This window comes from Rhodococcoides kroppenstedtii (genome assembly GCF_900111805.1).
In the GTDB taxonomy this organism is placed as follows: Bacteria; Actinomycetota; Actinomycetes; order Mycobacteriales; family Mycobacteriaceae; genus Rhodococcoides; species Rhodococcoides kroppenstedtii.
Genome location: NZ_FOJN01000010.1, coordinates 113608 through 168967, shown reverse-complemented (window position 1 = coordinate 168967; position 55360 = coordinate 113608). Strand labels below are relative to the sequence as shown.

34 protein-coding genes and 1 pseudogene (1 of these 35 cut by a window edge) are annotated in these 55360 nt (G+C 64.1%); 15 read left to right on the top strand and 20 right to left on the bottom strand.

Annotated elements, in window-relative coordinates; translation table 11 throughout:
• The first annotated feature begins 456 nt into the window (after positions 1 to 456).
• Positions 457 to 711, top strand: a complete 255-nt coding sequence (locus BMZ18_RS12985; protein WP_068099768.1) for a DUF4190 domain-containing protein — start codon at positions 457 to 459, stop codon at positions 709 to 711.
• 132 nt (positions 712 to 843) lie between these two features.
• On the opposite strand, the gene BMZ18_RS12980 is transcribed toward BMZ18_RS12985, so the two are convergent.
• From BMZ18_RS12980 to BMZ18_RS12970, 3 genes are all read right to left on the bottom strand, one after another.
• On the bottom strand, positions 844 to 1923 hold the full coding sequence (locus BMZ18_RS12980) for a glycerate kinase family protein (RefSeq protein ID WP_068365421.1): 1080 nt from the start codon (positions 1921 to 1923) through the stop codon (positions 844 to 846).
• The gene (locus tag BMZ18_RS12975) at positions 1920 to 2102 is read right to left on the bottom strand and encodes an IolE/MocC family protein (protein WP_068365420.1); all 183 of its coding nucleotides are present in this window, start codon (positions 2100 to 2102) and stop codon (positions 1920 to 1922) included. The genes BMZ18_RS12980 and BMZ18_RS12975 overlap by 4 nt, the downstream gene beginning before the upstream one ends.
• A 136-nt stretch (positions 2103 to 2238) precedes the next feature.
• Positions 2239 to 3066 carry a hypothetical protein gene (locus BMZ18_RS12970; RefSeq protein ID WP_139203966.1) on the bottom strand — a complete coding sequence of 276 codons (828 nt, stop codon included), beginning with the start codon at positions 3064 to 3066 and terminating at the stop codon, positions 2239 to 2241.
• Between the two features lie 708 nt (positions 3067 to 3774).
• Here BMZ18_RS12970 and BMZ18_RS12965 point away from each other — a divergent pair.
• The 4 genes from BMZ18_RS12965 (at position 3775) to BMZ18_RS12950 (ending at position 11169) form a co-directional block, all read left to right on the top strand.
• Positions 3775 to 5046 carry a hypothetical protein gene (locus BMZ18_RS12965; protein ID WP_068365418.1) on the top strand — a complete coding sequence of 424 codons (1272 nt, stop codon included), beginning with the start codon at positions 3775 to 3777 and terminating at the stop codon, positions 5044 to 5046.
• 59 nt (positions 5047 to 5105) lie between these two features.
• The gene (locus BMZ18_RS19435; protein WP_169817750.1) at positions 5106 to 7046 is read left to right on the top strand and encodes a phospholipase D-like domain-containing protein; all 1941 of its coding nucleotides are present in this window, start codon (positions 5106 to 5108) and stop codon (positions 7044 to 7046) included.
• Entirely contained in the window at positions 7034 to 9769 is a 2736-nt protein-coding gene (locus tag BMZ18_RS12955; protein ID WP_139203964.1) for a helicase-related protein, read from the top strand. The genes BMZ18_RS19435 and BMZ18_RS12955 overlap by 13 nt, the downstream gene beginning before the upstream one ends.
• Before the next feature lie 119 nt (positions 9770 to 9888).
• The gene (locus tag BMZ18_RS12950) at positions 9889 to 11169 is read left to right on the top strand and encodes a competence/damage-inducible protein A (RefSeq protein WP_068365415.1); all 1281 of its coding nucleotides are present in this window, start codon (positions 9889 to 9891) and stop codon (positions 11167 to 11169) included.
• 109 nt (positions 11170 to 11278) lie between these two features.
• On the opposite strand, the gene BMZ18_RS12945 is transcribed toward BMZ18_RS12950, so the two are convergent.
• Entirely contained in the window at positions 11279 to 12871 is a 1593-nt protein-coding gene (locus BMZ18_RS12945; protein WP_068365414.1) for an MFS transporter, read from the bottom strand.
• 117 nt (positions 12872 to 12988) lie between these two features.
• On the opposite strand from BMZ18_RS12945, the gene BMZ18_RS12940 reads away from it, so the two are divergent.
• Positions 12989 to 13585 (top strand): TetR/AcrR family transcriptional regulator, encoded by a 597-nt coding sequence (locus BMZ18_RS12940; RefSeq protein WP_068365413.1) that lies wholly within the window; start codon positions 12989 to 12991, stop codon positions 13583 to 13585.
• Between the two features lie 239 nt (positions 13586 to 13824).
• On the opposite strand, the gene BMZ18_RS19430 is transcribed toward BMZ18_RS12940, so the two are convergent.
• The gene (locus BMZ18_RS19430; RefSeq protein WP_074922228.1) at positions 13825 to 15132 is read right to left on the bottom strand and encodes a sigma factor-like helix-turn-helix DNA-binding protein; all 1308 of its coding nucleotides are present in this window, start codon (positions 15130 to 15132) and stop codon (positions 13825 to 13827) included.
• Positions 15133 to 16214: 1082 nt separating this feature from the next.
• Between BMZ18_RS19430 and BMZ18_RS12930 the strand changes: the two genes are divergently transcribed.
• The 6 genes from BMZ18_RS12930 to BMZ18_RS12905 are packed head-to-tail and all read left to right on the top strand — an operon-like array spanning position 16215 to position 33875.
• Positions 16215 to 20321: a protein kinase domain-containing protein gene (locus tag BMZ18_RS12930; protein WP_068365412.1), complete on the top strand. Its 4107-nt coding sequence runs from the start codon at positions 16215 to 16217 to the stop codon at positions 20319 to 20321.
• Positions 20321 to 23911, top strand: a complete 3591-nt coding sequence (gene pglX, locus BMZ18_RS12925; protein ID WP_068365411.1) for a BREX-2 system adenine-specific DNA-methyltransferase PglX — start codon at positions 20321 to 20323, stop codon at positions 23909 to 23911. Before BMZ18_RS12930 ends, pglX begins: the two co-directional genes overlap by 1 nt.
• Positions 23908 to 27648, top strand: a complete 3741-nt coding sequence (locus tag BMZ18_RS12920) for a DUF6079 family protein (RefSeq protein ID WP_068365410.1) — start codon at positions 23908 to 23910, stop codon at positions 27646 to 27648. Before pglX ends, BMZ18_RS12920 begins: the two co-directional genes overlap by 4 nt.
• Positions 27649 to 27652: 4 nt before the next feature.
• Entirely contained in the window at positions 27653 to 30430 is a 2778-nt protein-coding gene (gene pglZ, locus BMZ18_RS12915; RefSeq protein ID WP_244516527.1) for a BREX-2 system phosphatase PglZ, read from the top strand.
• On the top strand, positions 30427 to 31719 hold the full coding sequence (gene brxD / locus BMZ18_RS12910) for a BREX system ATP-binding protein BrxD (RefSeq protein WP_068365408.1): 1293 nt from the start codon (positions 30427 to 30429) through the stop codon (positions 31717 to 31719). The genes pglZ and brxD overlap by 4 nt, the downstream gene beginning before the upstream one ends.
• Positions 31716 to 33875, top strand: coding sequence for a DEAD/DEAH box helicase (locus BMZ18_RS12905; RefSeq protein WP_068365407.1), 2160 nt, complete (start codon positions 31716 to 31718; stop codon positions 33873 to 33875). The genes brxD and BMZ18_RS12905 overlap by 4 nt, the downstream gene beginning before the upstream one ends.
• Here BMZ18_RS12905 and BMZ18_RS19910 read toward each other — a convergent pair whose 3' ends face one another.
• From BMZ18_RS19910 to BMZ18_RS12885, 4 genes are read right to left on the bottom strand one after another with little or no spacing between them, the layout of a single operon-like run.
• Positions 33876 to 34484 (bottom strand): hypothetical protein, encoded by a 609-nt coding sequence (locus BMZ18_RS19910; protein ID WP_068365406.1) that lies wholly within the window; start codon positions 34482 to 34484, stop codon positions 33876 to 33878.
• A gap of 38 nt (positions 34485 to 34522) precedes the next feature.
• Positions 34523 to 35383: a hypothetical protein gene (locus tag BMZ18_RS12895; protein ID WP_139203963.1), complete on the bottom strand. Its 861-nt coding sequence runs from the start codon at positions 35381 to 35383 to the stop codon at positions 34523 to 34525.
• Positions 35380 to 37044, bottom strand: coding sequence for a DEAD/DEAH box helicase (locus BMZ18_RS12890; protein WP_068365404.1), 1665 nt, complete (start codon positions 37042 to 37044; stop codon positions 35380 to 35382). The genes BMZ18_RS12895 and BMZ18_RS12890 overlap by 4 nt, the downstream gene beginning before the upstream one ends.
• Positions 37041 to 41912, bottom strand: a complete 4872-nt coding sequence (locus BMZ18_RS12885) for a PDDEXK-like endonuclease domain-containing protein (RefSeq protein WP_139203962.1) — start codon at positions 41910 to 41912, stop codon at positions 37041 to 37043. Before BMZ18_RS12885 ends, BMZ18_RS12890 begins: the two co-directional genes overlap by 4 nt.
• A gap of 214 nt (positions 41913 to 42126) precedes the next feature.
• Between BMZ18_RS12885 and BMZ18_RS12880 the strand changes: the two genes are divergently transcribed.
• On the top strand, positions 42127 to 42642 hold the full coding sequence (locus BMZ18_RS12880; protein ID WP_068365400.1) for a uracil-DNA glycosylase family protein: 516 nt from the start codon (positions 42127 to 42129) through the stop codon (positions 42640 to 42642).
• Between the two features lie 56 nt (positions 42643 to 42698).
• Here the strand turns inward: BMZ18_RS12880 and BMZ18_RS12875 are convergent, their stop codons facing one another.
• From BMZ18_RS12875 to BMZ18_RS12850, 6 genes and pseudogenes are all read right to left on the bottom strand, one after another.
• The gene (locus BMZ18_RS12875) at positions 42699 to 44570 is read right to left on the bottom strand and encodes an AAA family ATPase (protein WP_068365398.1); all 1872 of its coding nucleotides are present in this window, start codon (positions 44568 to 44570) and stop codon (positions 42699 to 42701) included.
• A gap of 29 nt (positions 44571 to 44599) precedes the next feature.
• Positions 44600 to 45043 carry a hypothetical protein gene (locus tag BMZ18_RS12870; protein WP_068365397.1) on the bottom strand — a complete coding sequence of 148 codons (444 nt, stop codon included), beginning with the start codon at positions 45041 to 45043 and terminating at the stop codon, positions 44600 to 44602.
• Between the two features lie 96 nt (positions 45044 to 45139).
• A pseudogene (locus BMZ18_RS12865) lies at positions 45140 to 46785 on the bottom strand (nuclease-related domain-containing DEAD/DEAH box helicase).
• 105 nt (positions 46786 to 46890) lie between these two features.
• Positions 46891 to 48543, bottom strand: a complete 1653-nt coding sequence (locus tag BMZ18_RS12860; RefSeq protein ID WP_068365395.1) for a GIY-YIG nuclease family protein — start codon at positions 48541 to 48543, stop codon at positions 46891 to 46893.
• 116 nt (positions 48544 to 48659) lie between these two features.
• Positions 48660 to 49295, bottom strand: a complete 636-nt coding sequence (locus tag BMZ18_RS12855; protein WP_244516526.1) for a vWA domain-containing protein — start codon at positions 49293 to 49295, stop codon at positions 48660 to 48662.
• Between the two features lie 69 nt (positions 49296 to 49364).
• Complete coding sequence (locus BMZ18_RS12850; RefSeq protein ID WP_068365424.1) at positions 49365 to 49973, bottom strand: DUF4352 domain-containing protein; 609 nt, start codon at positions 49971 to 49973, stop codon at positions 49365 to 49367.
• Positions 49974 to 50142: 169 nt separating this feature from the next.
• On the opposite strand from BMZ18_RS12850, the gene BMZ18_RS12845 reads away from it, so the two are divergent.
• A complete protein-coding gene (locus tag BMZ18_RS12845) occupies positions 50143 to 51342 on the top strand; it encodes a sensor histidine kinase (RefSeq protein ID WP_244516525.1) in 1200 nt (399 codons plus the stop codon).
• Between the two features lie 89 nt (positions 51343 to 51431).
• On the top strand, positions 51432 to 52079 hold the full coding sequence (locus BMZ18_RS12840; RefSeq protein WP_068365392.1) for a response regulator transcription factor: 648 nt from the start codon (positions 51432 to 51434) through the stop codon (positions 52077 to 52079).
• Between the two features lie 104 nt (positions 52080 to 52183).
• On the opposite strand, the gene BMZ18_RS12835 is transcribed toward BMZ18_RS12840, so the two are convergent.
• The 5 genes from BMZ18_RS12835 to BMZ18_RS12815 all read right to left on the bottom strand — a co-directional run.
• Positions 52184 to 52882, bottom strand: coding sequence for a hypothetical protein (locus tag BMZ18_RS12835; RefSeq protein WP_068365390.1), 699 nt, complete (start codon positions 52880 to 52882; stop codon positions 52184 to 52186).
• A 58-nt stretch (positions 52883 to 52940) separates the two neighbouring features.
• On the bottom strand, positions 52941 to 53396 hold the full coding sequence (locus BMZ18_RS12830; RefSeq protein ID WP_068365389.1) for a hypothetical protein: 456 nt from the start codon (positions 53394 to 53396) through the stop codon (positions 52941 to 52943).
• Complete coding sequence (locus BMZ18_RS12825) at positions 53393 to 54346, bottom strand: WXG100 family type VII secretion target (RefSeq protein WP_074922226.1); 954 nt, start codon at positions 54344 to 54346, stop codon at positions 53393 to 53395. Before BMZ18_RS12825 ends, BMZ18_RS12830 begins: the two co-directional genes overlap by 4 nt.
• Positions 54333 to 54623, bottom strand: coding sequence for a hypothetical protein (locus tag BMZ18_RS12820; RefSeq protein WP_068365383.1), 291 nt, complete (start codon positions 54621 to 54623; stop codon positions 54333 to 54335). Before BMZ18_RS12820 ends, BMZ18_RS12825 begins: the two co-directional genes overlap by 14 nt.
• Before the next feature lie 69 nt (positions 54624 to 54692).
• Positions 54693 to 55360, bottom strand: partial view of an SDR family oxidoreductase gene (locus BMZ18_RS12815; protein WP_068365380.1) — the 3' portion only. Its footprint extends 172 nt past the window's final position; only the last 668 of its 840 coding nucleotides appear in the window; its start codon lies beyond the right edge, outside the window; the stop codon is at positions 54693 to 54695.

The following is a 55360-nucleotide window of genomic DNA, read 5'->3' as shown; positions in this document are numbered from 1 at the left end:
CACCCGCTACGACAAACTCGCAATCACCTACCGAGCCGCCGTCACCCTCTGCGCAATTCTCACCTGGCTACGCCAATTGGGAGACACGCCCTAGCTGCTACACGTGGCTTGTAACAGGTGCGGTCGGCGGTTAGATGTGAGAGTAGCCAACCGGACAGAAGGAACCGATATGACATACCCACCCAGCGGCGAGCGGCCGGGCCCCACCCCGAGCAGTACGGGCAGGGGCAGCCCCACGGACCTGGTTCCCAGGACGCGTCACAGCCGTACGGCGCCAACTTTCCGGGTGGCCAGGGACAACCGCCTTACGGCTACCAACCCGCAGGATACGGGAACTATGGGCCACCACCGAACCCGGAAAAGAACGGCTTCGGTCTCACCGCTCTCATTCTGGGCATTGTCGGCTTGTTGTTCTGCCTGGTTCCCTTTACCGGGTTCATTGGCTTCATTTGCGGCGTGATCGCTCTCATCTTCGGCATCGCAGGAATCAGCCGAGTCCGAAAAAACAAGGCAACGAACAAGAAAACATCTATCGCGGGCACTATCCTGGGCGCTCTGGCCATCGCCGGAGGCATCTGGGGCATGGTCATCGTCTTCACCGCTGTCGATCAACTCGGCACGGACCTGAACAACATCGGCGACGACTTCGAGAACTACTCGAACTGTATCGAGAACGCGGACACACCGGAGGAGATTTCGGCCTGCGACTGAAGCTCGACGTCCCTACGTGCGCGATCGAGTCGGAGCAACGCCGGTCCACGGCCAATGGGCAAGTGGACCGGCCAGCTTGTTCTCGCGAACTACTGATGTGACGCGCAACTTCCGCCCGTCGATCTTTGGAAATCAATCGCGCATCGCGACCGCTCTCCCGGCCTCAACCAACCACCCCCGCGCATCGGCCATCGCCGCGTCCGACCCACCGGCCAGGTCGGTCAGGGACACCGACGGCACGTCGGACTCCACGTCCACCGCTCCGGCCACCACGACGACGGGAACGCTTGCGTGCGAGCACATCTGAACGACGTGCCCCACCAACTTCCCCGTCAGCGATGTCCGGTCGAACTTCCCCTCGCCCGTCACCACCAGGTCGGCGGACGGGACCGCCGCGACCAAGCCGGTGAGTTCTGATACCCGCTCCGCTCCACCGGCTATCCGGGCCCCTAGCGCGACCAACCCGAAGCCCGTGCCGCCAGCCGCACCGGTGCCCGGCAACCCCGGATCGGCGGGCAAGCCGGCGTCGGCGAGCAACCCCGCCCACCGCTCGAGCGCCTCGTCCATCACCGCGACGTCGTCGTCCGACGCACCCTTCTGCGGTCCGAACACCTGCGCCGCGCCGTCGGTTCCGCACAGCACGGCACGCGTGTCGGTCAGCACCTCGAGGTCCGACGGCACCCCATCGAGTCCGGAAATGTCGACCGACCGGGCGGCGACGAGTCCCGCCGCGCCCTCCGGCACGTCGGCGCCGTCAGCGTCCAGCACGCGAACCCCCAACACCCGCAGCACCCCGAGCCCACCGTCCGTCGACGCCGAGCCCCCCAGCGCCACCGACACGCGGTCGCTCCCGCACGCCCGCAGCACCTCGCCGAGCCCGCGCGTTGTCGCCCCGAACGGATCCAGCTCCTCCATCAGCGCAATCCCCGACGATTCCGCCAGCTCCACCACCGCTCGACCGTCGGCCAGGGTCAGCCACCGCGCGTCGACGGGCCGCCCGTCGGGCCCGCACACGCTCGACGCCACCGACCACGACGAGTCCGGCGAACACGCCGCCAGCACGTCAAGCGTCCCTTCGCCCCCATCGGCCTGGGGCATCGCGACCAGGTCGTCGTCGCCCCGCACCGATGCCCACCCTTCCATCAATGCCGTTGCGGCATCGACGGATCCGATGGTCCCCTTGAACGAGTCGGGGGCGAAGAGCACTCTCATCCGACCGGCGCCGGCAGCACCAGATCGCGGTACCGCTGCTTCATCGTCTCGATCACTTGGTCCCCGTCCGTCGCCCACACCGCCGCGTTCAAGATCTCGACTTCGACGTCACCGCGGTAGCCGGCGTCGTGCACCCAGCGGCCGATGGTGCCGAAGTCGATCACTCCGTCGCCCATCATGCCGCGCGAGAGCAGCGGATCGCGAGCTCAGCGGTCGTGGGCCGCCCGGGTCGAGCGGGTATCTCTGCGAGCGCGCCTTGCAGCACGCGACCTCGACCGCATCCACCCGAAGTACGACTTCGGCGGCGATCGCGAGTCACCACGCGTCTGCCGCCACGCGCTGAGCCGCGGTCGACGCCAACGACGTGATCGCGTCGGCCAACTCGGAATTGCTCTGTCCACCGGACAGCCCGGGAGTTACCGGCACGGACGACATCGTGACGCTGAAGCTCACCGTCCCCACCGACCATGCCGCCTCGACGAGACCGAACTCGTCGTTGACGATGGCGCTGCCACCGTCGAGGGCGATCAGCCGGCCGGCGTCGAGAAGGAAGTCGTTGGTAGCGAGCTCTGCAGATTCAACGTCCCCCGCCGCACTTGCTGGATCGGCGAACTCGGTCGCAGTGAATCCGACTTCGCCTTCTGCGGTCGAGCACACCCAGGAAGCAGAGGCACCGTCGGGGAGATAGGCGGTCGGGTCGTCGGTGACATCGCCGAGTGTCGCGTTGAAACCATTGCGAGTCAGGGCTTCTGTGTCGATCAGCGCGCAGGCGTCACGACGACGAATGTCGGTTGCAGCGGCGAGGGAGGATTCACGCTTCTCTCGATGGTCCGCAAGCGAGCCATCCGGATCCGGAAACTCCACACCACCGGGGCACTGATCGATGTAGGAGGTCGCTATCGCAGGCGTGTCGGTGCGGCCGTCAGCGCCGGCGACGGGCTGTCCCGAATACATGATCCAGCACGGCCTGCCAGTGCCGTAAATATCCTGGTCCGACTCGGGCGTCCAGTCGAAAGCGGTGACCTCGTAGTCCGCAGCGTTCGCGTAGCCGTAGCAGTAAGCCGCTGCCGTCTCAGCCAGGTACGACTTCACGCATTGGTCGGTCAGAGACACGATCTCCTCGTAGTCGACGGTGTCTGCCACGAAACGGACGTTCGACTGACCGCCCTTGGACTCTTTCGTGACAGACTCCGTCCGCACCATAGATCGATCGAACGTCGGTCCGGCATCGGGCGTCGGCGATTCGATCGCAGTAGTTGTATCGCTGGGACTGGCAGGGTCGGACGCAGGGGTATCGGCCGATGGTGAACCGCACGCAGCGAGTACCGCTACAGCCAGAGCAGAAACGAACAGCCCGCGCTTCGAATACAAGGGTTCCTCAACTCACAATGGACGGCAACGCGCCCCTAGGTCAGCAGTACGTCCGTGTTGTCGCCTCTGTCCCGAACGGCGTTACACGAAGGCGCCGGTGCGCTGCCATGCCGGAGGGGCTCGCGTCACGCGCTGCGACCTGCAGGAGAGCAACACGCGCGTGACGAAAGCCCCCGCGACTAGCTCTTCGGGACCGATTCATCGCGAACCGGACTCGCTGGCTGTCAGACGCCTTCCGCAATGTCTGCGGACTTCCCGACCGCGTAGCGGGTGCGACCTTCGGCCGTATGGCGACTGGTGTCAGACGACCACTGATCGCCATCCGTCACACTGAGTCGTTCTCGGGTGGCTCGCCCTGCCCCGAACCACCGTAGTCGCAGCGGGAGATGGCGCGACCTGATAGAAAACACAGGCGAATGCCAACCCGCGACGTACTGGAAAGGTGCCGTCTTGACGGTGGCTGGTTTGACCCTGCCTCACATGTCCCAGTTCGATCCGCCGGTTGCAGGCGAGGGGAGCCTGGACCCGATGGGCCTCGCCACCACCTCGGAGAGGCTGGCGAACGAGCTTGTGCCGGGTTTGAGGGCACGCATGAATCGGTTTCGCTTTCTGACGGCGATCGCCGTCGCCAGTGCCGTCTGCGAGGACTTCTACGACGAGCAGGGCAACGATGGTCGAACAACGCCACAAGTAGCGTTCGAGTGGCTGGTTCTCGAGTCGTTCGCGCATCGCTCCTCCGAAGTGCCTGTCGGAGTGCCGGGCATGCAGAAGGCACGAGCGGTACGCGACCGACGAGATCGATTGTCGGCCAACTCTTATCTGAAGGCCCCCTCCATTTTTGGCTTTCATGGCGTCTACAAGCCCTTGGCAATCGAGTTCGACATAGTGACTCCCACGCTCGGCCCCGGCAAACGTCAGCACGAACTCGTCTCCGCCTGGGAACGCGACAACGACCTGATCGGCTTCCTCGACCGGTCCCGTGATACTGATGGCGGGCGGTTGCGGCGTGATCTCGAGGCGACGGTGAAGCGGTCACTGGGGAAAGCACGCAGCGATTTACCGCTGTCCGGTTGGTCCAGCGGAGTTCTCGCCAACACACTGGGCCCTGATTCCGCCGGAGAAGAAGAGCGCGCGTTGCTCCGACGTACACTGCGGACAAAGCACCCACAACGCGCTGAACTCGCGGACCTGCTCTTGCTCGAGCTCGAGACAGACGGCGACCTGTCGGAGCGGGCCATCGTGTCGAGGATTCGAGGTCTTGCTTCAAAGGGGCTGGGTGACCTACTGGATGCGATCGAGCACTACGAGACGTTCGCCCGCGTGCTTGACGTCCTCTTCCGCACACTTCGGCACGCCGCGTCCACCTATGGGTCTGCTGGTATTACTCCTGACAAGGTCGCCGACCATCCCAACGTCGTGCAGGGGGCTCGTTTGCTGCCCGGAGCTTTCCGAGACGCCCTCCAGGGCTTACAGTCGATCAACACGGAAGCGGGCGGATTCACAGAGCGGTTCGAGGCCTTTTCCGTACCTCTGACGGGGGCCGCACTCGCCCGAACAGTCCACGACCATCACGTTTCCATCCAGAGTTCGAAACCTCCGCACGGCAAGAGGCCGTGGTTCGAAACGTACAAGGGCCTGTGGCTGGTTCGGCCGGGATTCGAACATTTGTCGGTCCCCGAGTTCGATGGGCCGTTCATTCACCCGGTTCGAATCCACGCGCTTCGGCGCTTCCTCCAGGACACGGTCGCGTGACAATGAAACTCTTGGACCATTGGTCAGCTCCAGCGGACGCCGGAGCACCAATCGCCTGTTTGGCGACCACCTTCACCTTCGACTCTCAATTCTTCACGGACGACTGTTTGAGTCGATTCCTCGCACTCACCGCGGTCACCGGTGAAGGCGACAAAGCCAGCACGATCGCCGCGGTCATCGAGGAAGAGATCCGGCTCAGCGAGACAACAGCTGTATCGGTTCTGGTCGACCGAGCAACCCCCGCCGAGAAGCGTAATCTGCGTTGGGATCTCATTCCGATCCCGGTGCGCGGTGGCCTGTTTCATGCCAAGGCAGTGGTTCTGGTCTGGGAGAACCACGCGCGTATCGTGGTTGGATCGGCAAACTTGACCCGAGCGGGGTACCGCTCACAGCTCGAGTCAGCGGTGGCGTTCGATGTGCTGGAAGGGTGTGGGATTCCTCGTGATTTCCTCCTCGGCATCATCAGCGAGATCGAGAGTTACCTAGCGTCCCTCCCTGCGGATGCGTCGGAGGGCAGACGTGCACGCGCGACCTTGACGATGATGCGCGACCGCGTCACCGAGCACGCTCCCGAGCGAGGAACAAGTGACCTCCGCTTCGCTGCCGCACCCGCTTCCCCGGGTAGATGTCCGCTCGGAGTTCACGGAGCCGTTTGGGGTTCGGCACTCAAACCAATACATGCAGTAGTTCTGGCGCCTTTCTGGGATTCGAAGTCCTCCAGACCCATCGACGAGGTTCGGAAGCAACTCACGGGTAGGCCGGCATCTGCGCGTTCTGTTACAGCCGCGATAGGCCAGGACCGAATCGGTAACTGGCTCGCCCCGCTGGAGTTGGCGCACCAGGTCGACGATGTCAGAGCACTCAAGATCGACGACTCCGAGCAACGGACTCTGCACGCGAAGGTGCTGTTGCTGGAAAACGACGATTGGGTGGCCGCAATGATCGGCTCCTCCAATGCGACGTCAGCCGGATGGGGATTGAGGGCCGATACGGGGCATCGTGAACTGAACGTGTGGATCGGTGCCCCCCGTACTTCGAAGGTGGGTAAATCGCTACGCGGGCTGGCCCGGACCGGAGCTCTCGTTGATCTCAGAAGTGTCGATCTCGAGAATGCTGATGAGGACAGCACATCACTCGCGGCCCTGCCGTTGTTCTTCGATCGGTGCACGGTCGCGGTCGACAGATCGACCGCACATGCAACATTCTCGTTCTCCCAGTCCGAACTGAGTCCGCTGACATGGTCGGTGCGCGAGCCTGCGGGCACCATGGCGCTGGACAGCGGCAGCTGGGCGGACTTGCGAAACCCCGCAGCTGCGACCGTTGACCTGAACCGACGCTCGATCCCTTCTGTATTCGACGTGGTCTGGACGGATTCGTCGGGCTCGTACTCCGGAACGTGGGTGGCGAATATCGAGGATACCGACGGCTTGCCACCGCCCGACGAACTGGAGCAACTACCCACCGACCTGCTCCTGAGCGCCCTCGCGTCGACGCGGCCCCTTGCCGCAGCCATCGAAGAACTGGTGCGTCGGCACGAAGCTCGTGGAACGGGAGATCCTCTCGATCCCCTGCGCCAGTTCGATTCCAGCGGACTGTTGCTGTATCGAACCCGGGCTCGCTCGGCCGCGCTCTGGGAGATGAAGGCGCGGATGAGTGCTCGAAGCAGATCCATCGAGGTACTCCGGAGTCGCTTGTACGGAGTGATCGGACCGATCGCGATCGTGCGCAGGATCGCCGAGGAACTGGCCGACAGAGAAGTACCCGACTCGAACGTGTCCTACGCCGAACTGCAATTCCTTGTCGCGGAGATTGCCTTGACTATCGGTACCGTTGACTGGCGGTCGTCGACGGTGGGCCTCGATTGGGACACCGTGAGGCACACACTCGCCACAGCGCTGTCGGAACTCGAATCGATCTGCCCAGCGGCCAACAACAAGAGCCAGCTTTCGCGATACGTGGTGCAGGCTTTCGAGGAGGCCCGGTCGTTGTGTGGAAATTGAGCCCGGACATTGACCTGTCCAGCGAGAACATCCCTGCTGCTGATGCGGAACGCCAGCGTAGAACAGCTGCAGAGATTCTGGAACGTCTCGCCCACCGGCCAGGCCAGGTGCTCGCCGACGAGGTGGGTATGGGCAAGACCTTCGTCGCACTCGCGATAGCGGCATCCGTGGTTCGCGCCACTCGTTACGAGCAACCTGTCGTGGTGATGGTTCCCAGCTCGGTGGTTGACAAGTGGCCACGGGATTGGAACAGCTTCGCGCTGGGACTGTCTGACGCATCGGACATCAAGGTGTCCGGCGCGATCCGCCACGGTACGGACTTCCTGAAGCTGTTGGATGACCCGCCGGATCGGCGATCCCACATCATTTTCCTGACACACGGCGCCCTGACCAGAACTATCAACGACCCGTTCGTCAAATTGAGCCTGTTGAAAAAAGCTGTGGGACGCCGAAAGGATCTCCAGAACCGTTTGCCCGCGATCATCAGGGACGCCGCTACGCTGGTTTCCGACAAGCGTTTCAACAACACACCCTTGGTAACCGAGCTTCTCAACACCCATGAGCGTCACTGGATGAAGGTGTGGAACAACCACTCGGCCGTACTCCTCGACGACGATCCGGTGCCTCTGGTGTTCGCTGACGCGATCGACAGTAAGGTACTCGAACCCCTTCGCGATGCACTGGTCGAACTACCTATTAATCGGTCGTCAAATTTCGAGAAGCGTTTGGGCTCCGCCAAGAAGGCTCTTGCCGCCGCAATGCGGGGCGCCTGGGAGGACGGACTCAGAAAGTTGGACCTGACACTTCCGTTGTTGATTCTGGACGAGGCGCATCATGTCAAGAATGACAACACGATGGCCGCGCTGTTCGCGAACGACGCAGCTGACACTGATTTGGAAGCACTGAGGGGCCCATTGGGTGGCATTTTCGAGCGGATGCTGTTCTTGACCGCAACCCCGTTCCAACTCGGGCACCACGAATTGCTCAGCGTCCTCGGTCGTTTTACGGGCGTCCGATGGGAGAGCGCCGAGGATCGGGCAGCGTTCGAAGCGTCACTCGACGACATCGGCACGGCACTCGACACGGCGCAGGCAGCCGCGGCGACTTTCCAGAAGCGCTGGTCGGCCTTGGATCCGAGAGAGGACGCAGCGTTGTCGCGCGCGACGAACTTCGAGGAACCACTGGGCGACGAATTGAGCGCGGCCGGACGAGCGGCCCTCCATGAGGGCCGCGTGGCCCAGTCCGTGATTGGCGAAGCGGAGAGAAAACTGCGACCGTGGATCATTCGTCACTTGAAGACAAGTGATACGGAGCGACGTCAGTACCGTGCGGGCGCAGCTGTCGTGTCTCCAGGTGCTGTAGACAGGGGTCTCCCAGTCGACGACGATGCGGCACTGCCGTTCTTGTTGGCCGGTCGTGCGGATGCCGTCTCGCGTCTGACGAAGACCGAAGGCGGGGCCACCCGCTCCCTCTTCTCGTACGGCATTGCCTCGTCTTACGAGACGTACCTACGTACCCGCGCGACCGGGCAGTCGGACCTCGACGATGCAGCCGACGCATCCACTCAGCGCGTCGAATCACCCGAGGTTCAGTGGTACCTGGATCGAATCGCCCAGTATCTGCCAGACGATCCTGAAAAATTGGCCGCGCATCCGAAGATCGCTGCGACGGTGAAGCGAACCGTGCAGCTGTGGAGCGCCGGCCACAAAGTGCTTATTTTCTGCTTCTATCAAGAGACCGGACGAGCGCTGCGGCTACACATCGCGCGGGCTCTGGAGAGACGTACGCTCGACCTCGCACGAGTCTCGATGTCCATGGACGGCCAGTCCGACAACGACGTCAAGGTGGCGCTGGACCGACTGAGCGACCGGCTCTTCAGAAGCGACACCAGCAGCTTCCGTCGGCTTCGCGCCGAGATAGAGTCGTGGCTTCCTGCTCTCGACAAAACTTCGCGAGAACTACTCGTCGACATCGTGATTCGATTTCTGCGAACGCAGTCGTTCCTTGTACGATTTGCCGCTCCGAACGCCGGAATGACGGTCGACGACCTGTGGTCCGTGGTGGACAGCGCCAGCCCCGGAAGCGTATCGCTCAAATCCCGCGTCATCTCCTTCGCGACCTTCTTGTCGAGGCGCACCGCGGAGGATAGAGGTCGAATTCTCGACGTGCTGGCGACAGCCAAAACCGGAGACATCACTATCGACGACTTCGATCCGGCTGAGAACTCCTCGCAGCACGTGAGCATTGCGCCGAACGTGCGGCTGGCCAATGGACAAGTCGGCCGCGAGACGCGGCAGAAGCTCATGGCGTCCTTCAACTCACCGTTTTTCCCGGACGTCCTGGTAGCGAGTTCCATCATGGCCGAAGGCGTTGACCTGCATACCGCATGCCGCCACGTCATTCATCACGATCTCGACTGGAATCCCGCTACTCTCGAGCAGCGAACCGGCCGCTTGGATCGATTGGGCTCTGCGGCTATCCTCGAGAAACAACCCATCGCGGTCGACGAACCGTATCTGGGTGGAACCCACGACGAGAAGATGTATCGAGTGGTGAAGGCCCGCGAACGGTGGTTCGGAGTGGTAATGGGCGACTCGCGTACGGTGGGCGCCGCGGGCGATCAGTCACTAGACCTTCCGCTTCCGCACTCGCTTGCCCGCCTGTTGACAATGGATTTCTCGACCTCCGGTCAACCACCGGCCTCGACGCATAGCCTTCCTTGAGGTCGCACACCCGATTTTCGACTCACCCGACACCGAGCACGATGAATCGGATCGATACCCGATCCGCGAGCCGGACCACGGCGACTGGCTCTTGTCGTCGTTGGCCGTAGTGTCGAGGCATGACAGTCCGTGCGGGTGTGGTCGTCACAGGTGGCGAGGTTCTGGCCGGTCGGGTCACCGACCGCAACGGGCCGTGGGTGGCCCAGCAGCTCCTGAGGATGGGTGTCGACGTCGCCCACCTGACGGTGTGCGGTGACCGGCCGGCCGATCTCACGGCCCAGGTCCGGTTCCTCGCCGATCAGCACGTCGACCTCATCGTCACGACCGGTGGCCTCGGCCCCACTGCGGACGACCTCACCGTCGAGACCGTCGCCGCGCTGTATGGCCGCGAGATGCATCTCGACGTCGAACTCGAAGGCAGCATCACGGCGATCGTCGAACGCTGGCGCAGTCGGCTCGGCAGCGTCGCCGACTCCGAACCCCTGAAAGCCGGGGTGCGCAAGCAGGCCATGGTTCCCGCCGGAGCGCAGTCGATTTCGCCGACAGGCACGGCACCGGGCGTGGCGATGGCCGACGACTCGGGGACACTCCCCGCGGTCCTCATCCTGCCGGGACCTCCCTCCGAGCTGCAGGCGATGTGGCCGGAAGCGATCAAGAGCGCACCCGTCGCCGCAGTGCTCGCGCGGCGAGAGTCAGTAGTCGAAGCCACCATTCGGGCTTATGGATTGTCGGAGGCCGACCTCGCCGCGACCTTGCGCACCGCAGAGAGTTCGATTGCCGGGTTCGGCGACCTCGCGATCACCACGTGCCTGTCGCGCGGTGAGCTCGAGATGGTCACGCGCTACGAGGAGTCCGCGGCCGCTGCGTACTCCGAGGTGTTGGCGCTCATCGAAAAGCACCACGGCGCGCAGATCTTCTCGACCGACGGATCCACCATCGACGACATCGTGGCAACCCGAGCCGGTGGCCGCCGCATCGCGACAGCGGAATCGTGCACCGGCGGCATGATCGCCGCACGGCTCACCAATCGGGCCGGCTCGTCGGCGTACGTGATGGGCGGCGTGGTGTCCTACGCCAACGAGGTGAAGATCGGCTCACTCGACGTCCCCGCCGCCATGATCGACGAGCACGGCGCCGTCAGCGAACCGGTGGCGGCCCGCATGGCAGAGGGGGCACTCCACCGCGTCGGTGCCGACATTGCCGTGTCGACCAGTGGGGTCGCGGGGCCGGGCGGCGGCACGGAGAGCAAGCCTGTCGGCACGGTGTGCTTCGGCATCGCTGTTGCGGGCCGACCGACCGTTACGCGGACGCTGCGTCTGCCCGGTGACCGCGCGAGTGTCCGGGCGCTGTCGGTCACCGTCGCGATGCACATGCTCGCGGACGCCCTGGGCGACGCCTGAACGTCATCGAACCCCGCACATCCGAGCGGCCAGTTCATCTTTCGCGATCTTCACCCAGCAATGGATGCACGACCGTTTCCACGCCTGTCGGTCGTGACGACGACTCGCGTCAGCCCATGTGGACCGGGGTGTCCCCGGCCGGCAGGTCGGTCTTGCGGGCTCGGACCAACACCAGCACGATCGGCGAGATCAGGACGACCATGATCGCCGCTGCCGCGAACGCATGCGCGTACCCGGAGACCTCTGCGGAGAACATGTAATCGATCGTCGAGGTGACGAAGTTGCGGATCGGTTCCGGCAAGGCCGCGAGCTCGGAGTCGGACGGCACCGTCTGCGAGGCCAGGGCCTCCGGAGGGACTCCGGCGGGCGGCACGGGCGCGGTGTTCGACGACAGGTACGACGATTTGGCGGACGTGTAGATCGTGGTGAAGACGGCGGTCCCCAAGGCGCCGCCGATCTGCAAGGCCGCGTTGACCAACGCACTGGCAGCGCCGGCGTCGTGATCGGCGACGCCGATCAGGGCGACGTTCTGCATCGGCACCATGAGCAGGCCCAGCCCGAGCCCGAGGAGCACCACTCCGGGAAGCACGTGCGTCCAGTAGGAGGTGTCCACACCGATCTGGGTGAGCAAGAGCAGACCGATAGCCGAGACAACGGGTCCGGCAGCCATCAACGGCTTCGGCCCTACCCGGGGCATCAGCGCCGACGCCGCGGCAGCGGTCATCATGATGCCGCCGGTCATGGGGAGCGACGCGACACCGGCGATGACGGGGCTAAATCCGAGGACGATCTGGAAGTAGAAGGTGAGGTACAGGGTTCCGCCGAGGAGCGCGGCACCCACGATCGCCGATCCAAGGTATGCCGACCCACGGTCACGATCGAGCAGGACACCCAGCGGGAGAAGCGGATTGGGTGAGCGCGACTCGACCACGACGAAGGCGGCGAGCAGAACGATGCCCAGCGCGATGAAGCTCAGGGTCGAAACGTTCGACCACCCGTCTTCCGCCTCGGTGAAGCCGTAGACCAGTGAACCGAGCCCGAGTGCGACCAGGATCGCACCGGGGACGTCGTACCGCGTGTCGCCCTCTGCCTTGCTCTCCTTCACCAGCGGGATGGCGGCTGCTGCGGCGATGATCGCGACGGGGACGTTGACCAGCAGGCACCACCGCCAGTTGGCGTACTCGGTGAGCACGCCGCCGAGCAGCAGGCCCACGGCCGCGCCGCCGCCGGCGATGGCACCGAAGACGCCGAACGCCTTGGCGCGCTCCTTCTCGTCCGTGAACGTGGTGGTCAGGATCGCCAGAGCAGCAGGGGCGAGGAGGGCGGCGAAGACGCCTTGGCCGGCACGGGCGGCGAAGAGCTGATAGCCCTCCTGCGCGAGTCCGCCGATGGCCGAGGCGATCGCGAATCCCGCCATGCCGACCAAGAAGGAACGCTTTCGACCCCAGTAGTCGGCGATGCGGCCGCCGAGCAGAAGCAAGGCACCGAAGGCCAGCGCGTAGGCCGTGATGACCCACGCGCGACCGCTGTCGCTGATGCCCAGGTCTTCCTGCGCCTGCGGCAGGGCGATATTGACGATGGTCGCGTCCAGCACGATCGTCAGCTGCGTGATGGCGACGATGCACAGCACCAGCCAGCGGCGCTCGTAGTTCGGATTGGCATCGTTCTTCTGGAAAGACACGATGTCGGGATTGGTGGTCACGGGCGTGCCTCGGTCCTGAGCAGATGTGCGGTGGGGCGTCTGATCGACGACGAGGAATGTAGCGTCGCGGACCGACAACGGTCAAACTAACTAGTTGGTTGGCGTACGATTCGGGCTGTGAAGTCGGACACGACACCTTCGCCCGCCGCCTCTGCCACCCGCGAACGCATACTGATCGCCGCACGCCGAGAGTTCGCCGAGCACGGTCTCGCCGGCGCGCGCGTCGACCGGATCGCACTGGCGTCACGCTCCAGCAAGGAGCGCCTGTACGCGTATTTCGGCGACAAGGAACGGCTGTTCGGCGCTGCGCTCGATCACGGTTTTCGAGGGTTTGTCGAGGCCGTGGAGTTCACACCACGCGACCTGCCCGGCTACGCCATGAATGCCTTCACCCGTCTCGCGAGCGAGAAGGACGAGCACAGGATGCTGCTCTGGGCGCAGTTGCAAGGCCATTCCCCCGCTACCGAGCACTCCGAGGTGATGCAGGAGCGTGTCCGCGCGGTCGAGCAGGCACAACGCGACGGGTTCATCGACTCCCACTGGGGTGCGGCAGATCTGATGACAATGATTTTCGGGGTGTTGTTCAGTTGGTTCACCACACCGGATCTCGGTCAGCCAACCCATCGACAATGGGACGATGCCGAGATTGCGCGGCGTCGCCTCGTCGTCGGCGAGGCGGTCCGACGAGCGGTGGAACCGCGGTCCGAGCGGTAGTCAGTCATCGCCAATCCGTAAGCGGCCGTGTAGTCCATGGTGGACAAGGACCCGCGGACCCCGCCGGAGTCGGCGCTGCTCCAGCAGTGACGCGAGACCACCCCGCCGCTCGCCACCCCCGCCACGGAGGGCCAGGCACCAGGCGTCAACGCCGACAAAAACTTGAACAAATATTGCATGCGCTGAGTCAAGAACTAGAAACTTACTATGAGCAGCTCGTCCAACCGCTGGACCTGAACTCAAATTGTATTGATCAAAGTTTCAAGATTCGGTTTGATGCAGTCCGAAACAAGAAGACCTACACCAACCTTCTCAAGCAAACTCCGCCACATTTCGTCGGGCGGCAGCTCGACCGCAATTACCGGAACGACTGCTTCGAGCCCGGCCTGGAGTGCATGCGCATACCTGAGAACTTGCCCCAATCCGATTCTGAGCTGGAATTCTAAATTGTCGACGGTGGCCGACTTCACCTCCACAACAAAAGTACGTTTGGACTCGGCGTCGTACAGTACTAAATCGAACAGTGGTCCGCTTACTGCTGGACTCCAGCACGATAGATTCAGCTGTGATGCAGCGCGGGCCACCTCGTTCTGGATTTTCGAATGACTACGCACCGCGCGTTCGAGAAGCCTATACTCACCGGTGTTGAGGTTACTTGGGAGAGCTATTTCCATGCAATCGGCAGCCGCGCGATAGGGAACGAAGTAAGATGCGTGAACGGTTTCATGGTCCGCGGAGAGCATCGGCGCAGGCACAACCACATCGTCGTCGACCTGGTCGAGAACAATTCCATGCACCAACTGCCAAGCGCGCACAAGAAGGAGGTTCCACGAACCAGTCAATTTTCGTATTGTTGCTGAGCTTGGGTAACCAATCCGATGTCGCTGCCACTCGTCATAGCCTTCGACCGTAGGCGGGCCCCCCACTGCCCTCCAATAATCGACTACCGACTGGACCGCCGCGACTTCGTCGAAATCTTTAGCTGGACCCGAGTGGGGGTTCGGGGTCAGCCCCGCAGCTAAAAGGGCTTCCCTCCATGATCCGTATCGCAGCAACATAGTTTGCTTTCCGGGTCGAGCTCGACCATCCGGTAAAGTCGATTCTGCCCGGACATATTCGTCGTAAGACGCGGCCGTGAGGTTTCCGACGGTTCTAGCTGCGGCCGCCTTCAGGGATTCGAATAATTCGTTGTTCGTGTACTTCTTGCTTGGCCTGCGCGGGGCTCGAGCCAAAACCTCATAATCAGGAATGGTTTCCGCCAAGCATTTTCGGACCCAGCTTGATGGCAAGTTAAGAGCCGAAGCAGTTTCATCGACGTTGCGACTATCTAAAAATTTGCTACGGATTTCGAGAGACCGCAATGAGATTGCCCGCCGCTCGCGCGCTAGCTTGGTCTCCGCCAAGGTCCGGGGCTCTAAACCGAGCCGCTTGAGCCGTTGTCGCACGGCCTCGCGCGTAATGCCCTCGATTTGGCCCACTTCTTCCAAAGTGAGGAATTCATCGGTGTATCGGCGCAACCAAAGGGGGGCTGGAACCGGAACGCTCACGCCACTAACCTCGCTTCGACCGTATCAGCTTGCAAACTGCCCGAGCCGATGCCGCTTGAGGTGACGTCCATTGTTGAATCTTACACGACGCTCCGGCGCGTTTGCGTCAGTGGCGGACGCAGACCTGTAGCCCTTGCTCCTCCAAGGATTGGTTGGCCTTTTTCACATTTACCGCGGCGTCGTTATCGTGCCTTGTGTATGCTAGAGCCTGTCCAACGGTCTCTCAGCGTGCTCTTCGCCGCGTGATCGCGCAACCCGGCCCGAAAGCGGCGTCTGGTTTGGCCGCCGTCTGCGAGATAGGCACTCGCGCGTTCGGTATTTGCGGCTCGCCTCAGTATTTCCCTTCCCACCCCCCACGCTTAACCATGTTCGATCTCGGCGTCCGCGCCAAAAGCCCCTTTGCCGGCAAACTACTTGTGGACGGGTCTGATACACGTGAGCCGCATGTAACATTCAACCGGTGGGCTCTGCGCCAACCGAGCTCACACCATCCGCCGCCAGGGCGCGCGCCGCTTCCATGCCGGGCAACCTGTCCCATGATCATCTGGCTGCGCAAAGCATTCCCTTAGTACTTCGAAGAACTCACAGTCTCACCTGATTCGCTCCCGGCCCGCAGCGCTGGTGATCCCCTGGTGCCACACCGACCAAGTGCGTCGATCGATCCATCCCAGGGCAACGACCTCCATTTCGTCCTAACACAACCGCGCGTACCTGAGACAGTGCAGTGCTCGCTCATCATCGGTTCCTGCCGCCACGATGTCGTCGTCGATCGCCCAGAACCTTCCGAGTACTGCTGGGCGAGTTCGAAACGACGTTGACCGATTTGGACCAGAAGGGCGAAGACCGCCACCAGAATGCCGCATACAGTCGTGATGTCGATCAGCACAGACCCCTCCAGGTCGCTCGTGTAACCCGAACCCCGCTGGTGGGCCGCTGAGCCGACGCCGATTGTCAACGCCGCCCCTCAGCAGGAAGTGCCAGCATCTCGGGAGTACCGGCGAAGCCAATCCGGTGTTGATAGGGTCGCACAGCATCCGGTGACTACCCCGTAGAAGCCGGTTCCTAGAGTTCGAGGCGGTGGCGTGGCGTACGTGAACGATCGGTGGGTCGAGGTATCCAAGTCGGCGTTCGCGCACGAAACCGCAGGTCTGGAGCTCATCAGGACCTTGCTTCCGAACTCGTCTCCGTACCGAGCGTGGACCAACTTCGAGTTCATGGACAACCACGGCCAGTGGCACGAAATCGATGCTCTGGTGCTCGGCAGACGTCGGTTGCACCTGGTGGAACTCAAGAGCTACACCGGAGTTCTTCAGGGCAACGAGAACAGCTGGGTCCGCACAACCCCAGGCGGTAGGACGCACACACAACGGTCGCCGTTGCTCATCACTCGGCGTAAAGCCCAGCGACTGGCGACGCGCATCGAAGAAGAAGCACGCAAGGTCGCTGTGGAGAACGGTCTCGATCCCGAGAAGGTACGGCGCGCCCTACCGTTCGTTCAGGAGTCGGTCTTTCTGCACGGGTCTCCGTTCACCACCGATCTCTCCGACCTGGCCAAGTCAAGCCTGTTCGGACCCGATGGCTCCGAGCAGAAAACCGGGCTGCCTGGACTTTCGAACCGTCTCCTCGAACCTCCGACCGACAGCAGGCGAGTCGACGAAGATCTCAGCGTCATCATCGCGCTGGCCCTGAAGAACCTGGGTATTTCCAGGCGAACGGAGAGGGACGCCGGTTCGTGGACCATCACTGGCACGCCGATCGCGAGCGGCGAGGACTGGCAGGAGTGGCCGGCGAAGCAGAAGGTCACTCAGGAGCTCGGGCGCGCGCGGATTGTCTCTCTGCGGCGCGGCACGCCCGCAAACGCGCGCGACGCGGCCTACCGAAAGTTCGAACGTGAGTACTCGCTCCTGAGCGCGCTCCGACACGAGAGCATCGTGGCACCCCGTGACCTGGTCCAGGACGACGACGGCAACACGGTCATCGTTTACCCCGAGACGCCGGGCTACGAGCCTCTGGATCTCGCGTTGACGACTCGTTCTCTCACGGCCGAGCAGCAGCTGCGGATCCTGACCGACATCTCCGAGGCGGTGGGATACGCGCATCGCAACTCGGTCGCCCACCGCGGCCTCGGGCCGTCGACGGTTCTCATACACACCGAGAAGCTGGACAAGGGCCAGATCAGCGTTCGGCTCGCGGATTGGTCGTGGGCCGGCCGTGTACACAGCGGCGACACCCGCGCGGTCACAGTTCTCGGTACGTCGATTGCCACCGGCACAGCACCCTCCGACGACGTGTATCAAGCGCCCGAGGATCGCTGGGCTGTCGACGGCGACCGCATGGCGTTGGATGTCTTCTCGCTCGGCGCCCTCGCGTATTTCCTTCTGTCGGGAGGCCAACCCCCCGCCCGCGATCGCGGTGCGCTGCTCGAGCGGTTGAGGCGAGAGAATGGCCTCGATCTTGCTGCGTCGGGTGGTCGCTTCGTGGACGAACAGGTGCGCGCACTCGTTCTGCGCGCGACACACCCCGCGGTGACCAAGAGGGTCGGAACCGACCCCAAGTCCGGGCAGCCGAGCTTCGGCGCGCAACAATTCGCATCCGAACTGAACGCGTTCCGGCACCGCCAGCTGCCCGCCGTCGAACTGGAGATAGACCCTCTCAATCCGACGCCAGGTGCCCTTCTCAGCGGTCGATTCGAAGTCGTGAAGGTTTTGGGCTCGGGATCGACGGCACGCGGAGTCCTGGTCCAAGACCGCAATCACGACGATGCGCTTCGCGTGCTGAAGATCGGCCTCGACGACAGCGCAGTCGATCGGCTTCGGGATGAAGCCGAGGTGCTGTCCACGATCGCCGCCCTCGCTCCTCCGGTGCCGGGCGTCGTCACCCTGTTCGAGGGACCCCTTGACCTGGCCGAGAACCGTGTGGCACTGCTACTGAGCCATGGTGGTGACCAAACACTCGCAGATGTTGTCCGCTATACGCCGCTGGGCGAGGCGCAGCTCGAGAGGTGGGGCAAGGAACTGCTGGACACGGTGGTCGCTCTGGATGCAGCAGGCATCACCCACCGCGACATCAAGCCAGCAAACCTCGGCCTCGCCCGCACAGAGGGAAAGCCTCGCGGATCCACGGTGCGCCTTGCACTGTTCGACTTCTCCCTGTCGCGCGCATCCGTGGATCAGCTCGATGCTGGCACGCCGCCTTACCGGGACCCGTTCCTGGGCTCGGGGTTGCGCACGGCCTTCGATTCGTCCGCCGAGCGCTATTCGGTCGGGGTTGTGCTCTTCGAGATGGCCACCGCGTCGACTCCGCAGTACGGGGACGGCATCAGCGATCCTGGCGCACTGCAGGACGAAGTGACCGTGGCTCCCGAAATGTTTACCGCCGGCGGTCTCAGTCGCAGCCGCGCGGAAGCATTGGTGGACTTCTTCCGGACTGCGTTGGCGCGAGACGCACGGTCACGATTCGAGACGTCATCGGCCATGCGCGATGCCTGGACCGCAGTTTTTGCAGCGAATACGAAGCCGAACGGGCGTCCGACAAACCCCGCGAAGCCGTCCGTCCCTCGTGCGTCCGACTCCGCGCCCGCGTCGATCACGTCGCTTCGGAATCTCATGTCCGAGTTCGTCAAGACTGCGGGAGCGAAGCCCGCGACCATCCGTCGCCAGGTCGTCGAGCTCGTCCTGGGGTCGCACGCCCAGGCCCCGGACGACGCTTTCGTCACGTATCAGGAGTTGGCCTCGCTCGTTGGCGTCACATCTGGACGGGTCGCACAAATTTTCGGCGATTTCGACAGCATCTGGGCGAAGAATCCGGCCCTCGATACGACTGTCCGGGACCTCATCGGGCGCATGACGGTCGTCCTTGAGTCGAGCGGCGGCGCGTCGACGCCGGACTTACTCGCTCGTGAGCTGATTCGCGACATGTCCTCCGAGGGCGTCGACCGACCCGGGCGCGCCGGGTTCGGCTTGGTTCGCCTTCTGCTCGCGTCGCAAGGATCTACCGTTGAATCCGATGACGGCGTCGACCACACCCTGCACATGATCCGGCGACGGGAATCGCGTTCTGTGGCCATGATTGCCACCGCAGCGATTCCCCGGCGACTGCCGGCCGCGCTGGCCGCTGAGGCCGAGCGTCTCGTAACCGAGGCAGCGTCCCAGGGGATACACGTCGTCGGTCCCCCCGATGCCGAGACATCGCTCCGCGCGGTCGCGGCCGGCGTGCTCGACGTGGCGCCCTTCGATATCGAGATTCCGGGCCACGTTCTCGTCCGCATTGCCACTGCAGGCTCGGCTGTTGCCGCCCTGTCCGCGCGGGACGAGCTGCACTCGCGCACGTTGCGGCCGGACGATTCGCTGGGAATCTTGCTCCGGGGGTTGTCGACGTCGGATTCGTTCGACCGCTCCGAACTCGAGTCGCGCCTGGCCGCTCGCTTCCCTGCCCTGACGGACACTGTGCCCCGCCGTCCCGGCTTGGATGCACTCGTCGGCCGGCTGGTGCCCGGGCTGCACTGGGACGAGGCCGCACGACGCTACGTGTTCGGACAGGCTCCGAATCTGGCATCGCACGTTCCCACTCGACACACGAGGACCGCGGTTCTCGCGCATCAAGCACCCGGTACGGATCACCTCGACGCGGTATTGCGCGCAAGTATCCAGGACCGCACCTTCCGTGCACTCGGCGTACCCCTGGGATCGACGGACGAGGTCGCGGCGGCCCTTGTCTCCCTGTACGGTGCCCTGCACATCGACGTGACCGAACTGCTCCTGACGCATCTACGCGGTCAGGCACGCAAGGCTGCAATTTCGTGGGCGAACATTCTGGCGGCCGATGCCGGCGCGGCGAATGACCGAAGTAATCTGCGCGGATTCGTCGCCGACTCCATCCCTGTGCTGCTCGACGCAGTGAACGACGCAGGGGCGCCCGTCGTCTTGACGGACCTGTCGACCTTGGCGGCCTACGGGCAGCTGGGGGTCCTGCGTACCTGGGCCGACCTGTCGTCGCCGCCCACACACGCGATCTGGGCCCTGATTCCTCAGCGCCCGGAATCCGGCGGGTTGCCTGGTTCTGTGGTGGACGGCGTACCGATGGCGCTGAATAGCCCGGAGCAGTTCGTACAGTTCGGTCGTCGTGATGTCGCGTCGTTGCTGACGCGCACGCCTTCGACGTCACCCGCTTCGATCGAGGAGACCTCCTGATGGCGTTGGCTACCACTGCCGGAGCACAGCTGACAGCAGCTTTGAGGCCGCAACTGGTGATGCTTGTCGACGATATTCGCGCACGCATCAGCGCGGATCCTGACGAGCTCGAAGTATGGCGTGCGACTCACACTGAGGCGATCGCCGAGAAGCGAACCGCGGCGTCGTGGACGGACTGGTCGGAGGACCAGATCACCCAGGCGGCGGTCGGGTGGTTGCTGACCTCGGTGTTCGTGCGCTTCTGCGAAGACAACCTCCTGCTCGGGAAGAACCGCGTCTGGATTGCAGGTCCCGACCGCGGACTTCGTCAACGCGCCGAGGATGCCGAGAACGAGTTCTACCGTCAAAACCAGTCGCTGTCCTACCGCGAATGGTTGGAAACCGCGTTCGAAGCGCTGAGTGCTTGCGCTGCCACTCGCGCATTGGTGGACAACCATGCTGCGCTGAACATTGCGTCCCCCAGTTCTGATGCCGTGCAAGCACTTCTGGCGTTTTGGAGACGGACGTCCGACGACGGAGAACTGATCTGGAGCTTCGCTGACCCCACGTTGTCCACACGCTTCTTGGGTGATCTCTATCAAGATCTCTCGGATTTCGCGAAGAAGAAGTACGCGCTCTTGCAGACGCCGGAGTTCGTAGAGGAGTTCATCCTCGACCGCACGATGGAGCCGGCGCTCCGGGATCGCCCGCTCGAGGGATTCGCGCTCATCGATCCGACCTGCGGCAGTGGCCACTTCCTTCTCGGAGCGTTTGCACGGTTGGTGGAACGGTGGCACCAAGCTGCTCCGGGGATGGAACTCCGCGCGAGAGTCGATCGCGCCTTGGCTTCGGTTCACGGAGTCGATATCAACCCGTTCGCCGTAGCAATCGCCAAGTTCAGGTTGATCGTCGCCGCTCTCCAGGCGTGCGGAGAAGCGTCACTTCTCGATGCCCCCAAATTCACGCTCAATCTCGCAGCAGGAGACGCGCTACTCCACGGTCCGGAGCGTGATGGCACTGACGCCTTCGACTTCGACGATCGGCGTGTGGACAAAAATGCCATTGCCTCGGGCTTCAGTTACAGCACAGAAGACGCTTCTACCCTGAGGAAGTTTCTCACTCCCGGTTCGTATGACGTGGTCGTAGGGAACCCGCCCTATATCGTTGTCAGCGACAAAGCTCTGAATGACCGCTACCGCGAGCTGTACTCGTATTGCAAAGGCACATACGCCTTGACGGTTCCGTTCATGGAGCTTTTCTTCAAGCTAGCCCGTAGTGGAGATCGGGCCGGGTGGACCGGTCAGATCACGTCGAACTCATTCATGAAACGTCAGTTCGGCGTGCCACTGATCGAGGACTTCCTCGCCAATCGAGATCTGCATCTGATCGCCGACACGTCCGGAGCCTACATTCCGGGGCACGGCACGCCCACGCTTATTCTGACAGGCCGAAATAGGAGTCGGCGGACCGATACAGTCAGGGCGGTTCTGGGGATTCAAGGCGAGCCCGGAGCCCCAGTAGAACCGGAAAATGGTCTTGTTTGGCGCGCAATCGTTGAAAATCTCGACAAACCAGGCTTCGAGAACCAGTTGATATCGGTTGTCGACGTCCCCAGAAATTTGCTTGAAAGGCACCCGTGGTCGTTGTCAGGCGGTGGTGCGGCTGAGCTCCAGGTCGCTATCGAAGAAGCAAGTAGTTCCGCACTCGGCGCTCACACGAGAGTAATTGGACGTACATGTCATACCGGAGCAGATGAAGGCTACTTCGGAAGGGCCGGTTGCTGGCAACGCATTTCTATCGGAGATAGGCACACGGTCGAACTGGTGACTGGAAACGCCCTCCGCGACTGGACCTGCACCGTCGAGGTGAGTTCAATATTTCCCTACGATCAATCATTAAAGCCCACCATTGCAGACCCGTACCTCCACAGGGCTTTATGGCGAAATCGAACGCTACTTTCCGCGCGTCGCGAGCCAGGTGGCACCCACGCGGAGATAGGACTCACATGGTTCGAATGGAGCCGATGGCATCCTGAACGATTCAGCGTCCCGCTGGGAATAGCTTTCGCCTTCGTGGCCACTCACAACCACTTCGTGCTGGATCGCGGCGGAAAGGTGTTCAAGCAGTCCGCGCCGGTGATCAAGTTGCCGAAGGACGCGACGGAAGACGACCACCTCCGACTTCTCGGCACGCTGAACAGCTCAACGGCCTGCTTCTGGCTGAAGCAGAACAGCCACGACAAAGGTAATGGCGGCATTGGCGGGGGAATTGCTTCGGAGGAGTGGGAGAGATTTTTCGAGTTCACCGGAACCACTCTTAAAGACTTCCCGCTACCTCAGCGCTTACCGCTAAATCGCAGCGCGACGATCGACAAACTTGCTCGGCGAGTTGCGGAACATGAGCCCGCCGCGGCTCTCGAGAATGGCGCAACCAAGCCCGTCATCGAGTCCGCTCATACCGAGCACACACGCTTGCGCGCATTGATGATTGCCGAGCAAGAGGAGCTCGATTGGGAGATGTACCTCAACTATGGGCTCATCGATGCCGATCTCACCGTGCCGGCAGGCACCTCACCGGAGATCCGCACTGGACAACGTGCATTCGAGATAGTTCTCGCGCGTAGGGTTGCTGCGGGCGACGTCGAGACCGCATGGTTCTCGCGACACGGCTCGACACCTATCACCGACATCCCCTCACATTGGCCGGACGCATACAAACAACTTGTCGAAAAGCGCATCGAGGCGATCGAATCGAACAAGTTCGTTCGCCTGCTCGAGAGGCCCGAGTACAAGCGACGATGGGCTGGCGACTCGTGGGATACGAAGCTCCAGGAAGCGTTGAAGAACTGGCTGCTGGACAAGCTCGAGGACCGATCGCTGTGGTTCGGCGCGCAGGGGACACCCGCGCCCCGCTCGGTCGGTGAGCTTGCCGGCCACGTCGAGACAAATTCGGAGTTCATCGAGGCACTCGATCTCTGGGCCGGTCGGAAGGATGCGCCCGTCACCGCCACCTTGGTGACGTTGCTTTCCGATCAATCCGTCCCTTACCTCGCAGCCCTGCGATACAAGGAGTCCGGGTTGCGGAAACGTGCCGAATGGGAACGGGTTTGGGACCTCCAGCGGCAGGAGGACGCCGGACTCGTCGTTGCCACCGATATACCGGTGCCCCCCAAGTACACGGGTGCGGACTTCGCCAAACAGTCCTACTGGTCCCACCGGGGCAAGCTGGATGTACCCAAGGAACGCTTCATCCTGTACCCGAACGCCGGTCGTGAAACCGATCCGACACCCCTGCTCGGCTGGGCGGGGTGGGACCACGCGCAACAGGGCATCGCACTGGCCGCGATCTACGCGCAACGTGAAGCCGAGGGTGTCGACCTCGAACGTCTGACTCCTCTCGTAGCCGGGATCGCCGAGCTCCTTCCCTGGGTACGTCAATGGCACTCGGGTGTCGATCCGACCTTCAGCCTCGACCTTGCCGACTACCTCACAGCGCAGCTTCACGAGAAGTCGGCCGCCGTGGACACTGCTGTCGACGACCTGAAGCGCTGGCGGCCAGCCTCCACGACCCGCGGCCGCTCAGCTGCACCACGAAAGGTAGCCCCGCAGTGACCCTGTCCGGACCCTCACACACATCGGCTCGCACAATCCGCGACACCTTCGCCATCCCGGAGTCGCGCGGCACGGACGATTATGTTCTACGACTGTCCGATTCGGTCGAGTCGGCCCGCGTCGCCGCCACCATCGACAGTTACGTCGTCACACCGGCACTCGTCGACGCCTTCGACAGCGCACTGTCCGTCGTCGACGAAGCGTTACGGACCCGCGAGAACAAAGCCGCTTTCCTGGAAGGCTCCTTCGGTTCCGGTAAGTCGCACTTCATGGCCGTCCTGCATGCCGTGCTGGGACGATCCCCCGATGCACTCGCAGTTCCCGAACTCCAACCGCTGATCGCGAAGCACTCCGCACTGGAGAACGCGAAAATACTTAGACTCACATTTCACTTCCTCGACGCGGACACCATCGAGTCAGCACTCTTCGACCAGTACCTACGACAAATGGCCATGCTCCATCCGAACACCCTTCCTCCTGTTCTGCACTCTGCAGGAGGACTGTTCGCCGACGCGGACAACAGGCGTCGAGAAGTGGGTGATGACGCCTTCTTCGCCACTCTCAGCGCCGCCGCGCCCAACACCGGCAGCACCGTTAACTGGGGCGCGCTCGGACAGGGAACAGGCACGTGGAACGCCGAGACATACGCAGCCGCTACAGCTCCGAACGCGGACCTGGCGTCCAGATCCAAGCTGCAGCAAGCACTCATCGCCACATACTTCACGAGCTACTCGCGCAATACCGACTGGCTTCCCCTCGAAGACGGCCTGGCGGTCATCGCCGATCACGCCAAATCCCTCGGGTATGACGCCGTGGTGCTGATGCTCGACGAGCTGGTTCTGTGGCTCACGTTCATGGTGAGCGCTCGGGAACGGTTCAACGGCGAGGTTCAGAAGATCACCAAGCTGGTGGAGACGAGTCGAGGACGCCTGGCCGTACCGATTGCTTCTTTCCTCGCCAGACAGCACGACCTGAGCCGCTGGCTCTCCACTGGAGCGGAGTCCGGCGCCACCCAACAGGCTTTGGAGCAGGCTTTCGCGCACCAGGCCGGGCGCTTCGGCACCGTCGTCCTGGGCGACGAGAACCTTCCCTACATCGCCAACCGGCGCCTTCTGCAACCACGCAGCGCCGCCGCCTCAGCGGATCTCGCGACTGCATTCGCTCGCCTGGATCGAAGCCCCCGAGTCTGGGATGTGCTGCTCGACGGCGTCAACACCGACGACCAGCATCGGGGATCCGACTCGGATGCATTCAAGCTGACCTACCCGTTCTCCCCCGCGCTGCTCGACACCCTTCGATCGTTGTCGGGTCAGATGCAGCGCGAACGCACCGCCTTGAAGGTCATGCAGCAGATACTTTCCGACAAGGCCGACGAGCTCACCATCGACAACGTCATTCCGGTCGGTGATGCCTTCGACTACATCATCGACAGCGCGAACGCGACGCCGATCAATGATGCCGCGGCGCGAACCTTCAAGACCGCACGAACGCTCTGGACCGAGAAACTGCGGCCGCTGCTGTTCCGCAACGCCGGCGTCGCCGACACGGTGGCGGACCGAGACGTCCCGGCAGGCCTACGAGCAGATATCCGCGTGGCGAAGACGCTGCTGATGTCGGCCGTCGCCCCCAATGTTCCCGCGCTGAAGCAAATCGACGCCTCACGGCTCGCCTCGCTGAACCACGGAAGCGTCGTCAGCTTGATTCCGGGTGATCAGATCGGTCAGATCACCAGCAAAGTCAAGCAGTGGGCCGCGGACATCCCCGAGCTTTCCGTCACCAATGATCCCAACCCGATCATCTCCGTCACTCTCGAATCGGTTGACTACGAGCGGATCGTCTCGCGCGCGCAGGCCGAGGACACGGACGGTCGTCGACGGGAACTCATGCGCGAAATCCTCGCCGAACAGCTCGGTGTGTCGGATGCACAACAGACCGTTGACAACGCGCTCCTGCGTAGCGTGACGTGGAGAGCGACGCGGCGACAGGTCGAGATCGTGTTCGGCAATGTTCGCGACCACGGGTATCTGCCGGACGAGTCCTTCCGTCCCTCGGTGGACGGTGCGCTGCGGCTGGTCGTGGATCTGCCGTTCGACGACGCCGGACACACGACCGCCGAGGACCACGACCGTGTCGATCAACTGACCAGGACTAGTCAGAACCGTTTCACCGTGGTGTGGCTGCCCAGCTTCTTCCCCGAGAAGGTCACCCGACAACTCGGACGACTGGTCATTCTCAACTACGTACTCGCCGGCGACCGGTGGGCCAGCTACGCCAACGAGCTGTCCGAGGCCGACCGAGCCGCAGCACGGTCGATCCTGCAACAGCAGCAAGCACAGGTACGCGGCCAGCTCGGTACAGCCGTTCAGATCGCCTACGGCGTGGCGGCCGGAGCAACTTTCCCCGAGGGACAGCCTCCCCTACGGTCGCTGCATGCTGGGTTCGCGGTGCAACCACCCATCGGGAACACGTTGGCGGAAGCCGCCAACCGCCTGCTCCGGGATGCCTTCGACGCCCTTTACCCCGATCATCCGGACTTCACGCCGGCGGACAGAGCGATCACGCGTACCGAACTGAACCTGGTACTCAAGCGTCTGCGCGAGGCACAATCTCAGGCCGATGGGCGTCTCCCACTCGATCGGGCGGAACGCGATACGGCGCGACGCATCGTCGAGCCGATAGAGCTGGCACGCACCAGTGAAACGCACCTGCTGTTCGGCCCGGAACATTTCGCATCGTGGCGTAGCCGCATCACGCAGGAACTGTCGCGAGTCTCGATCGATCAAGGCGACGACGTACCGATCGAGGTGCTCCGCACCGCCATCGCTCCGAAGGGCAGCCGGCGCGGTTTGACCGACGACATGGTCGACCTCATTGCCGGAGCATGGGCAGCGCAGAGCAAACGCTCATGGTTTCTCCACGGGTCCCCGATCGACGAACCCGCTGTCGGAGACTTCCGGCGAGGAACCGTGGCGCGGCTCGAACCGCTCCCCGACCCTCGCATGTGGGGTGCGGCGTGTCGTCGGTGGAACACACTCGTGGGCCGGCCGGTCAACGATTACCTCACCGCGACCAATGTCGCTGTCTTCGCACGTGAGGTTCAGGACGTCGCGGCGTCCGGCAGATCCGACCGATCACGTCTGGTCGATGCACTACGCGCCGCGTACACAGCTGTGGCGCTTCCGGAGTCGGAGGACAGGCTCACTCTGGCTGTGGAGTTGGTCGACCTACTCGACATCCGCATTCCGCATCTCGACTCTCTTGCGCTCGTCAAGGCAGTGGCCGAGACCACGTTCACGGGGACGGACGTCGAGGCAGGGAAGTCTTTGGCGACTACGACGAGCGTGTCGACCGCACTCGCATCGTTCTCCCTCGACAAGCTGACCGTGCTGAAGAACGCACGTACCGCCAACGACGACCGTGGCCGACGCGCGGGAATGATCGTCGACGCGTTGGCCGCCGCCTTGGCTGCGCACGAGCTCGTCCGCCCGTTGTCGGCTGCGCTGGAAACGTGTGCGCGCGATCGCGACTCCTGGTTGGAAGAGGGCGTGACCTCGGGCCCACCGGGGCCGCCTATCAATCCCCCGGAGCCGCCCGTGGATCCGCCGATCGAGCCCGATCACGTGTTCCTGGTCGACAGAATGGTCGGTTATTCCGTTCTCGAAAAACGGGTGCGAGAGCTGTTGGCCGCAGATCCGAACGCGCGGTTCCAGATCACCATCTCGAAAATGCCACGGTGATGTGGTGAACAGTCTTCCGACCGCCGACGTCGTGAGCATCAGCACTCTCGTCGCATCCTTCACGCAGTCGCGACACAAGAACGGCGTCATCGCGGTGTCCGCCGCACCCGAATGGGAAGGTGACACCGACCTGACCATCGACGGCTACTCGGTTCGCGTGCGCACTGCTCCGTCCGTCCTGGCCATCAGGGACGCGCTGATCGACAGATCCCACGTCGATTGGGTGGTCATTCTGACCGATCGGACGTCGGCGGAGATCCCTGTCGGAGTGCTCGAGCACCTAGTTGCCGGTCGGCTTTCGAACCTCGACCCGTGGCCGGTTCTCCGACAACTGTTCGGGGCAGCACACCAGGAGTTCGATCTTCTCGGGCTGAACAACGACTGCGCTCGCGCCGTGCTCCGGGAGCTGCACACCGCTCGCGTCACACCGGCCCCGGACGGTGTTCTGACGACCGATCACCTGTTCACGGTGCTCGCTCGCGAGAAATTCGGCCTCGACCCTGCAGGACTCACGCCCCACAGCCTCGCCCGGTGGTCGATGAACCCCGCCGCGACAACTCGGTTCGATACTTGGAAAACAGCCACTGACGCTGCGCTGCTCGAGCAGCTCCTGCGATGGATCGCTCGATCACTCGGGCCGCTCGGAGAGCCCATCGCACAGCTGATCAGGCAGTCCGGACCGTCCGATGTCGTCCCGGTGGGTCTCGTCGCAGCACTGCTGGACACCGGAAGTTCGGCCTCGGCGGCATTTCCTGTTCCGTACGAGAAGTCGATCCGAGTGCGCACGCTTCTCGACGTCTTCGTCGGCGGTTCGATCCAGCTGTCCGAAAGCCACCTGACTGCCTGGGGGAACACAGCGACGTTGGCGGTATCCGGTCCCGATGTTCCGGCCAGCACCATTCGCCGCGCCGAGTCGCTGGTGGACGGATTCGACGCGGCTGCTCTGGTGGGAAGGTCGGATGTTCTGCCATCGGCGTTGCGACCCCGGATCGACCGCTTTGCCGAGGCACTTGCCGCGGCGATCGACTCCTCCGACCTGAGCGAAGTGGAGAACGCGTGGGCGAACGTGGTCGCACACCGGTCGGCGCAGCCCGATTCCACCGATGCACCGCGCGATGTGCGAGTCGGCGCCGCCGCTGTCAGGCTGCTCCGCTACCTGAAGTCTCCCAGCACAGAACCCGATACCCTGCCCGGATGGCTCTCTGCGTACCGGTCCGAGTTGTCCTGGGTGGACGGCGCAGTCAACGTCGCTTTCACCGGTGCGGACAACACAATGCTCGCGGCGGCAACCCACCGGATTGTCGAGGCCGCCCGTACCCAGCGAGGGCACTTCGATAGGTCCTTCGCTCGGCTTGTTGCCTCCAATGGCGTGCACCGCAGTTCTTCGCCGGGACTCTTGTTCATCGAAGATTTTCTCGACCGGGTCCTCGAACCTCTGACCGTTCCGCCACCGGGGGCCACCGGCCATACTCCGGGATCGCCGGCGACTCCGGTCCTCCTCGTCGTCTGCGATGGCATGAGCGCACCCGTCGCCAACGACGTCGTCTCCGATGCACTTCGCCGCTATCGCCCGCAATGGCAGGAGTGCGAACTCGAAGATGCCGTCGGAGTACGAGCGGCGCTTGCCGTACTACCGACCGTCACGAAATTCTCGAGGTGCTCGCTGCTGTCCGGCGCCCTGGCGACCGGCACTCAGGGCACCGAACGGCACAATTTCAATGCCTGGCTGCAGCGTAACGGTCTCCCCGCGTCAGGTCAGGTGCTGTTCCACAAGGCCGATATGGACGCGGTGTCGCGTGGGCATGCCCTCGCCACCGAGGTACGAACTGCACTGGAAGACACCGAGCGACGTCCCGTAGTGGCGTGCGTGCTCAACGACATCGACGATGCCCTCGACAGGTCCGACCCGATCGGAACCTCGTGGTCGACGTCGAGTTTCAAACATCTCGATGCCTTGTTGGCTGCTGCCGCCGTCGTCGGAAGAACGGTAGTGCTCACGAGCGATCACGGCCATGTGGTGGAGCGCCGTGAGCACCCCAGCGTTCAGCGTGGAACCCGTGAATCCGCGCGATACCGAGGCTTGTCGGAGGCCGATCCCGCCTCCGTTCACGCGGACGAGGTCATCGTGCAGGGCGAACGCGTCTTGACAGACCACAACCGAGCCGTGCTGGCTGTCGACGAGCACGTGCGCTACACCGGTCTCAAAGCCGGCTATCACGGAGGCGCGGCTCTGTCCGAGGCCGTGATTCCGGTGAGCATTCTCGTCAACGGTGCCGTGCCTCAGCACTTGGGTCTGGTGGAACGCCCCAATATGGCACCCGCGTGGTGGGACGCCGCGCGACCTGCAATCACTGTCGTGGACACGGCTCCACCGGTACGGCCGCGCTCGAAGAAGCAGGTACCACGTCCCGCGCCCACCGACACACTCTTCGACGTGGCCGAGCCGACGTCACCAGGTGACGCCAAGCCAGTGGGGGGCCGAGATCGCGTCGCCGACCTTCTCGGATCGCCCTTGTTCGCGCAGCAGTGCGCTGCGTTCCCTCCGCGCATCGCCAAACAGCAAATCGGTGCCCTACTGGTCAGGCTGATCCAGTCGAACGGCCGGATCACCCTGTCTCATGCTGCGTCGATCCTCGGTATCCAACCGGGTCGGGCACGTCGTGCGGTAGCCGCATTGAGTCAGGTGCTCAATGCCGATGGTGTCATAGCGTTGAGCGACAACGGGACAGAAGTGGAATTGTCCGCTGACCTCATGTTCGAGCAGTTCGGAGTAGCCCCATGACACTGTCACCGGTTCGTCGACGCGAGATTCTCCAAGCCCTACGCCAGGGAACGGTCCCGTCCGGAAATCTCGACGTCCTGGCGGTCGGGATCGACAAGTTCGAGGCAACGGTCAATGAGGAGCTCGACGCGGTCTCTGCTGGTGGCTCCATTTTCAAAGCTGTTCGAGGAGAGTACGGTTCGGGCAAGACCTTCTACGCGCGGTGGCTTCAGCAGCAAGCGCTCAAACGAGGAATGGCCGTCGCGGAGGTGCAGATCAGCGAGGTCGAAACCCCGCTGCACAAGCTGGAGACCGTGTACCGCCGCACCACGGAATCACTGCGCACGTCGAGTTTCGCGCCGTCCGCATTTCGGGGCGTCTTGGATTCGTGGTTGTACGGGATCGAGGAGGACGCCGCTACGGCAGCGGGTACGAGCGAGGCAACATCGGAGCAGGTCGAGGCCCTCCTGGAAACGCGACTGTCTGCCGTCGCCGCCGTCACACCGATCTATCCGATGGTCTTGCGTGCGTATCGTGACTGCCTCGAGCGCGACGACACAGCGACGGCTGATGCCCTCGTCGCGTGGCTCGGTGGTCAACCGCACGTGAGCGCTGCAGCCAAGCGGGCTGCCGGGGTGCGACAGGACGTCGATCACTTCCTGGCCATGGGCTTCCTTCAGGGTCTTCTCGCTGTACTCAAGGGCGCTCGGCACCCCGGCCTGTTACTGGTGATCGACGAGGTCGAAACGTTGCAGCGCATGCGGTCGGACACGCGCGAGAAAGCTCTGAATGCTCTGCGGCAGTGGATCGACGAGTTGGACACCGGTCGCTACCCCGGCCTGTACTTGGTGATCACGGGAACTCCGGCCTTCTTCGACGGGCGTATGGGTGTGCAGTCCCTCCCGCCTCTCGCGCAGCGACTGCACACCGATTTCACAGGACCTGCTCGATTCGACAATCCGAGGGCGCCACAAATTCGACTCAGCGCATTCGACCTCGAGAAGCTTGTGGAGGTGGGTGTACGGGTGCGAAACGTCTACCGCGACGGCGCCTCGTCGCCGGCTCGAATCGATGCCATGGTGGACGACGCGTACATCTCCGTCTTGGCGAGCGCCGTCGCGGGAAAGCTTGGAGGCCAGGTCGGGACGTCTCCTCGCCTGTTTCTGAAAAAAATTGTTCTGGATGTGCTCGACAAGGTCGACCAATTCGTGGATTTCGATCCGAGGCGCGACTACTCGCTCACTGTGACGGACTCCGAGATGACCGACACCGAACGGCACGCGGCGTCCGCCGACGAGGTAGAGCTGTGAGTGGTTTCGACCTTCTCGATCCGGTGATTCAGCACCACGTCGTCAACAGCCTCGGGTGGCAGGAATTGCGCCCTCTCCAGGACTCGGCGGTTCGACCCGTACTCGACGGCGAAGACGCGATTCTTCTGGCACCGACGGCCGGGGGCAAGACGGAAGCAGCGCTGTTTCCACTGTTGAGTCGAATGTCGGCACAGCGCTGGCAGGGGTTGTCCGTCCTCTACCTCTGTCCGTTGAAGGCGCTGCTGAACAACCTGCAACCGCGCGTAGCGACATATTCCGCGTGGACCGGCCACACCGCCGCGACGTGGCACGGTGACGTAACCGCAGCCAAGCGCGCCGCCATCATGCGCGATCGACCCGACGTCCTCCTCACTACGCCCGAGTCACTGGAATCGATTCTGGTCTCCCGGTCCGTCGATGCCGAACAGCTGTTCGGCAACCTCCAGGCGGTGGTGATCGACGAAGTGCACGCCTTCGCCGGGGACGATCGGGGATGGCATCTGCTGGCCGTGTTGGCCCGAATCGAAAGCCTGCTGGGGCGCCCGCTCCAGCGCATCGGCATGTCCGCCACCGTCGGTAACCCGACAGAGCTCCTCCAGTGGCTGCAGTCCGCCGACACCACCCGCGTCGGCAGCGTCATTGCACCGGAGGTACCCACCAATGCCATTGCAGCCATGGAGACGTCACTCGTCGTTCGCGAGGGATCTATCCTGCCAGCCTTGGCGTCGGTCGATGTCACCGTCGATTACGTAGGGAGTGTCGAGAACGCGGTCAAAGTCATCGCCGCACTCCACCACGGAGAGAAGCGACTCGTCTTCGTCGACTCACGTCGACTTGCAGAAGAATTAGGGGAGGGTTTGCATGACGCAGGCATCACCGTTTTCCTCTCACACTCGTCACTGTCCGCTACGGAGCGTCGACGCTCCGAGGAGGCCTTCGCGGACGCGCGCGACTGCGTGATCGTTGCGACCTCCACGCTGGAGCTCGGTATCGATGTCGGCGACCTCGATCGAGTGATTCAGATCAACGCTCCGAGGACCGTCTCCTCGTTCTTGCAGCGACTCGGGCGAACCGGAAGGCGTCCTGGAACGTCCCGCAACTGCTTGTTCCTCGCGCTCGATTCGAGCAATCTCGTATCCGTTCTGGGGATGCTGATGTGTTGGAGCGCAGGCTGGGTCGAGCCCGTGACGCCGCCCGTGGCTCCTCGCCACATCGCGGCTCAGCAGGTACTCGCCTACGCACTGCAACACCACAAGATCCCACTGACTGACTGGAAGAAGCCTTGGGGCACGCTCCCACTGTTCGATTCGACGGCCCAGCAAGCGTTCGACTACCTGCTCGAGGAGAAGTTCCTCGAACGTGACGGAGGGATCGCATTCATCGGGCCGGCGGCAGAGCAGAGGTTCGGTCGACGCCATTTCATGGACCTTCTGGCAGTATTCACCGCCGCACCACAATTCACCGTGATGGCAGGGCGAAACGACATCGGTTTCGTGGAGACCGAGGTTCTCACCGAATCCGTCGAGGGACCCCGAGTTTTGCTGCTCGGCGGACGCTCGTGGTTGGTCACGCACATCGACTGGAAAAGACGGCTCTGCTACGTCGAATCCACGACGGTCACCGGACGTGCCAAGTGGGGATCAGCAGGAGAAGGCGCGTCTTTCCCGATCGCCAGGGGCATGCGAGCGGTGATACTGGGCGCTGCCCCCGCCGGGGTGACATTGACCCGGCGAGCACGCGATGACATCGAAGGAACCCGCGCAGACCGGAATGTGGCCGTGTCGTCGGACGCTCTGGTCATCACGCGCGACGGAGGTGACTGGAGGTGGTGGACATGGGCGGGATCGAGGGCGAACCGAACCCTGTCGGCATGGTTGCCCGACCTGGTGCCACCGCGTCAGAGCGCACGCAGCGATTACATCCGGCTCCACTCCGATCTCGACCCGCGGCAGATCAGCGACGCTCTGGCTGCAGCACGTCGGCCCGATGCACCGAAGCCACTCCCTTTCGTCGATCCGAAAGCTGTCCGGGGGCTGAAGTTCTCCGCGGCACTTCCTGACAAGCTTGCAGCACTGACGCTGTCCTCCCGGCTGCTGGACAGCGAATCCGCGAACATGGTCCTCACCGATCCGGTACAGATTCACTCTGTGCACTAGTCACGACCGGCTGGGAACTCCGAACTCCTCGAACATCAATCTCTCATGCAGTACGACTTCCACCCCATTCTCTTCCAGAAGCGTGGCACCCTCGCCGTTGATGACCTGACTCAGAACGGCGATTGCTTGGCGAACCCGTGAGACTCGGATTCCGAGAAGCTGCGCCACGGTATCGAATGGGAGCCGTCCGTTCGAGGTGATCGCGGCGGACAGCAGGATCCCGATCGACATCGGTGAGAACCGTGGCGCAAACCTCTCGTATCGCGCCATGAATTCGTGGTCCGAAACGACAGCGGCGATGCGTTCGTCGACGCCCTGTTCGGCGACTGCGGGGAACGCGATGTCGACGCGAGGCGTCGATTCTGCTGTGACATTGGCGGGAGACGGTGGCTCGATTGCAGACGGGATGCCTGGATTCAGACCGAACGTGTCGATCAGCAGTTCGACGAGCTGCTCTGCCATCGGGCGATCGAGTTGGAAAGACTGGCTACTCTTCGGTGCAGACATACGGTTGTCGGAACCGAAGGTCGACAGGTGGATCAACGTGTCGCCTGCGCCGTCGCGGATGACTGCGAACTGGCAATCGACCTCGGTCGGGTGTGCCTTCACCCGTTGATTGCTCGGAGCTATCGAACGAACCTTTGCCATTACGAATCAGCCGAGGCGAGGATGGCGTCGCCGTCCGAAGTCGGGGGAAGTCCGCGTCGCAATCTCTCGACTGCATTGGAAACGCGGCCTTGGCCGTCAAGCGAGATATTCCTGCGCACGAATGCATCGATCTGTTCCGGCGGAGACGACACTCGGACTGCGTCCACAAGTACTTCCCAGGTCTCGTAGTCCGATGGATCGGCGAAACTGATGACACCGATTCCATGCTCTGCGGCCGTTGCAACCACCTGCTGCACACCCCTTTTCAAAGAATCGGACAGGACCGCCGGGATGTGGACGGCAACGAACGCGTGCGTTGCAGAGCGCCGGTGAGCCAGTGCCTCGTATACCGCCAGCACATTGACCTGATCAGCAGGCTTGACCTCGAAAGTAATCACGTCGAAGAGAAGATCCGGAACGAAGTCGAACGTGGTGACACCGACTGCCACGAGATCAGGGCGCGTCCACTTCCCACCTGTCTTCCTGCTCCCGAGGTTGGCCACGTCCTCCACTGCGATCGGTTCGAATCCGCGATCCGCTCCCCACGCGCCTCTCAATGTCTCCAGCATCGGTGCATAGAGGTTCGACTCGGCCACCGGCGGCGTGACGACCGCGATCCCCCGGTTCGAATCCATCTCGATGTCGGACTCGTCCGCCGCGGGGGCTCGCTTGATGGCACCGCCACCACCCGGTGCTCGCAGAATCAAACGCTTCGCCAGCAAGCCGTCCTTGGCTCTTCCGTATCGGTTCTTGGGAAAGCCCAGGCGTGTACGGGCCGAGACGTTTCCGATGGCCGAACCATCTTCGGGGGTAATCGTGAACAATCGATATTCATCGTGGGTGAGCTGAAGTTGCGTCATGCGCCCTGCTTCCTTGTGATGTCCTGCTGCCCTGTGGCCGCGAGGGCGCGAACGCGCTCGATCGCTGCTTGCCGCATCCTGATGACCTCCTCGATTGCCACGCCCTCCATCCGAGCGATCTCGGCTACCGGACGAGGTGGTTCGCCTCCCAGTCCGAGCACGTCGATTACAACTCGCGCGTTCTTCGCGGGCAACGTCGCTGTGTATCGCAGGATCATGTCGAACCCGCCTGTCGTCTCGCCGGCGGTCTGCGTCGTCGCGTCTGCGCCGTTGCTCAATGCAGCTGGCGCGATGACTGCCAGCGTGGGTTCGATGAACGACGGCAGCTCGACTGGTCGGCGGGCAGGCTGGGCCGGCCTCTCGATCGGCCGCGACAGCCACTCGGTCAACAACCCCGCGGCGTCCTGTAGTGACACATCGACCTGCTCCTCCGCCACGTCGAGAAGCTGCTCCAGAAATGCCTCGTGAGCCCCCAGCGCCGGATCCTCCATGGTTCCCGGGACGTAGAGGATGACGAACGCGGCCGCGCGGCCGCCCGGTTTCGGACGGAGAACGCGGCCCATCCGCTGGATCATCTGGCGTCGCGAGCTGCTGCTCGCGATGATGACCCCGACATCGACGGCCGGAACGTCGATCCCTTCATCCAGCACACGCGGTGCCACGAGGTTGGTCAGCGCCCCAGCTCGGAACTGCTGGAGGACACGGGTTCGCGCGAGTCGGTCGAGCCCGCTGGAGTAAGCGCTGGACTTCACTCCGTGCTCACGGAGTACTACCGATCCGGCTTCCGCAGACGCCTTGGTCTCCGAGAACACGATCGATCGGTCCGACTGCGCCAGCGCGGGCGCGAGAACAGCGAGCGCACTCAGCTTGCCCGCGCAGTCGGCGAGCAGACTCCGCCGCTTGCTGAACGCCGACATGTAGCGACCGGCCAGCCGCCCCTCGGGCAGATCTCGCTGCTCGGACAGGACAGCAACATCCTTCATGAAGGCCCCGAAAGGTGCAGCTGTGCAGCCATACTGAGCGACGAGCTGCTGTCGAGCGTCTTGAGCGACGGCGTCGTGCTCGTCGAATTTCCGACGCTCGTCTGGCGTGAACTCCACCGCGACCGTCATGACCCGCACCGGGGCCAGGACGTTGTCCCGCCGCCCCCGCGCGAAGTCGCACCCTGCGATCGTCGTCTCGAAATACGGCCGGATGTAGGTGTCGACGCCCTCGTCCTGACGTTCCAGTGTCGCGGTCAACCCCAACCGGTGGTCGAAGCGATCGCTGAAGACTCGCGCGAACCCGTCGGTGCCGTATCGGTGCACCTCGTCCGCAACGAGCAGCGCACCGGGTCGGGGTTGCGGGGCACCCCTCATGATCGCCGATTGAATGGTGCTGATCAGGATGCTGCTGTGCCGGAAGTCGTCCTTGTGGCCGTTCCCGCGCCTGCCCACGGACACCGAAGGAAGCAAATTCTTTATCTCGATGAACCACTGTTCGAGAAGGTCGATCGTCGGAACCACCACGAGAACCTGCTGGTTCATGCTCCGCGCGGCCAGCATCGCTGCGACGCCGACCCGCGTCTTTCCCGTCCCGGTGACCGCTTCGACAATGCCGCGGGACCCCGCAGCACGCCAGGCCTCGAACGCTTCTTTCTGCCAGGGACGCAACTCGGTCATGCGGCGTCCTCCGGTCGAACCCACTCGGCGACGCCGTCCCGTCGTTGGCGGCGAACCAACTTCCCGGCCCGTTCGAGGTCTCCCAACATCTCCGTAGCAACGACGGGTGTCAGTCCAGTGACCAGAGAGCACCGCCGGACCGTGAGAGGTTCGCCGGGGCGAGCCGCAGCAACCGCGACCACGCGGCCCGTTGCTAACGACGCCGGGGGCAGCGCGGCCAACTTTGCCTGCACGTCACGCGGAAGAGACTCGATTCCGGACGTGGGCACGGGTGTCACCGCCGGCGGTGACACGGCCTTCTGCACTCGTCGGGGCATCACGGCGGGCGAAGGCCGCGACGCCACGGGGGCCGTTGCGGCCTTGGGCGGCGAGTGCCGAGACGTGCCGTACCGTGAGTCGACTCGAATGGGCGCGGAGCCATCGAAACGCGGCGGCCGCGTCTCGCCGGGTTCCATCTCGGCAGGCGGCATCGTGTCCGGCGCACGTCGGGTGGTCACCGTCGGGGGCAGTGGGGCAACCTCGACGACGGCGGGGATAGCCGCCTCGACGACCGGCGGCTCCTCCGGTTCCTCGTCGTCCTCGACCGCCGTGAGCGCGACCGGCTGCCAATTGCCTGCCCGCCGCTCCTGGTCGATGCTGACCTCACCGGGGAGGATCCCCAGCGAATCGAGAGCCTCGACGACCGGCCCCAGCGCCGTGGCCGGGTCGGCCATGAGGTCGGACGCGCGAACGCGCACGACGTTCCATCCGGCGCGGCGGAGGTCGGCCTCGCGATCGAAACGGAAAGCGATCGCATCGGCGGTCTGGTCCCGGTCGTCGTCGCACTGCACCGCCAACCGCGTTCCCGCTCCGGTGACCACCAGATCCAATTCCAGATCATTGATCGCAACGGACGGATTGACGTGATAGCCCTGGTCCCGCAACACGACGAACATCCGCTGGGCGGTCATCGACGCGAAGGCGGGGTGCGGCGAGCGCGGTTCGGGAACATCGGGCATGGGCGGCACGGGGACGGCCGGTAACGCCTGCACGTACGACAGCAACGATGCTCGAAGGTCGTTCGGCGACAACTCGTCCAGGCGGATCGAGTGAAACAGCCACAGCTGATCACGAGCGCGGCTGGCCGCCACGTTGAAGCTGCGCTGCCAGCGGGCGCTGGTCAGCGCATTGGTGACCGAGGTCGCGGCGACGACCATGGATACGAACACCACGTCACGCTCGTCGCCCTGAAAGTCTGCGGGCGTTCCCACACGCAGGCGCAGTTCCTCCCGCTGTTCCGCCGGAATGCGCTCGGCCAGAAGCGCTCTGATGAACTCCGCGTGGGCCTGGCTCTGCAGCACCACGACGCCGAACGTGAGGCCCTCGTAGTCCTGATCTGCCACACAGGCGAACAGCGCGTCGACCAGAGCGTGCGCCTCCGCCTCGTTGACGAGCGTGGTTCCGGTCCCGGCGGTGGCGGCATCCGACACGAACGTCGACCGCAGGGGCTTCAGACGATCGGCACCGAACTGACGAACGGGAACCAGCGGTGTGTCGCGGTAGAACTGAGTGGACGACCACTCGATGATTTCCGGCATCGAACGGAAGTGTTCCCGGAGCCGGACTCGCTGCGCGTAGCGGCTGCGGAGCAGGGAGAACAGGCTCGACCCGGGCCCGAAGTTGTTCCGCACGTGGATCGGCAGATCCGTCAGGTAGCTGTCCAGCCGTGCGAGAACTCGGTCCTCGCTTTCCTGCGGAACGAGGTTCGGTGCGCACTGCCGGTCGTCCCCGACCACGATGACGCGCGGAGCGAGCCACAAGAGGAAGAGGCTGCTGGGCTCGGCCTGGCTGGCCTCGTCGACGATCACCACGTCGAAGCTGTTCTGTACCGGCGGGATGGTCGACAGCACTTCGTTGATCGGCATGATCCAGGCAGGCACGGCACTCTGGGCTTCACCCATGGCCGTTCGGGCGGCTGCCCGATACCGCTGAGATCGCTTGCTCCGCGCATCTCCGATGTGGGCGACACTGTCCTGGTAGGTCCGCAGAGCCTGGACCTCCCGAGTTGTCATGCGCTGTAGACATTCACGCCACGCAGACTCCGCCGCGAGCGCAGCGGTCAGTGACGTCACCTCGGCGTCGGCCGCGTCGAAGTCGTCGTCCGCGTTCGGGTCCGCCGGGCGCGTGAGCCGCCGTTCCACCTGCTGGCGCGCCCACCGCCATGCCCACGCCTCGTCGAACTGCGTGGCCAGAGCCGGCCAGTCGGTTGTGCGATCGTCGACCATCAGCGTGCGCAGGCTGGGCGCTCCGAGGTCCACCCTGTCGAGAAGACCGTCGAGCTCGCACTGCTCACGCCACTCGTCTTGCGCTCGCTCGTAAGCACGCACGGCGTCGTCGAACTCGACTCGATCGGCGAGGCGGAGTGCGTCGGACAGCTGCAGCGCCTCGGGACTGTCCGCACCGTCGGTGGCCGCGTCGAACTCCTCGGCGTGGCCGACAAGCTGCGCACGCACGCTGCTGCTCTCCCCTGCGGTGACGACGGCGGTGAGACCGTCGAGCGCCGAGCGAACGTCGTCGACCGAGCGCAGCGCGAGTCGCCCGTCCAGCGCGGAGCCGAGCGACTCGATTGCAGCAGCGACCTTCTCGACGTCCGCGAGACGTCGCACTTCCGCCTCCACCCTGTCCGACGCATGCCGGTCGTTCGACACGGCCGACTGGTCGATCCCCAGGTCGGACAGAACCGACCGCGCCTCGTCGAGAAGAAGACGGTGACGGACGTGGTCGGCGACGGCGCGGTGCTCAGCGGCGGTCCGAGGCGTGCAGCCGTCGATCAGGACCTCGACACCCAACTGAGCCACCGCGGCGAGCTCTCGCGGTGTCCGGAGGCGTCGCAATCCCCTCCCGTCGGCCAGAGCACGAGCAGCCGAGTCGTACGCCTCGACGATCTCTCGCCGGACGTGGTCGATCGTGACCACGGCTGAGCCGAGGCGCTGTTCGCACTCTCGCGCCGACTCCACGATTTGTTCGAGGTCACTCACGGCGGTTCGGACAGAACGCCGCCGACCTGCCAGGTCCTCGTCGAGCACGCGGTGCAGATCAGCGTCGAGGCCCTGCGCCTGGCTCAGGATGCGACGTGCCAGCGCCGCGTGCTGACGCGCCTCGGTCGGACGGAGATCAGCGAGAAGCGTCGGCTGCGACGCACGGCCGGCCCGGTCGAGCAGGCGTCGGATCGTCGCAGCGGGCGGGAGGACGTCGGCGAGTGGCGGCAGAGTCTGCGCACGGCGGTCACCGCGGTGTTCTTCGCTGGTGACGAGCAGCGTGGCAAGAGAGCGGAACTCGTCGGACGTGATCGGTGGGCGTTCGTCGTGAATTGGACCGGGTATCCACCCGAGTACGTCCGCACGCTGTCCGAGTTCGTCGAGAATCTGGGCCAACGTTCCTGTGTAGCGGCCTCCGATCCGGTGCTGTTCCGCCTCGGCGAGGCGCGCGGACACAGCGCGCTCCTTCACGACGTGCCGGCGATGGTAAGCACCGTGACGGCGTCGAGTCAGATCGTCGATGCGGCGGTCCGCGGTAGCGGGTTCGTAGTTCTCCAGTCGATCGGCGATCACGGACACGCTGTGGTCGAGTTCGGCAGAACCGCCGCGGGCGAGGTCGGTCACCGAGACGCACAGGTCCTGCAGTTCCACAGGGAGCTTGTCCCGCAGAACACGGAGAGCTTGAGCCTTCTCGCTGGTCACCAGGACCCGCTTGCCCTGCGCCAGCATCGCGGACATCACATTGGCGATCGTGTGGGTCTTCCCGGTACCGGGGGGACCTTCGACGACGACTCCCGTGTCGAGAGCAAGCTTCTCCATGATGCTGCCCTGAGCTCGATTGACCGCCAGCGGGAACAGCGTTTCCGTCGTCGCGTCGTTCGAGGTGGTCGACAGCCAGTCCAGCCGATCGGTGGAACCGATGCTCTCGACCAGTTGCTGTAACCCGAGCGGGACCGGTGCGCCGGCCTCCATCTCCGCGATCATGGCGTCGAAATAGGACACGAGGGCGAACCCCGAACGGCGCCGGAGCAGCAACGCGGGAGATTCCCGCACCGTGCCGCGGCGATTCGCCGGCGGCATGTCCAGAGCACCGACGTATCGCACTCCATTCGTCATCGACGCCCACTCACGCAGGACGACGGATGCGTCTGTAGACAGTGGAGTCGACACGGTCTCTCTGAGGGTGGACGCGACTCGGTCGGTCGACTTCGCGTCGAACCCCGGCAGTCCCGAGAGCACCTGCCTGTCCTCGAGTCGGGCGCTACTACCGAGCGTGGGACGAACGACCAGGTCACCGGTCGCGTCGTCGCGCACGATCTCGACAGGCTGCGTCACCAGGTGGGTGTCGACGGGAACCCCGGCCACTGTGGTCGTCAGCAGGCCGGACGCGAGGACGACTTCGACCGTTTCGGGCTGGGTGAGAACCTCTTCCCGCATGCGGTCGATGGAGAGGTACAGCGCGGCGAAGGGGCGGTCCCGGCCGTCATTCGCAGCCCACTGGGTCCACGTCTGCAACCATTGGTCGGCCGCGGCTCGATGGTCGCGAGAAATCGTATGGTCTATCGAGGGCCGCTGTCGCGCGTCGTCCCACGAACCACTGACGTACGAGGTCCACTCCGGCGACGGTGCAGGCGGCGACTGGACACTGACCCGAGGAACCCGGACGGCGGCCTGTCCCGGCGCGGCGTCGCGATCGATCTCGAGCCGACGGTCCGGGCGATACAGCCACTCGAGCCGCGTGGTGGGTCCGTACGCACGGACGGGCTTGGAGCGCGCAGCGACCGTCTCGCGCAGGAATTCCAGCAGCCGACGCACCCGAGCGCGGACCTCGGCATTACCACTATCGACCACTGCGCTCCTGTTCACGTTGCGTCGGGGCCAATGTAGCGGGAGACCCCGACAAACAGGTCACGAGGTTCGCTTCCCCGGGTCCGCCGGTCATGGTCGAATCCGTCGTATGGAGCACGACACTCTTCCGACAGCACCACGTGCCCTCGCATCCGACGTGGTGCGCTCTCGTCGAGCGCGTCGTATCCGTGAACCGCACGTCGAACCAATCAACCACTTGATCGATCGCATTGCGCACGAGACCGGAAATTCCCGGTTGCCGTATCTGGATCCCACGGTCGGCGGGGTCGAGGCGGAACTGCTGTACGTGTTGAAAGCCCGTGAAGCCGACGCCGATCCCGACCGAGACGGCGTTCGCTTCCTGAGCCTGGACAACGACGACGTCGGTGCGGCGATTATGTTCGAATCGGCGGCCAGCAACGGTATCCGCAGGGAACGGTGCGCGGCCTGGAACATCTGCCCGTTCCCGATCGTGGGCTCGAATCCGTCGTCGTGGGAGTTGCAGCAATCGGTGCCGTATCACGTCGAACTCGTGAAGCTGTTGCCCCGCCTTCGGGTCGTCGTCCTTCTGGGCAGACCAGCGAGGGACGGGTGGAGCAGCAGGAGATTCGGGGTTCCGCGAGACGTCGCGGTCGTCGCCGGGGCGTCCTCCGCACGGCCGGGGATCTACACCCCTGCGAACCGGCAGAGCTTCGAGAGCGCTATGCGTCGTGCAGCCGAACTGCTGACCTGATCGGCTCGCTATCGACGTTGCCTCTGATGGACCTGTGGCTCGATGCGCGTCGAGGGTCAGCGGGCGCGTTCCAGTTTCAGAGGGAGCGGCTTGGCGTGCACCACGACGAGCTCCTTGTTCGCACGAGTCAGCGAGGTGTAGAGGGGGCCCCATCTGCGGAGATTCTTGGTGAAATCGGTTGGCTCGACCACGACCACGGCGTCGAACTCGAGCCCACGAGACGAGTCGGCATCGTGGACCTCGACCTTGCTTTCGCCGTCGGACCACGTCGCACCACGCGTGTGCGACCAGCCCCTTGCTTTCAAACGGCTGCGCACGGCTGTCCGGTCATGACCGATCAGCGCGACCGTTCCATTCGCGTGATGTGCGACCAGTTGCTTCACCACGCGCAGCGTGGTCGCGCCCAGTTCGGACGTGCGAGTGGCTAAGACCCGCGGACTCGGACCGTCCGTCACCAACGCTTGGGTCGCCCCCGATTCTCGCGGAAGCAACCGTGACGCGAAGTCGAGGATGGGCTGAGTCGACCTGTAGCCGCGCTCCAGTCGGCGACGGGAGTAATCCCCGTGCTCGACCTCCAGAATCTCCAACACCGCCTCCCAATTCGGTGGCGTGTGGTCCGACCGTCGTTGGTCAAGGTCGCCGAGAAGGGTGTACTGGCGCGTCTCGTTCAACCGGTGAATAAAGAACCATTCCAGTGGGGTCAGATCCTGAGCCTCGTCGACGATGATGTGCTCGATGTTCGCGTAGACGGGATTTGGCTCGACGGCCCAGCGCAGGATGGCCAGCAGCGGCAGATAAGCGCGGGTCATCACTGCGCGGGCGAACGGCGGCAGCTGGCCGAGGTATCGACGCCAGTCCGCGGCATCGCGCGTGGCGTTGGATACCGTTGCCTGCCGCAATTGGTCGTAGGCATGTCTGACCGTCAGTCGATCGTCGTGATGAGCACGCGCTCTGGTCACCGCAGCCAACGCGAACCGCCCCAGTTCACTCTGTGCGTCTCGCCAACTTCGTGTCGGCGACCCGGTTGGTTCCGTCGCCAGCCCGGCCACGTCGCACATCAGGGCAGGGATTGCCCGGACACGAATGCGGTCGGCGTCGTCGGAAAGTGCCGATACCTGGGCCGACACGTGCGTCACGTAGCCCTCCGTCGGCCCGAGCAGGAGGACGTTTCCATCCATCGCATTCTCCGGTGGAGTGTCTCCGCTGACGACATACGCTGCGCGATGAACGGCAACGACAGTCTTCCCGCTCCCGGGCGGACCCTCGATCAGCGTGGTGTGCATGGCGGGCTTCGTTGCCAAGTCGTACTGCTCGCCCTGCAAGGTCGCGAGATGCGATGCGAGGGCGATCTTCTTGGGGAGCGCCAAGCTCGCGTGCAGTGCGGCGGAGTTGCGGAGCCCCCTGCCCTGCGCTCGTTCGACCACGTGATGACTCTCGATGCGCTGGTCCTCGTGCGGGGGTCGACCACTGCGCGTCCTTGGAACGGCCAGTGGGGGTCGCCGGTTCGCCCGCCTGTCGTCGGCATCGATATCCGCATGTTCGACGACATGACTGCCGGTGTCATCGACGTACGTGGACACCTCACCGTTCTCGTAGAACAGGGTCCGTACGCGGTTCACCGTCCGACACAGGTCGTGGTGATCCGCCCCGTTGAAGAACGCACACGCCACGGGTGCCGTCCAGTTGAAGACCTCGACGTCTCGCAGTTCTGCGTGCGCGCTACCGACGAAGAAGCTCGTGCGCCCGTTCAGAACGTCCATGTCCGCCTCGGCCAATTCCACCCGACCGAGGAGAACGGCATCGATCTTGCGCGGCCGCGTCGGCAGACCCGAGCCCGTCCACAGGCCATTGCGAGGTCCCGCATAGCGAACGGATTCCGACGAACGAACGGCGAGTTCTCGTTCGTACTCACGATGAACTCGGCGCATGGCGTCGAGCTCCAGTCCGTTGCTCGAGCTCAATATCCGCTCGCCTTGCTCACCAGAACGTCATCGCGCGTGCAGGTCCAGCCGTGGCGCCGGAGAGCCTCCAGAATCTCGTCCTCGTCGGCAGCATCGAGGTGCAGGTACGAGCCGCTGTGGACGCTGTCTTCCGTCCGGCCGAACTTCTCGCGCACCGATGCCGGCACGTCTCGAAGCATGTCGCGTGCGGGCCACGCCGGCCAATTGCCGTCAGCATGACCCGGAACTGCGTCGAGATCGTACGGCTCGTCGTCTGCAGGAACATCGACCTCGCCCGCGTCGAATTGCTCGACGACCCCGGACCAGGTGTCCGAGCTCAAGTTTTGCTTTGCATCACCCCAGGTCGCGAAATCCGACCGCAGAATCGAAAGCTGTTCGGCGCGAGCCTTCGGTATGAAGACCAGCGCACCATCGACATCACCGTAGACATAGTCGGTCATGCAACGAGCCTGTCACGGACTGACGGTCCACGGATGGTATTCGAACTGATTCGCGGCGCACCCATGCGGCGGCGAGTTCGGCCACGTCGTGCGGCCTCAGATCCCCAGTCGCGCAGCCAACTCCGCCCCACCCACATCTCGGATGTAAGCCGGATCCCCGCACACCACCAACTGGTCTCGCGCTCTCGACAGTCCGACATAGAGACGCTCTCGTGACCGATCCCGCCCGCCTGACTCGTTCACCGCGAGTACGACCGCTCGGCGTTCGAGACCCTTGAATCCGAGAACGTGCCCGTAGAACACCTGATCGTGGTCCCAGAAGCTGTTCCAGTACTCGGCCTGCCCCTCTGCCTGACGTGAGACCTGCTCGGGGTGCCGAGTACCGGTCGTCAGGAGCGCGACATCCTGCTCCCTCCACCCCGACTCCAACAACACGTCGATCTGGTCGTCCGCATGGTCCAGTGCATCTACCGCCGAGCACGCCACCATCGTTACCGCGGGTCCGTCCCCACCCAGCAAGCGCATGCGTTGTCCGGCGAGTGGACCGAAGCACGTCGCGATCTGTTTGGTGTTCCGGATGTTCTGATCGAGCACGATCGGCACGAGGTCCAGCGGCGGAGTGCCGTGCCGGTCGAACACGCGTTGCGCCTCGTCGCTGAAGAGGTAGATGGAGCCGTCCTCTGCACTCCGGAGGGATTCGACCACAGGACTCCACCACGCATCGGCGAAATCCTGCGCCTCGTCGACGACCACGGCGTCGAATTTACGGCCCGGGGCGAGAGCGGCGGCCAAGTCGGCCATCTGGGCGGGCAGGTCCTCTTCCCAGAACTTCACGCTCTCGGCGGTCCGGACCGACTCGTCGGGACCCGTCGCCGCGCCCCACTGCATGCCCAATGCGTGGAACTCGCCGACGTACGCGGGTCGTTCCTTGCGCGGCCACGTCGCGGTCAGCCGCTTGAGATACGACGCCAGACCGTGCGAGTAACACAGAAGCGCGACGCGCTTACCCTCCTTCTGCAGGCGGCGGGTCTGCTCGAGCGCGAGAAACGTCTTCCCGCTGCCGGCGCCGCCACGGATCTCGACACGCTTCAGCAGCCTGGTGGCCTGCAGGATGACCGCTTGCTGCGCGGTCAACGTCTCCGCGGCGTCCTCGTTCGCGATGGCTCGCGAGAGGACGTCCTTCTGCGGCAACCCTCGCCCACCGAGCACCGCCAGCAATTGTTCACCAGATCGTGGATCAAGGGTGCCGTCCGACTTGTGACGCAGAATGGAACGCAGCGAGTGCCCGAGCCGAGACACAGCCCCGTCCGATCGACGACGCTCCACCGTGGGCAGTCGGGGAGCGAGAAGTCCTGCTGCAGTTCGGTGTTCGGCAGGACGACGACATGGGTCCACGGGAACCCCTTGCCCAGCGTCCATCGTGGGTCGTCCTCCACGTAGGTCCGGAGCGCGTACTTCGCTTCTCGTACCTGTGCGACAGGGTCGATCGCGTGGTCCATGCCTTGACGCGTCTGCACCCAGGTCGAGCCGTCGTGCGATACCTGCCCGCCCTTGACCTCCACACACACGACACCGAGACCGTCGAGGTGGACCACGAAGTCGATCTCGTAGTCCTTGTGGTGGTTGGTGACCCGCCGGTTCGACAGAACGATGTCGTGCTCGCCGAGCTGGTCGACGAGCGCTTCGTAGACGGTCCTCTCAGCACCGTTCACGAGCGAAGGGGGACCGGGAACATGCGGCATAGGACGAGGGTGCCATCTCGCAGCATCGGTGGTCGGATTTCCCGGCGCGGGATCCCGAATGCCGCAGCCAACTGGGGGGCGGCTCGCGTCCGGGTCTGCCGACTGTTACGCGAGTGTCTCGTACGACGCCTTGTGCAGTGCCGGAGAGTGGTAACGCCCGTAGGGTGATCGCGAACCGCGAAGGGCGTCGACCAGAACAGCGGACGCGAAACGCCACGGGATGTTCTCTGGTGGCGCCGCCAGAGACCAGGTCAACGAGATGTCGTCACCCCCTGCCGCAACGTAACCATGCGTAGTGAAAGTGACCGAGGGAAAGTCGCGAATCAACTCATCGATCGACAGACCCGATTCGGCCTCGAGCGCGGAACGCGAGACGACCACAGTGACGTTCGGGTTCTCCCCTGCGGGCTTCGTAGCAGCACGAACGTACGCCACCTCTATCGCACCCACATTCACCGTGAAGAGCCGCTGCGAACCGGGCCCCGACTTCGTCGACGGCAGGCAGGTCACGCCCCAGTTCACTCCAGCGTCCGTGAACGAGTCCGGGACAGCCGATTCGATGAATGCGCCGAGCCAGCGCAGTACGGTTCCATCCGAATCGAGTCGGAGGAACTTGTCCACCTTCGTCTGCTGTTGAGAACTGTCAACTGCGTCGGCACCGACGTTCGGCACCACGTCAGCGACAGTGTCTTCCAGTTCATCGTCGAGAGTGACGCCTGCAGTCGCCCTCTCTACTGCCGCCTGCGCCGGAACGGGAGAGATATCGCGGTGGTCCGCCGACACGGACACCGCCGCCGCGAGTTGGGGGCAGTGCGAAATCTTGTAGCCGGACTGCCGCTTCCGCATCACGGCAAGAGCGTGGTGAGCTGCCGCGTCCGCAACGCCGGCTATGTCGAGTGCCGCCGACATCGTCGATACGTCATCGATCACGATGACCCGTTCATGCACTCCGGCAGATTTGTGCGCACGCGGGCCCAGCTTGACCCCCGGCGCGAGTTTCCGCCAGGCCCTGTCGCGCGTCAACCAGCTCTTCGGTATCCGGCTTCCGTCGACGAACATGCGAATTTCGAGCCGGTCCTCGTTTGGCGGGGACCACACATAGAACGTCTCGAGCGTGGCCATGGAGATGCACGTCAGGCGTGCTCGAGAGGAGCCGGGATAGCAACTGATCGTCCAGAAGGTGCCCTCGGTGCGAACCGGAACAGGAACACAGGTGCGCAGGTAGACGCCAACCGCATCAATGACCTCACTGCTGCGGGGATGCTGTTGCAAACGTGCGAACGACGATGCATGAGCAGCCAGGTGGTTGCTGTCGTACGGAGGAGGTGACGACAAGTCCGCCGCGTTGACGCCGGCTGGGTCTCGCAACCACGCGGATTGCTCCGCCGGAGCCATCACGTCATCGAAGACGCTCTCACCGGTCAAGGTCATGGCGTGTTCGCGATTGCGCAGGATGAAACTGTTCTTCTGGGCGTCGTGCACCAGCTTTCGCTCGACGGTCCGCAGTTCCATCGGGGTGCCGGCCATCTCACGCACTCGGAAAGCTCGAATGTCACCGTGGAGCCGGGAATGCTGTGCCAGCCGCGCACGCAGGTCGGTGGAGATGCCGATGTACGCCTCGTGATTCTCGGCTTCGAAAATGTACAGGCCATTGGTTTTCGGCGTCAGCTCGTCGAGCCGGTCACGGCTGTACCCCCGCTCGGCTCCGAAGCCGTTGTCGGTCGACCACCTCGCCAGGCGCGCGTCTCCACACCACATCGCAAATCCTCCCTCACACCGATCGATAACATAGCCGGTCTCGATACAGCAGACCCGACCTTACGGTCGATTTGTCGTAATCATGTGGCCGGTCACCGCTGGGCCGGCATCTCTAGTCACCGGCCCGCCCGACGCCGATCGTCATCGGAAAACCCTGCGGCCTTGCGCATCCCGTACGCCCGCTTCCGATCCTGGTAATCGGACACCGCAGAGAAGGCCGCGTTCACCCCTTCGGACGACGCGGCGTAGGTAAGCGACTTGTCCCTCGTGAAGCCCATCTGCGCCCCGGTTTCCACCGCGTCCATGTTGGCGCCCAGGAACACGAAATCCCACCCGTACTGCGATTCCTGCTGCTCGATCAAAGCGCGCACCTTCCGATGCGACCACTCGCGACTGGAGTTCTCGTGGCCGTCCGTCATCACGAGCACCGTGACCGATCCCGGTCGCCGCTGCTGTGGCAGTGCCGCCAGCGTCGACCCGACCTCGGTGACGAAGGTGCCCACCGCGTCGTACAACGCGGTCGACCCCCGCGGCAGCAGTTCGAGACCGCCCACTTCGTCGATGGGTTTCGATTCATAGACCATCTCGTATCGGTCGTCGAACTGCGCGAGCGTGACCACGGTCGAGCCGTCGTGTCCGCGCTCGGACTGGATGAAGCTGTCGAAACCGCCGCGAGTGTCGTCGGCAATCGACGCCATCGACCCGGAGCGATCGAGAAGGGCGGCCACGAGGGAGAGGGACGGATCGGTCATGAGGGCTCCTGACACGCGGTGCGATCGAATGCGGGACTGTAGAGCATGGGTCCGACATCGAATTCCTGGTCACCCGAGTGCGACGGTCACGCCACCCGAGAACAGGGAATCGTGCAGTTCGATCTCCGACGGAGAGACCCCGGTCGGGATGTCGAACACCAGGGTTGCGACCAGCGAGTTCCCTGGATTGATCTGCGAGAAGCCGAGATTCGGATCCTCGGTCACCGTGGCCACGGTGTCGGTGGAGTATTCCCGGCCCTGCGCGTCGAGCAGCTTCTGCGACGTGGTGTCGAACAACTGCTGCTCGTTGCCGATATTGGCGACATTCACAGTGACCAGCACGTACTCACCCTGCGGCGTCTGAGACGTGTATTGGTCCCCCACCGAGGTGACACCGCGTTCGACGTTCTGGACCACGAACTCGAACTTGCCGTCTCGTACCGCGGCCCCGATTCCCGGTGCCTGACCGCCCTCCGCGGGCTCCTCGCCGTTCGGCGCAGCCTGGGAGGTCGTGCTGTCGGCACCGCCCGACCCGCTCTCACCGCCACCGCCGGCCAGGTTGACGACGACGCCGATCACGATCAGCGCGCCGAGGACGGTGAGAATCTTGTGGCGCAAGAACCAGTTCTTCTTGGCGGGCGGCTGCTGCGGGTAGGGGTTCTGCGGAGGCTGAGTCATGGTGTTTCCTCTCGACACGTCGAGCACCGGTCGATGCTTCACGACGAGCACACCGCACCCAGCCCGCTCTCCACCTCGTCGAACCGGTCGACCTTTCTCGTCCTTTCGGGCGGATTCCGCGACCGAATAACCGACGACCGTGTCGGACGGTCCCCGTAACGTCGGCAAGGTGTCCACGACTGCAGCCACGGTTCGGCGTCGCGCCTGGACTGTCGGCGCGGTGACGCTCAGCCTGTTCTGCACGATCATGACGGTGGGCCTGGCCGGAATATCCGGTACTCCCGCGTGGAACGCCGGGCTGGGATTTGTCCTCAACGTCGCGGCGGCGGTGGCGCTGGTCTGGCGGCACGACAAGCCCTGGATCGTCCTGGCCATGTCGGTCGCCGGACCGCTGTTCTTTGCAACCGATGCCACGGCCGCGCTCATCACGTTGTACGCAGTCGGCGCCAGGGCGGGCGGGCGTCGCCTGGTCGGCGCGGCGGCGGCCGTGTACCTGGCCTGCGCGGTTTCGCTGACATACGACGCGTCCCGACGACGTGATTTCTCGGTATTGACCCTCGGCGTGAAGCAGGTCGAAGGTCAGCCCCCTCCGACCTGGTCGCTCCCGTGGTGGCTCCCAATGCTCGTCGCCGCGGTGCTCGTCGCCGTGGTCGTGGGCCTTTCGCAACTACGCAGAACGAAGTCCGACCTCGACGTGGCGGTCCGGTCGAGAAACGAAGCAACCGCGCAGTCTCGGCGTCTGCACGAAGACATGCTGATTCAGCAGGAACGTGCGCGCATCGCGCGCGACATGCACGACACGCTCGCAGCCGGCCTCAGCCGGATCTCGCTGCTCGCCGGCGGATTACAAGTCGGAAGTACCGACGGACCGGAGAAGGTCTCGAACACCTCGGCGCTGATCCGTGCCACTGCGCACGACTCCCTGGACGAGCTCAAACGCATCATCGGCGTTCTCCGTGGATCGGCGACCGGTGGCGCCGACGCCGGCCGGCGCAGCCTGGCGGGTATCGGCGACCTGGTCGATGCGGCGCGTTCGGCGGGATGTCGGGTGACCTTGATCCAGGACATCTTTCCGGGGACCGTCGGCGACCTGACCAGTCACACCGCGTATCGCATCGTCCAAGAGGCCCTCACCAACAGCCAAAAGCACGCACCCGGTTCGCCGCTGCAGATCACTGTCAGCGGTGCCGACACCGACGGCATCAGCCTGGTCGTGCGAAACCCGGCGGCGTCCGGGAGTCCAGGGCCGGGATCGCGGAGCGGGTTGGTCGGTCTGGCCGAACAAGCGCAGACGGCAGGCGGATGGGTGCGGTGGGATGTCCACGGTGGGGAGTTCGTCCTGTCGGCGTGGTTGCCCTGGTACTCGTGACCCGGCTCAGTTCGACTCGACGTCCACGACGGAATCTCTAGATCCAATGGGTCGGCCGTGTCGGTGTCGTTCGCTACGGTCGACGCATCATGGGTTCCGAAGCGCAGATTTCCGTTCTCGTTGTCGACGACGATGCATTCGTCCGGCGCGGAATGACAGACATCTTCGCGGCGACCACGGACATCGTCGTCGTGGGGTCGGTGTCCGACGGCGACGAGGTCCCCGCGGCTGTGGAGGCCACGCGCCCGCACGTCGTGCTGATGGACCTGATGATGGGACGTGTTGGCGGGCTCGACGCAACACGGACATTGATGACGATGCCGGATCCGCCGAAAGTCGTCGCGATGACGGCGATGGATGTCGACGACCTGGTGGTCGAAGCCGTCAAAGCCGGTGCCCACAGCTTCCTCAGCAAATCCGAGCCGCCCGAGACCTATCACCAATCGGTCCGGGCCGTCGCGGCCGGCAACACCCTCTTCTCCGAGGACTCGTTACGCCGCATCGTTCGACACTCACCGTCGCAGCGACCGACGGTCGCTCTGGACTCGCTGACGGATCGCGAGCGGGAAGTGCTGGCCGTCATGGCGTCCGGCGCCACGAATGCCGACATCGCGCGGCGGTTGTTCATGTCGGAGACGACGGTCAAGTCCCACCTCGCGTCGGTGAACCACAAGCTGCGGGTGTCCAACCGAGTCGGAGCCGCACTCACGGCCTTTCGGTGCGGACTGGTCGAGTAGCTCGTGAGCAAGCAGCCGTTGGTGCGCCACGGCTGTCCAACGCGATCATTCGGGCTCTGCACCAGTCGCGATCCCGAGCGCGGCACGCTACAAAGACCTCCCTGTTACCGACGTCGCCGTGACACTGCAGCGAAGCGTCGACACGCGCGCCGACGATCCTCGTCGGAGAACCCCGCGATTCTTTGTGTACCAGCCTCCTGTTTTCGCATCTGATAGTGCGACACAGCGGAGAAGGCCGAGTCGATACCCGCAGACGACGCGTCGAACGTGAGTGACTTGTTTCGGGCGAAGCCCATCTTCGCCCCCGTCTCGACCGCGTCCATGTTGGCGCCCAGAAGGACGAAGTCCCAGCCGAACTTTGCTTCCTGCCGCTCGATGAGTCGGCGCACGTCGTCAAGCGACCATTGACGGCCAGCAACGGCATGCCCGGCCGTCAGAACCACAACGGTGACCGCCCCCGGCCGGTTCTCCGCCGTCAGTATCGAGTGAAGCGCATCCACCGCCGTGATCCATTTGCCCAATTCGTCGCACAACGCGGTTGGCCTTCGCGGAAACCCCTGGAGCCTTGTAAGTCCGGCCCCGCCGAAGGACTCCGCCTCGTAGTCCATCTCGAAGTAACCCGGCCCGTAGTCCGACTCGTCAGGGTCGTCGAGCTGCGCGAGTTCGACGATGGTCGAGCTCGATCGACGGCGCTCTGCCTGGGCGAAGCGGCTGAAGCCGCCGTACATGGCGTCGACGATCGACGGCCTCGACGCCGAGTGGTGAAGCAGAACGGAAACGAGTGAGTTCGAAGGACCGGTCATCGTGACTCCTGGGGTGCGGTGCGTCCGAGTGCACGGAACGTAGAGGATTGCTCCGACATCACGGACGGTCGTCGACTTCGCGCCACGGTGGCACCGTACGAGCGATGCGCAGATGCGGGACCTCGGACCAGGGGTCACCGTAGTTGTCGTACGGGTCCCCGAGTTCGGACAGCCGCTCCTCCCCCAGCGCGGTCAGGTTCGCCCTGAACACTTCGGTTCGGCCGAGGACCTCGGTATTCCCGTTCAGGTACCCGGCCTCCCCCTGGTACCCGTGCGCAATGCGGTGGAGCGCCTCGTCGACGGACACGTCCCACACCTCGAAACGGCCGTCGTCGGACCAGCCGCCCAGCTCGATCAACCCACGTGTTGCCAGATCTCGAACGACCTCCGCGACGTCGGGGGGAGCCGATGTTCGAGGAGTAATTCGCCCGGCAAAGAACAGGAACTCCCCGAACGACATCCAGTCCTCAGCCAGGGAGGAGAGTAGAAAATTCTCGAGTCGGATATCAGTCATTTCACATGCACTTTCACAATCGAACCGTCGGGATAGCGTATGTCCATTGTTGGACCTCCGGACTTGCTGTCTTGTCGGTACCGCAACTCGGTCCCGTCCGGCAAAACCACTCCGGTCCCGGGGTAACGTCCGACGTCGAGCACCCGCCCTTCAGAGGCCACTCTGTCGTAGATCGAAGCCACCTCCGCCGGAGTGTCCACCTGACGGAACGGCGGGTTCTTCCCTGGTTCAGTAGCCGACTGAACCGCCTCACGCACGCCAGCCTCGTCGATCGGGCCGGAACTTTCGAAGAATGCATTCGGAATGGCCTCGCGAATACTCTCCCACGCCTCGATTCCGAACCTGTCGACCAACGCGAATGCGATCGCTCCGGCCGACAGAACCCCCGCCGCAATCATGGCACTCACGGCCGCGTCCACAGCCCACGCGATACCGATCGCGACCGACAAGAAGGTCCGCGCACGAGTGTCGCCCAAGGTCCGCGACGCATCGTCGATCGACCGAGCGACCGACTCGTCCGCAGCCATCAAGGCCCGCACCTGCGACGAGACCACCGCGGCGTGCACCTCGACAGCGTCGGGTGGACCGGCCACCGACCACTCGGGGGTGACCGTGCAGCCCGCCGCCTCCGCGGCCAGAACGGCGTCCAGGAGCTGCGTCCGCGCGTGGTCGAGGGTCGCCTCGCCGTCACTGACCGCGCGTTCGAGCGCACGAGCTCCACGAGAGAGCTGCCGGGCAGCATCCACGTGGCGCTGGAGGCTGCGTGCCGCTGCATCCCCGGCTTCGCCGCTCCAAGCGCCACGCAGTTGCCCCAGACCGGTATCCAAGGCCGCGGCGCGAAGCTCGACGGAGAGCGCGACGTCGGCGATCCCGGTCGCGTCGCTCAGCAACGCCGCCGGTTCCCAGGCCTCTACGGTCGCTCTATCGAGAACGGCCTCAGAGACCGCCATGCACGACCCCACCGAGTCGGGTTGCATTCGCGGAGTCCACGGCGTCGTACCCGACCGCGGATTCCCCCACCGACCGGGCCGTCGCCGTAACGCCGGCAGCCAGCTCTGTCACCGCAGACGACAGACGCGTGTCCGCCCTCACCATCGCCGCTGCCGTGGCCGCGCCCGGCATCGCAACCACGGCACGCGCTGCGGGCACCGCGGTGAATCGTTCCGCCTCGACGAGAACGGTGCGACTGACGAACTGCATGGCCTCGATGTCAGCATCGACGAGCATCTCGCCTCACCCCCGAGGGTAGGACGCAGCACGGCCCCCGTCGGTTCCGCCAATCTGTGCGAGCGGACATCAGCCCGCGCGCAACACCTCGCGCAACGTCATCGCACGCCGCCCCGTCACCCGCTCCACATCCTCGCTCACCCGGCTCAACTCCCCCGACGCGATGGCGGTGTACGTCGACACCCACGCGTCGTTCTGCCAGTCCGGCGCGTTCCACCGCGCCCGCGACGCATACGCCTCCTGCAGAGTCTCGTCGTGGAACGTCACCGCCCGCCCCCGCACCTCGGCAATCGTGGCGGCCACCTCTGCCATGGTCAGTGCCTCGGGGCCGGTGAGGTCGTAGGACGTGCCGACGTGTGACGCGGGGTCGGTCAGCACCGCCGCGGCCACCCGCGCCACGTCCGCTCGGGCCACCAGCGACACCCGACCGTCGCCGGCGGGCCCACGGATCACGCCGTCCTCGCCGGCGAAGTGCTCCATCACATCGGCGTAGAAGTTGTCGCGCAGAAACGTGTGGCCCATTCCCGACGCTGCGATGTGCTGTTCGGTGTGAAAGTGGTCCCGCGCCAACGTGAATGTGGCATCCGGGGCCGCGCCGAAGAACGACGTGTACACCACATGTCGCACCCCTGCCGCGGCCACGGCGTCGACGAATGTCCGGTGTTCGTCGAGTCGAGTCGCGCTCTCCGACCCCGACACCATGAACAGAACATCGACGCCGCGCAGGGCTCGAATCG

What these genes read in the sequence shown, in the direction of transcription:
- BMZ18_RS12980 (WP_068365421.1), bottom strand. Translation starts at nt 1,923, where the DNA reads ATGAGAGTGCTCTTCGCCCCCGACTCGTTCAAGGGGACCATCGGATCC.
- BMZ18_RS12975 (WP_068365420.1), bottom strand. Translation starts at nt 2,102, where the DNA reads ATGATGGGCGACGGAGTGATCGACTTCGGCACCATCGGCCGCTGGGTG.
- BMZ18_RS12965 (WP_068365418.1), top strand. Translation starts at nt 3,775, where the DNA reads ATGTCCCAGTTCGATCCGCCGGTTGCAGGCGAGGGGAGCCTGGACCCG.
- BMZ18_RS12950 (WP_068365415.1), top strand. Translation starts at nt 9,889, where the DNA reads ATGACAGTCCGTGCGGGTGTGGTCGTCACAGGTGGCGAGGTTCTGGCC.
- pglX (WP_068365411.1), top strand. Translation starts at nt 20,321, where the DNA reads ATGGCGTTGGCTACCACTGCCGGAGCACAGCTGACAGCAGCTTTGAGG.
- brxD (WP_068365408.1), top strand. Translation starts at nt 30,427, where the DNA reads ATGACACTGTCACCGGTTCGTCGACGCGAGATTCTCCAAGCCCTACGC.
- BMZ18_RS12895 (WP_139203963.1), bottom strand. Translation starts at nt 35,383, where the DNA reads ATGACGCAACTTCAGCTCACCCACGATGAATATCGATTGTTCACGATT.
- BMZ18_RS12890 (WP_068365404.1), bottom strand. Translation starts at nt 37,044, where the DNA reads ATGACCGAGTTGCGTCCCTGGCAGAAAGAAGCGTTCGAGGCCTGGCGT.
- BMZ18_RS12875 (WP_068365398.1), bottom strand. Translation starts at nt 44,570, where the DNA reads ATGCGCCGAGTTCATCGTGAGTACGAACGAGAACTCGCCGTTCGTTCG.
- BMZ18_RS12870 (WP_068365397.1), bottom strand. Translation starts at nt 45,043, where the DNA reads ATGACCGACTATGTCTACGGTGATGTCGATGGTGCGCTGGTCTTCATA.
- BMZ18_RS12860 (WP_068365395.1), bottom strand. Translation starts at nt 48,543, where the DNA reads ATGTGGTGTGGAGACGCGCGCCTGGCGAGGTGGTCGACCGACAACGGC.
- BMZ18_RS12855 (WP_244516526.1), bottom strand. Translation starts at nt 49,295, where the DNA reads ATGACCGATCCGTCCCTCTCCCTCGTGGCCGCCCTTCTCGATCGCTCC.
- BMZ18_RS12850 (WP_068365424.1), bottom strand. Translation starts at nt 49,973, where the DNA reads ATGACTCAGCCTCCGCAGAACCCCTACCCGCAGCAGCCGCCCGCCAAG.
- BMZ18_RS12840 (WP_068365392.1), top strand. Translation starts at nt 51,432, where the DNA reads ATGGGTTCCGAAGCGCAGATTTCCGTTCTCGTTGTCGACGACGATGCA.
- BMZ18_RS12835 (WP_068365390.1), bottom strand. Translation starts at nt 52,882, where the DNA reads ATGACCGGTCCTTCGAACTCACTCGTTTCCGTTCTGCTTCACCACTCG.
- BMZ18_RS12830 (WP_068365389.1), bottom strand. Translation starts at nt 53,396, where the DNA reads ATGACTGATATCCGACTCGAGAATTTTCTACTCTCCTCCCTGGCTGAG.
- BMZ18_RS12825 (WP_074922226.1), bottom strand. Translation starts at nt 54,346, where the DNA reads ATGGCGGTCTCTGAGGCCGTTCTCGATAGAGCGACCGTAGAGGCCTGG.
- BMZ18_RS12820 (WP_068365383.1), bottom strand. Translation starts at nt 54,623, where the DNA reads ATGCTCGTCGATGCTGACATCGAGGCCATGCAGTTCGTCAGTCGCACC.